The sequence below is a fragment of the Syntrophomonas wolfei subsp. methylbutyratica genome, assembly GCF_001570625.1.
GTDB classification, from domain to species: Bacteria; Bacillota; Syntrophomonadia; order Syntrophomonadales; family Syntrophomonadaceae; genus Syntrophomonas; species Syntrophomonas methylbutyratica.
In genome coordinates this window covers 1-57671 of record NZ_BBQT01000009.1, presented here as the reverse complement: position 1 = coordinate 57671, position 57671 = coordinate 1, and the positions used below count along the sequence as shown (strand labels likewise).

Annotated in this window: 54 protein-coding genes (1 of these 54 running past the window's edge); 46 read left to right on the top strand and 8 right to left on the bottom strand. The window is 47.3% G+C overall.

Annotated features, from left to right (window positions below; all coding sequences use genetic code 11):
• From AWB54_RS08335 to AWB54_RS08305, 7 genes are all read left to right on the top strand, one after another.
• On the top strand, positions 1-293 hold the final stretch of the coding sequence (locus AWB54_RS08335; protein ID WP_061214156.1) for a 3-hydroxyacyl-CoA dehydrogenase family protein. Its footprint begins 559 nt before the window's first position; the window shows 293 of its 852 coding nt (coding positions 560-852); its start codon lies off the left edge, out of view; it ends in the stop codon at positions 291-293.
• Between the two features lie 24 nt (positions 294-317).
• A complete protein-coding gene (locus AWB54_RS08330; protein WP_061214155.1) occupies positions 318-1097 on the top strand; it encodes an enoyl-CoA hydratase/isomerase family protein in 780 nt (259 codons plus the stop codon).
• Positions 1098-1124: 27 nt separating this feature from the next.
• Positions 1125-2330 (top strand): thiolase family protein, encoded by a 1206-nt coding sequence (locus tag AWB54_RS08325; RefSeq protein ID WP_061214154.1) that lies wholly within the window; start codon positions 1125-1127, stop codon positions 2328-2330.
• A 194-nt stretch (positions 2331-2524) separates the two neighbouring features.
• Positions 2525-3664 (top strand): acyl-CoA dehydrogenase family protein, encoded by a 1140-nt coding sequence (locus AWB54_RS08320; RefSeq protein WP_061214153.1) that lies wholly within the window; start codon positions 2525-2527, stop codon positions 3662-3664.
• A 318-nt stretch (positions 3665-3982) separates the two neighbouring features.
• On the top strand, positions 3983-5329 hold the full coding sequence (locus AWB54_RS08315) for an acetyl-CoA hydrolase/transferase family protein (RefSeq protein ID WP_082736100.1): 1347 nt from the start codon (positions 3983-3985) through the stop codon (positions 5327-5329).
• Between the two features lie 154 nt (positions 5330-5483).
• Positions 5484-6824 carry an acetyl-CoA hydrolase/transferase C-terminal domain-containing protein gene (locus tag AWB54_RS08310; RefSeq protein ID WP_061214151.1) on the top strand — a complete coding sequence of 447 codons (1341 nt, stop codon included), beginning with the start codon at positions 5484-5486 and terminating at the stop codon, positions 6822-6824.
• A gap of 333 nt (positions 6825-7157) precedes the next feature.
• Positions 7158-8519 carry a sigma-54 interaction domain-containing protein gene (locus AWB54_RS08305; RefSeq protein ID WP_061214150.1) on the top strand — a complete coding sequence of 454 codons (1362 nt, stop codon included), beginning with the start codon at positions 7158-7160 and terminating at the stop codon, positions 8517-8519.
• An 80-nt stretch (positions 8520-8599) separates the two neighbouring features.
• Here AWB54_RS08305 and AWB54_RS15920 read toward each other — a convergent pair whose 3' ends face one another.
• Positions 8600-8743, bottom strand: coding sequence for a hypothetical protein (locus AWB54_RS15920; RefSeq protein ID WP_160328931.1), 144 nt, complete (start codon positions 8741-8743; stop codon positions 8600-8602).
• A gap of 97 nt (positions 8744-8840) precedes the next feature.
• Entirely contained in the window at positions 8841-9806 is a 966-nt protein-coding gene (locus AWB54_RS08300; protein WP_061214149.1) for an MBL fold metallo-hydrolase, read from the bottom strand.
• A gap of 277 nt (positions 9807-10083) precedes the next feature.
• Between AWB54_RS08300 and AWB54_RS08295 the strand changes: the two genes are divergently transcribed.
• From AWB54_RS08295 to AWB54_RS08285, 3 genes are all read left to right on the top strand, one after another.
• Positions 10084-12759 (top strand): aminotransferase class III-fold pyridoxal phosphate-dependent enzyme, encoded by a 2676-nt coding sequence (locus tag AWB54_RS08295; protein WP_061214148.1) that lies wholly within the window; start codon positions 10084-10086, stop codon positions 12757-12759.
• A gap of 268 nt (positions 12760-13027) precedes the next feature.
• A complete protein-coding gene (locus AWB54_RS08290) occupies positions 13028-13447 on the top strand; it encodes a DUF1285 domain-containing protein (RefSeq protein ID WP_235811131.1) in 420 nt (139 codons plus the stop codon).
• Positions 13448-13478: 31 nt separating this feature from the next.
• Positions 13479-14321, top strand: coding sequence for a DegV family protein (locus tag AWB54_RS08285; protein WP_061214146.1), 843 nt, complete (start codon positions 13479-13481; stop codon positions 14319-14321).
• On the opposite strand, the gene AWB54_RS08280 is transcribed toward AWB54_RS08285, so the two are convergent.
• The gene (locus AWB54_RS08280) at positions 14318-15193 is read right to left on the bottom strand and encodes a radical SAM protein (protein WP_061214145.1); all 876 of its coding nucleotides are present in this window, start codon (positions 15191-15193) and stop codon (positions 14318-14320) included. The genes AWB54_RS08285 and AWB54_RS08280 overlap by 4 nt on opposite strands.
• 432 nt (positions 15194-15625) lie before the next feature.
• Between AWB54_RS08280 and AWB54_RS08275 the strand changes: the two genes are divergently transcribed.
• The 14 genes from AWB54_RS08275 (at position 15626) to trxA (ending at position 28976) form a co-directional block, all read left to right on the top strand.
• Positions 15626-16216 (top strand): GerMN domain-containing protein, encoded by a 591-nt coding sequence (locus AWB54_RS08275; protein ID WP_061214144.1) that lies wholly within the window; start codon positions 15626-15628, stop codon positions 16214-16216.
• Between the two features lie 187 nt (positions 16217-16403).
• Positions 16404-17207, top strand: coding sequence for a glutamate racemase (gene murI / locus AWB54_RS08270; RefSeq protein WP_061214143.1), 804 nt, complete (start codon positions 16404-16406; stop codon positions 17205-17207).
• A gap of 10 nt (positions 17208-17217) precedes the next feature.
• Entirely contained in the window at positions 17218-18195 is a 978-nt protein-coding gene (locus AWB54_RS08265) for a 2-hydroxyacyl-CoA dehydratase family protein (RefSeq protein ID WP_061214142.1), read from the top strand.
• 36 nt (positions 18196-18231) lie between these two features.
• Positions 18232-18999 carry an acyl-CoA dehydratase activase gene (locus tag AWB54_RS08260; protein WP_061214141.1) on the top strand — a complete coding sequence of 256 codons (768 nt, stop codon included), beginning with the start codon at positions 18232-18234 and terminating at the stop codon, positions 18997-18999.
• 82 nt (positions 19000-19081) lie between these two features.
• Positions 19082-19801, top strand: coding sequence for a ribonuclease PH (rph, locus tag AWB54_RS08255; protein ID WP_061214140.1), 720 nt, complete (start codon positions 19082-19084; stop codon positions 19799-19801).
• 4 nt (positions 19802-19805) lie between these two features.
• Positions 19806-20414, top strand: a complete 609-nt coding sequence (locus AWB54_RS08250) for an XTP/dITP diphosphatase (protein WP_061214139.1) — start codon at positions 19806-19808, stop codon at positions 20412-20414.
• A gap of 40 nt (positions 20415-20454) precedes the next feature.
• Positions 20455-20928 carry a metallophosphoesterase family protein gene (locus AWB54_RS08245; RefSeq protein WP_061214138.1) on the top strand — a complete coding sequence of 158 codons (474 nt, stop codon included), beginning with the start codon at positions 20455-20457 and terminating at the stop codon, positions 20926-20928.
• 115 nt (positions 20929-21043) lie between these two features.
• Positions 21044-22804: a sigma 54-interacting transcriptional regulator gene (locus tag AWB54_RS08240; RefSeq protein WP_082736097.1), complete on the top strand. Its 1761-nt coding sequence runs from the start codon at positions 21044-21046 to the stop codon at positions 22802-22804.
• 495 nt (positions 22805-23299) lie between these two features.
• Positions 23300-23650: a hypothetical protein gene (locus tag AWB54_RS08230; RefSeq protein WP_061214136.1), complete on the top strand. Its 351-nt coding sequence runs from the start codon at positions 23300-23302 to the stop codon at positions 23648-23650.
• Between the two features lie 622 nt (positions 23651-24272).
• Positions 24273-25622, top strand: a complete 1350-nt coding sequence (locus tag AWB54_RS08225) for a hypothetical protein (RefSeq protein ID WP_061214135.1) — start codon at positions 24273-24275, stop codon at positions 25620-25622.
• A gap of 376 nt (positions 25623-25998) precedes the next feature.
• Entirely contained in the window at positions 25999-26787 is a 789-nt protein-coding gene (locus AWB54_RS08220) for a PRC-barrel domain-containing protein (protein WP_235811129.1), read from the top strand.
• Positions 26788-26810: 23 nt separating this feature from the next.
• Positions 26811-28043 carry a peptidoglycan binding domain-containing protein gene (locus AWB54_RS08215; protein ID WP_061214133.1) on the top strand — a complete coding sequence of 411 codons (1233 nt, stop codon included), beginning with the start codon at positions 26811-26813 and terminating at the stop codon, positions 28041-28043.
• Positions 28044-28349: 306 nt separating this feature from the next.
• On the top strand, positions 28350-28625 hold the full coding sequence (locus tag AWB54_RS08210) for a metal-sensitive transcriptional regulator (protein ID WP_061214132.1): 276 nt from the start codon (positions 28350-28352) through the stop codon (positions 28623-28625).
• Between the two features lie 21 nt (positions 28626-28646).
• Positions 28647-28976, top strand: coding sequence for a thioredoxin (gene trxA / locus AWB54_RS08205; protein ID WP_061214131.1), 330 nt, complete (start codon positions 28647-28649; stop codon positions 28974-28976).
• A gap of 17 nt (positions 28977-28993) precedes the next feature.
• Here trxA and AWB54_RS08200 read toward each other — a convergent pair whose 3' ends face one another.
• Complete coding sequence (locus tag AWB54_RS08200) at positions 28994-30319, bottom strand: replication-associated recombination protein A (RefSeq protein ID WP_061214130.1); 1326 nt, start codon at positions 30317-30319, stop codon at positions 28994-28996.
• Between the two features lie 227 nt (positions 30320-30546).
• On the opposite strand from AWB54_RS08200, the gene mnmA reads away from it, so the two are divergent.
• The 14 genes from mnmA (at position 30547) to AWB54_RS08130 (ending at position 43699) form a co-directional block, all read left to right on the top strand.
• On the top strand, positions 30547-31632 hold the full coding sequence (gene mnmA, locus AWB54_RS08195; RefSeq protein WP_368664469.1) for a tRNA 2-thiouridine(34) synthase MnmA: 1086 nt from the start codon (positions 30547-30549) through the stop codon (positions 31630-31632).
• Between the two features lie 579 nt (positions 31633-32211).
• Entirely contained in the window at positions 32212-32679 is a 468-nt protein-coding gene (locus AWB54_RS08185) for a PRC-barrel domain-containing protein (protein ID WP_061214127.1), read from the top strand.
• Positions 32676-32852, top strand: a complete 177-nt coding sequence (locus tag AWB54_RS15915; protein ID WP_160328930.1) for a hypothetical protein — start codon at positions 32676-32678, stop codon at positions 32850-32852. The genes AWB54_RS08185 and AWB54_RS15915 overlap by 4 nt, the downstream gene beginning before the upstream one ends.
• Positions 32853-32874: 22 nt before the next feature.
• Entirely contained in the window at positions 32875-33894 is a 1020-nt protein-coding gene (locus tag AWB54_RS08180; protein WP_061214126.1) for an AI-2E family transporter, read from the top strand.
• A gap of 189 nt (positions 33895-34083) precedes the next feature.
• Positions 34084-36726, top strand: coding sequence for an alanine--tRNA ligase (alaS, locus tag AWB54_RS08175; RefSeq protein ID WP_061214125.1), 2643 nt, complete (start codon positions 34084-34086; stop codon positions 36724-36726).
• Between the two features lie 55 nt (positions 36727-36781).
• Entirely contained in the window at positions 36782-37054 is a 273-nt protein-coding gene (locus AWB54_RS08170) for an IreB family regulatory phosphoprotein (protein WP_061214124.1), read from the top strand.
• A 95-nt stretch (positions 37055-37149) separates the two neighbouring features.
• The gene (gene ruvX / locus AWB54_RS08165; RefSeq protein WP_061214123.1) at positions 37150-37575 is read left to right on the top strand and encodes a Holliday junction resolvase RuvX; all 426 of its coding nucleotides are present in this window, start codon (positions 37150-37152) and stop codon (positions 37573-37575) included.
• Between the two features lie 82 nt (positions 37576-37657).
• On the top strand, positions 37658-37954 hold the full coding sequence (locus AWB54_RS08160; protein ID WP_061214122.1) for a DUF1292 domain-containing protein: 297 nt from the start codon (positions 37658-37660) through the stop codon (positions 37952-37954).
• 65 nt (positions 37955-38019) lie between these two features.
• Positions 38020-39537 (top strand): VanW family protein, encoded by a 1518-nt coding sequence (locus AWB54_RS08155; protein ID WP_061214121.1) that lies wholly within the window; start codon positions 38020-38022, stop codon positions 39535-39537.
• Between the two features lie 265 nt (positions 39538-39802).
• Positions 39803-40840: an endolytic transglycosylase MltG gene (mltG, locus tag AWB54_RS08150; protein ID WP_061214120.1), complete on the top strand. Its 1038-nt coding sequence runs from the start codon at positions 39803-39805 to the stop codon at positions 40838-40840.
• A 274-nt stretch (positions 40841-41114) separates the two neighbouring features.
• Positions 41115-42350, top strand: coding sequence for a peptidase U32 family protein (locus AWB54_RS08145; RefSeq protein ID WP_061214119.1), 1236 nt, complete (start codon positions 41115-41117; stop codon positions 42348-42350).
• On the top strand, positions 42340-42585 hold the full coding sequence (locus tag AWB54_RS16685) for a DUF4911 domain-containing protein (protein ID WP_082736106.1): 246 nt from the start codon (positions 42340-42342) through the stop codon (positions 42583-42585). Before AWB54_RS08145 ends, AWB54_RS16685 begins: the two co-directional genes overlap by 11 nt.
• Positions 42586-43081: 496 nt before the next feature.
• Entirely contained in the window at positions 43082-43264 is a 183-nt protein-coding gene (locus AWB54_RS08135; protein WP_061214117.1) for a type II toxin-antitoxin system HicA family toxin, read from the top strand.
• A gap of 33 nt (positions 43265-43297) precedes the next feature.
• Positions 43298-43699: a type II toxin-antitoxin system HicB family antitoxin gene (locus tag AWB54_RS08130; RefSeq protein ID WP_061214116.1), complete on the top strand. Its 402-nt coding sequence runs from the start codon at positions 43298-43300 to the stop codon at positions 43697-43699.
• 167 nt (positions 43700-43866) lie between these two features.
• Here AWB54_RS08130 and AWB54_RS16510 read toward each other — a convergent pair whose 3' ends face one another.
• A complete protein-coding gene (locus tag AWB54_RS16510; RefSeq protein WP_268873640.1) occupies positions 43867-43980 on the bottom strand; it encodes an acyl-CoA dehydrogenase family protein in 114 nt (37 codons plus the stop codon).
• Positions 43981-44062: 82 nt separating this feature from the next.
• On the opposite strand from AWB54_RS16510, the gene AWB54_RS08125 reads away from it, so the two are divergent.
• The 5 genes from AWB54_RS08125 to clpB all read left to right on the top strand — a co-directional run bounded on the left by AWB54_RS08125 (position 44063) and on the right by clpB (position 51757).
• On the top strand, positions 44063-45769 hold the full coding sequence (locus AWB54_RS08125; protein WP_160328929.1) for a peptidoglycan D,D-transpeptidase FtsI family protein: 1707 nt from the start codon (positions 44063-44065) through the stop codon (positions 45767-45769).
• A 174-nt stretch (positions 45770-45943) separates the two neighbouring features.
• A complete protein-coding gene (gene dnaK / locus AWB54_RS08120) occupies positions 45944-47815 on the top strand; it encodes a molecular chaperone DnaK (protein ID WP_061214114.1) in 1872 nt (623 codons plus the stop codon).
• A 44-nt stretch (positions 47816-47859) separates the two neighbouring features.
• Positions 47860-48882: a DnaJ C-terminal domain-containing protein gene (locus tag AWB54_RS08115; RefSeq protein WP_061214113.1), complete on the top strand. Its 1023-nt coding sequence runs from the start codon at positions 47860-47862 to the stop codon at positions 48880-48882.
• Positions 48879-49157, top strand: coding sequence for a chaperone modulator CbpM (locus AWB54_RS08110; protein ID WP_061214112.1), 279 nt, complete (start codon positions 48879-48881; stop codon positions 49155-49157). Before AWB54_RS08115 ends, AWB54_RS08110 begins: the two co-directional genes overlap by 4 nt.
• A 5-nt stretch (positions 49158-49162) precedes the next feature.
• Entirely contained in the window at positions 49163-51757 is a 2595-nt protein-coding gene (gene clpB, locus AWB54_RS08105; protein WP_153014690.1) for an ATP-dependent chaperone ClpB, read from the top strand.
• Positions 51758-51902: 145 nt separating this feature from the next.
• Here clpB and AWB54_RS08100 read toward each other — a convergent pair whose 3' ends face one another.
• The 3 genes from AWB54_RS08100 to AWB54_RS08090 all read right to left on the bottom strand — a co-directional run bounded on the left by AWB54_RS08100 (position 51903) and on the right by AWB54_RS08090 (position 54609).
• Positions 51903-52238, bottom strand: a complete 336-nt coding sequence (locus AWB54_RS08100) for a type II toxin-antitoxin system PemK/MazF family toxin (RefSeq protein ID WP_061214110.1) — start codon at positions 52236-52238, stop codon at positions 51903-51905.
• Positions 52231-52428: a hypothetical protein gene (locus tag AWB54_RS08095; RefSeq protein ID WP_061214109.1), complete on the bottom strand. Its 198-nt coding sequence runs from the start codon at positions 52426-52428 to the stop codon at positions 52231-52233. Before AWB54_RS08095 ends, AWB54_RS08100 begins: the two co-directional genes overlap by 8 nt.
• Positions 52429-52551: 123 nt before the next feature.
• The gene (locus tag AWB54_RS08090) at positions 52552-54609 is read right to left on the bottom strand and encodes a DNA topoisomerase III (protein WP_061214108.1); all 2058 of its coding nucleotides are present in this window, start codon (positions 54607-54609) and stop codon (positions 52552-52554) included.
• 363 nt (positions 54610-54972) lie between these two features.
• Here AWB54_RS08090 and AWB54_RS08085 point away from each other — a divergent pair, with 363 nt between their 5' ends.
• The 3 genes from AWB54_RS08085 to AWB54_RS08070 all read left to right on the top strand — a co-directional run bounded on the left by AWB54_RS08085 (position 54973) and on the right by AWB54_RS08070 (position 56418).
• Positions 54973-55242 carry a type II toxin-antitoxin system RelB/DinJ family antitoxin gene (locus AWB54_RS08085; RefSeq protein ID WP_061214107.1) on the top strand — a complete coding sequence of 90 codons (270 nt, stop codon included), beginning with the start codon at positions 54973-54975 and terminating at the stop codon, positions 55240-55242.
• Positions 55239-55496, top strand: coding sequence for a Txe/YoeB family addiction module toxin (locus tag AWB54_RS15315; RefSeq protein WP_082736095.1), 258 nt, complete (start codon positions 55239-55241; stop codon positions 55494-55496). The genes AWB54_RS08085 and AWB54_RS15315 overlap by 4 nt, the downstream gene beginning before the upstream one ends.
• A gap of 511 nt (positions 55497-56007) precedes the next feature.
• Positions 56008-56418: a sigma-70 family RNA polymerase sigma factor gene (locus tag AWB54_RS08070; RefSeq protein WP_082736094.1), complete on the top strand. Its 411-nt coding sequence runs from the start codon at positions 56008-56010 to the stop codon at positions 56416-56418.
• The last annotated feature ends 1253 nt before the right edge of the window (positions 56419-57671 follow it).

The following is a 57671-nucleotide window of genomic DNA, read 5'->3' as shown; positions in this document are numbered from 1 at the left end:
TCATAGTCAACCGTATCCTGGTTCCCTATATTAATGAGGCGGCCATGGCTTTCCAGGATGGAGTAGCTTCGGCGGAGGAAATAGACAAAGCCATGAAACTTGGGGCCAATATGCCCATGGGGCCGTTGGCTTTGTGTGACCTGGTGGGAATCGATGTTTTGCTTATGGTTTGCGAGTATTTCTGGCAGGAATTCGGTGATTCCAAGTACCGGCCTTCCCTGGCTCTAAAACAGAAGGTACGGGCCGGGCATCTGGGAGTAAAGAGCGGAAAAGGCTTTTACGACTATAAATAAAACGGAAAAAAGGGGAGAAACATTATGGAGCTCAAAACTCTGCTGTTTCAGAAAGAAGCGGGGGTAGGAATTATAACCTTGAACCGCCCGGAAACCATGAATGGAATCAATGATCAGATGATGCTGGAACTATCTGTCTTAATGGATGAGATTGCGGTTGATGACGAAGTGAGGGCTCTGATAGTTACCGGGGGAGAGAAGGTTTTTGCTGCCGGCGGAGACATTGCTTATATTTCAGGGCTTAACACCCTGCAGGCCGAGTCTTTTGTGGCCCTGGTTCACCAGGCTTTTGACAAAATAGCCAATTGTGACAAGCCGGTTGTAGCTGCTATTGCTGGCTTGGCCCTGGGAGGGGGTTGTGAACTGGCTCTGGCATGTGACATCCGCCTGGCGGCTGAAGGGAGCCGTTTCGGTTTGCCGGAGATCAACCTGGGCATAATGCCCGGAGCCGGAGCCAGCCAGAGGTTGACACGGATAGTTGGCATGGGCTGGGCCCGTCACTTATTGTTTACCGGCAGCCCCATTGATAGCGATACCGCTTTTAAGATTGGTCTGGTGACCATGGTGCTACCCCGGGAAAAGCTGATGGAAGAAGCACAGAAAATGGCTCGTACTTTTGCTTCTCGCTCGCCTGTAGCCCTGCGGACAGCCAAGAAGTGTTTGAATTATGCCGAAAATGTAGACCTGCCTTCCGGTCTCGTGTTTGAGCAAAAGCTATGGTCGTTTCTATTTTCTACTGAAGACCAGAAGGAAGGGATGAATGCCTTCCTGCAAAAGCGCAAGCCGGAATTTAAAGGCAAATAGAATAAGAATATAAGGAGGAGTTATCTAATGGAACTAAACGAAGTTGTAATGGTTAGCGCCTGCCGTACGGCCATAGGCAGGTTTATGGGCAGCCTTAAAGATGTATCCTCCCGGGAGCTTTCCCTTACCGTAGGCCGGGAAGCTATTGCTCGGGCAGGCATAACGGCTGATATAATTGATGAAATATGCGTAGGGCAAGTATTTCCCCATGGCTGCGGATCTTTGCCCGCTAGGCAGGTATCCATCAGGTTGGGGCTTCCCGCTCGGAGCGGTGCGGTAAATGTTAACCAGAACTGCACTTCAGCCATGCGGGCTTTGGAAATAGCTTGCCATAACATTATGCTGGGTAAAACCGAAATAGCGCTGGTAGTAGGTGCGGAAAGCATGACCAACTGTCCCTATCTGGTACCCAAAGGAAGAATGGGTTACCGTTTAGGACCGGGCAGTCTGGAGGATGTTATGCTTTATGATGGTCTTATAGATGAACAGGTACCCGGGCATATGGGACTTACTGCGGAAAATGTGGCCGAGAAATACGGGATTACCCGGGAAGAATGCGACCAACTGGCTTTACTGAGCCATCAACGAGCTACTCGGGCGGTAAAGGATGGTACATTCAAACGGGAGATAGTCCCAGTGGAAATCAAAAGCAGAAAAGGCAGCAAGTTCTATGAAACTGATGAACACATGATACCTGACGCCAGTATCGAAACCATGGCCAAATTGCCTCCGGCTTTTAAAAAAGGCGGGGTGGTAACCGCGGCCAATGCCTCGGGAATCAATGACGGTGCCGCTGCAGCCATAGTAATGTCCCGGGCTAAAGCCAAGGAACTGGGGCTTAAACCTTTGATGAAGCTGGTAAACATTTGCGGTGAAGGAGTTGAACCTCCGGTGATGGGCCTGGGGCCGGCGGTAGCCATTCCCAAGTGTTTAAAACAGGCCGGGATTAGATTTGAGGATGTAGATTACTGGGAGATTAACGAAGCTTTTGCCGCTCAGTTCCTGGGAGTGGGCCGGATGCTGAAAGAAGAATCAGGAATGGAACTGGATATGAATAAGTGCAATCTCAATGGTTCCGGTATTGCTCTGGGTCATCCTGTGGGATGCACTGGACTGCGAATTATTGTATCTATGTATTATGAACTGGAAAAACAGGGTAAGACCCTGGGCGGGGCTTCGCTATGCGTCGGCGGCGGCATGGCTATGGCTTCGTTGTGGAGCAGAGATGTTTAAGCCAGACGGGAACAGAATGTAAAAACAGCTTCTATAGTGAAGCAGTGAAAATTATATTATAACGAGGTTAAATATGTCCCCTGCTAAGCGGTCGGGTTCTAATCCCCCACCTCGTTGCAAGCGCTGTGTTGAAACTGCTCCGCAGTTTCTTCCGATGCTTAAAAAACCTATATAAATTGGGAGGAGGAGAAAGAATGGATTTTCGTTTGAGTGAAGAACAAGAAATGATTCGGAAGATGGCGCGGGATTTTGCCGATAATGAAATATTGCCTTATTGCCAGGAATGGGATGAACATCATACTTTCCCCTGGGATACAGTCAAAAAACTGCAAGAATTGGGGCTTATGACTTGCGGAGTACCGGCTGAATATGGTGGACCGGGGATAGACCACCTGGGACAGTGCATCATATCTGAAGAAATCTGCCGCGGCGATGCTGGGCTGGGAACCACCCTGGCTGCCAGTACCTTGCTGGGCCCCGACCCGGTTTATGTGGCTGCCAGCGATGAACAAAAAAAGTGGTTTTATGGCCGCATGATGGAAGGAGCCTTAACCGCATTCTGCCTGACCGAACCAGGTGCCGGTTCTGATGCCGGGGGGATTTCCACCCGCTGTGTCAAAGATGGCGACTATTATATCCTCAATGGCACCAAGCAGTTTATCAGCAACGGTGGGGTGGCCAATCTATATACCGTTTTTGCCACTCTGGACAAGAAAATGGGTTACAAGGGAATGTGTGCCTTCATGGTGGATAGGGACAGCCCGGGAATCAGCACCAGTCCGCCGGAAAACAAACTGGGAATCAGGAGTTCCAATACCACCCAGGTTATTTTCGAAGATGTGCGGGTACCGGCCCAAAACCTTCTGGGCAAAGAAGGGGACGGCTTTAAAATTGCAATGAAGACCCTGGATATTTCCCGTGCGGTGGTGGGGGCCATGGCTACCGGTGTTGCCCAGGGGGCCTTTGAGTGTGCGGTTAAGTATGCCCAGGAACGCCAGCAGTTTGGCAAACCCATAGCCAGTTTTCAAGGTATTCAGTTTATTATCGCGGAAATGGCCGTACTTTGTGAAACCGCCCGCTTGCTCTACCAGAAAGCAGCCAGCAACCAGGATTCAGGACTTCCCTACACCAAAATGGCTTCCTTGGCCAAGTACTGGGGAGGCGAGGCCGCTATGAAAGTCAGTACCGATGCGGTTCAGGTTTATGGTGGCTATGGCTATACTAAAGATTACCTGGCGGAAAAATATTTTCGCGACGCCAAGATATTCCAAATATTTGAAGGAACGGCTCAGATTCAGAAGATAGTAATTGCCGGTGATGTATTTAGGAATTAGTAGCAAGCCTTTAGGATAGAAGAATCCAGCAAAGACTGGTAAAGTAATATTGGCTTCCCGGGAGGGAAAGTAATCCCCTTATAATATATTCTTTCTTTAAGCAACGGGAGTGTTCCGGAAGTGGAGTGAAAAAGAGAATATTTAGCGTATCACTTTAGTACCTGGATATACTCCCGTTTCTTTCCTTTTTAAACCAATCACCATTCCTTATAGGAATGAAGTTTATCCAATTAAAATGCAAGGTAGTTTGCGTTGTGGGTAAAAAAGCCTACCAATCGCTAACTTCACTTAAGCATAGAAAAAAGGAGGAGTGTGCAGATGTTCGAAAGCGAATACAAAGCCAAGTTCCGTACCCCGGAAGAGGCCGTAAAGGTAGTTAAATCAGGTGATTGGGTGGACTACATGTACTTTAACGGCTATCCCAAAGCCCTGGATAGAGCCCTGGCCAAGAGAAAGGATGAGCTCTATGATGTTCATATCAGAAGCGGGATTTCCCTCCCGCCTTTTCCCGAGGTTCCGCAAAGCGATCCTACTATGAAGCATTTTCAGTGGGATAGCTGGCATTACAGCGCCTTTGACGCCAAACTGGCCGACCAGGGTATCTGCAGTTTTTCCCCGCTGTTATATCATGAAGTACCAGGCTACTACCGGCGTCGTGAAGTGGAAATGGATGTAGCTATGATGAGGGTATGTCCTATGGACAAGTACGGGTATTTCAATTTTGGCATAAATGCTTCGCATTGTGAAGCTGTTCTGGAAAACGCTAAAATCGCTATCGTAGAAGAAAACGAAAACATGCCTTATGTCTATGGCGGGAATGGCAACCAGATTCATATATCCGAAATTGATTTTGTGGTCAGAGGGGAAAACGAGCTGATGGCTAACCCGGTACCTCTGGAGCCGACCGAAGCAGAAATGAAGATTGCCGAGTACATTTTGGAGGATATTCATGATGGTTGTTGCATCCAGTTGGGAATAGGGGGCCTGCCCAACTACCTGGGCAAAAAGATTGCCGAAGCCGGATTAAGAGATCTGGGGGTTCATACCGAGATGATGGCTGATGCCTATTATGAGATGTGGAAAAATGGGTGCATCAGTGGTGCCAAAAAGGAACTTGACCGTAAAAAAATGGTATGCTCTTTCGCCCTGGGATCGCAAGAGCTTTACGAGTTCATGGATCATAATCCTATGATTGCGACCTATTCGGTGGACTATACCAATAATCCCTATGTTATCGCGCAACTATCCAATGTAATTTCCATCAATGGCTGCCTGGAGATTGACTTCTACGGGCAAGTAGCTTCGGAAATGCAGGGGCCAAGGCAGATAACGGGAACCGGGGGCCAGTGGGATTTCGTTCTGGGGGCCTATCACTCTCCCGGCGGCAAGAGCTTTCTCTGCACCTCGTCCACCTACAAAGATAAGAGTGGCCAACTACAATCCAAAATCAAGCCCTTTTTGACCCCGGGTGCGGCTTGCACTGTTTCCCGGCAAATGACTCATTATGTAGTAACCGAATACGGCAAGGCCTTGCTTAAATGCCAGTCTATCTGGAAACGAACTGAAAGGCTCATAGAAATCGCCCATCCCCAGTTCTGGGATGAGTTGATTAAAGAAGCGGAAAAACTCGGTTTTTGGAAAAGAAGCAATAAGATTGAGCCATAAGTTTGGAGGAAAGCTGTTCCAAAAATCCGGTGCTATAGGATGTGGGTGCATGCGACAAAATGACCGTCCCCATGATAATGCATGTCATTGTCTTACTCTAATGAAATAATCCGGAGAAAATCACTCCAATGCATCAGGAGGTGATTAATTATATATGAATTATGCAAATGAATACCGCAAGAAATTAGTATCGGCCGATGAGGCTGTAAAAGTGGTTAATTCCGGAGACTGGATTGATTATGGTTCCATGTGCGGCCAGGTGGTGATGCTGGATGAAGCCCTGGCCGGGAGGAAAGAGGAACTTAAGGATGTAAAGATTTGGACCTTGCTTACTTTAAGGCGTCCCCGGGTAGTGGATGTGGATCCGGAAGAAGAGTCGTTTGTCTGGCATTCCTGGCATCTTTCCGCTATGGATCGCAAAATTGCCGGCGAGAGAGCGGTATATTATTCCCCCATAAGGTATTCGGAGCTGCCGCGTTATGTCCGCGAGCACATTGAGCCTCTGGCAGTAGCTATGTTGCAGGTAGCTCCCATGGATAAACATGGATATTTCAATTTTGGACCGCAGAATTCCCACAGCAGGGCGGTCTGTGAGCGGGCCAGAATAGTTATCGTGGAGGTAAATAACCGGCTTCCCCGTTGTTTGGGGGGATATGAAGAATCTATTCACATTTCGGAAGTTGATTATATTGTTGAAGGTAATAACCCGCCTCTTCCCCAGTTGCCGGATGCGGCTTCTTCCGAAGTAGATAAAAAAGCCGCAGAGTTTATTATCGAGGAAATGAAAGACGAGTGCTGTGTCCAATTAGGTATCGGAGGTATGCCCAATGCCGTAGGTAAAATGATTGCGGAGTCCGACCTGAAGGACCTGGGTTGTCACACGGAAATGCTGGTTGATGCCTATGTGCATATGTACGAGGCAGGACGTTTGACCGGACGGAAGAAAAACATTGATCCGGGGAAAATGGTTTATGGCTTTGCCGTGGGCAGCCAGCGGCTTTATGATTTTATTGACAATAATCCTCTTTGTGCCAGCTATCCGGTAAACTATACCAACCGGCCATCGATAGCTGCCTTAAATGACAATCTGATCACCATTAACAACGCTATTGAAATAGACCTCTATGGGCAGGTTTGCGCTGAATCGGTGGGTACCCGCATTATTAGCGGCACCGGTGGGCAACTGGATTTTGTACTGGCGGCCTACGAATCCCGGGGAGGCAAATCCTTCATTTGCCTGCCTTCCTGTAGTGAGCGGGAAGGAAAGCTGGAGTCCAAAATTGTCCCCATCCTTAAGCCGGGAGCTATTGTAACCGATCCTCGTTCAGTAGCCCATTATATTGTTACTGAGTATGGGAAATTTGCCATGAAAGGAATGTCGGTATGGCAAAGGGCGGAAGGTTTGATAAACCTGGCTCATCCCCAGCTCAGGGATGAGTTGATTCAGGCAGCCCAGGCCCAGGGCATTTGGCGCCGCAGCAACAAGATATCATAATGGATCTTGATGATCCTAATATTCTAATCAAGAGAGGAAAGCATAACAGCATAATTCTAGCAAGCAAATTTTATTATAGTAGCCCTGAACAGAAATACAGAAATGATGGAAGCGGGAAGTGTTTTCACTTCCCATTTCTGCCTGGCTTTTTTATGCGGCAAAGCAATTACTTATGACGCAATTCTTAGCGTAGGGCAGTTTCGGGGTCATTCTCAGCATCGACCAAGACTGATATACTGAAATATACAGGATTGGAATAAGAGTTCAATATATGTTCAGGTTAAGGATAAAGCTAAAACCTTGCTGCTGTTTCGGGAGAGAGGAGGATGAAAGGTGAATATAGGCAGTGTTTTAGAGGGCTTGTTCACTCAGAACCAATTTATGGCCGCCATAATCGTTGATAGCAATGGGAAAGTTCTTTCGGTGAGCGAAACCTATTTGCAGGTTTTGAATCTTACCAAGGAAGAAGTAGTAGGAAAGCCCATAAAGGAAGTTACTCCCCATACCCGGGTTTTTACCATTTTAGCGACAGGAAAGGCTATGGTGGGATATAACTGGAAGGTTAACGGGCATAACATGATCGCATCCACCATACCAATTATCAAGGATGGGGAAACGGTTGGGGCCTTCGCCTACAGTGTCTTTCCCGACATATGGGATGCGAAAAATTTGGTGGAGAATCTTCTTTCCGAGTTGAATATGTACCGGGATGAAGTGGACAGCCTTTATACCGCCAAATATACTTTTGATGATATTGTTAGCAAAGATAAAGGCATGGAAATGCTCAAGTCATTTGCCCGGCAGATTGCCAATCATCCTTTTACAACTGTATTGATTACGGGTGAAAGCGGCACGGGCAAGGATCTCTTTGCCAATGCCATCCATAATGCCAGCCCCAGATCACGCTTTCCCTTCCTGCGCATCAATTGCGCCGCAATTCCGGAAAATTTGCTGGAAGCTGAGCTTTTTGGCTATGAAGAAGGTGCCTATACCGGAGCCAAAAAGGGAGGCAAACCAGGGAAGTTTGAGTTGGCCCATGGGGGTACCATCTTTCTTGACGAAATAGGGGAAATGTCGCTTTCCATGCAGAGCAAGCTGCTGATAGTACTGCAGGAACAAGAAATTGAGCGATTGGGAGGCAGCTTCCCCATCGAGATAAATGTCCGGGTGATTGCTGCTACCAACCGGAGTCTGGAACAGCTGATTCAGGAAAAGAAATTCCGCGAGGATTTGTATTACCGCCTTAATGTAGTAAGGCTGGAAGTGCCCCCTTTACGCCAGCGCAAGCAAGATATTCCTGTTCTAATCCGCCATTTTATCGACAAGTTGAACCCCCGGTTGCGGACCATGATTGCAAATATTTCACCCAAATCATTGAAATTATTGGAGCAATACCACTGGCCTGGGAATGTCCGGGAAATGGAGAACATGTTGGAGAGGGCGATAATTATGGCTGATATGGAAAACGGCCGTTCTCTGGATTGCCGGCATTTCAAGTTCTTGCAAAACCGGTGCAGCAGCGAAGCTCCTTTAGAATTACAAAGCTTGAAAGCAGCCAGCCAGAAGTTTGAGGAGGAATTGATAGCCCGAGCCTTGGAAATAAGCAACTTTAACCTGGCCAAAGCAGCCGAGCAACTAGAAATTGACCTTTCTACCCTCTACAAAAAAATAAAAAAATATGGCATCGAAACATGACTCCACTTTATTTTGGCAATAAAACCGGGCTGGCACATGGCCAGCCCGGTTTTAAGATTATGTTTTCTCGGCTTGCTTGGTTAAAAGATTGAGCCGCCGAATAGATATCCGAGATAAAATATCCCCACAATGGCTACAATGTGCCAGACCCACCATCCGGTTTTAAGGAATTCGAAACTTCCCAGCTCATATTTTTCCCGGCTTTCCACTTCATTTTCAGCCAATTTTGATCCTCCTTTACAAGTATTTGGAGTTGGAGCAGCCTGTTAACAACTCAATTTATGGCTTTATTATTTCCTGCCGGGCAGAAAAATATGTAATTCAAATAGAAAACAGAAGTACCTCTCCCTTATTTACTTGAACCTGTTTTAAGTGCAGCAGGTGTTCCAGGTGAGCGACGGCCTCTCCGGTAGCAAACCACCTTTGGAACATGGGGAAATCTTCCCAGGATTCATAGTCAAGATCCCAGCTCATGAAGCTGGCTACCTGGTAGGCGCTCATAGCTCCTTTCTTAAGTATATCCCTTACCTCCTGAAGCCTTGCTTCATGGTGTTTCCTGAGCTCGGCTATCCTTTGACGGTAATGGTAAATCAGGCTTCTATGGCCGGGGAGGATGAGGGTGATATCCATCTTCTCTACTTTTTCCAGGCTATCCAGGTAACTGCCCAATGCATCCTCCATCTCTGGCCAAGCAGTAATATTGGGGGAGATGTCCCCCAGGATATGATCACCGGAAATAAAGAATTTATTCTCCGGCTCGTAGAGGCAAACATGGCCGGGGGTGTGGCCGGGAGTCATAATGCAGCGCAAGCGGTAAGGACCTATTTCCAGCATCTGCCCTTCCCGGATATAAGTAATATCCATCTCGCTGCCGGAGATATATCCTTTTATCCGGCTTCCCTGGTTTTTAGATTTATTTCGAGGAAAACCATTCATTTCAAAGAAAGCATCGATTTCCTGCCAGTACTCCCTGGTGGTGGTTTTTCGCAGTATTTGGGCATCGGTTTCACTGGCGTAAACCTTGGAATCTCCAGTAAGTAAGTCACAGACCAGGCCGGAATGATCCCCGTGGACATGGGTGATAAAAAAATCCACCTGGGATAGAGTAACCCCCAGGCTATTCAGACCGGTCAGCAAGGCCTTTTTGCATTCCGGCCAGTCAAAGCCGGTATCGATCAGCAGGTGCCTGTCTTGGCCTTTAATCAGATAGGCATTTAAGGCTCGCAGAGGGTTGCGCGGCAGGGGAACTTGCAAACAGAAAATACCAGGAAGTACCTCTTCTATCATATGTAACTCCTCCTCTTTCATTCAAGCAAGCCTGTCTTCATTCCGGCACTCAACTTTGCCGATAATTGTTAAGCAGGCTTTTTTCTCTACTACTAGCATAAGCTAAATATTGGCAGGGATAAAGGGTAAAATAAATAGCATAGATTTGCTTCCATATCTGTCCTGGTCGTATCCTGACGTAAAAAAACAAGCGTTGGAATTTGACAGGGCTTATTAAATCTATACAATATATGTAATTGCTTATATTGCACAAAAGCGTGCACAAGGAGTGAAGTGGATGAACCAGCGAAAAGACCTGCTTAATCCTACTCTGTATAAGATTTTTCAAAGCTTTCAACTGGATAAAAACTATCTATCGGGAGATGGCAGCTATCTAGTAGATGAGAAGGGGATACGTTACCTGGATTTTATCGCCCAGTTCGGGGCTATACCTTTCGGCTATAATCCGGATTTTATCTGGGCTAAGCTGGAGGAAGTGAGAAAAAAGGCTCTGCCCAGCCTGGTGCAGCCTTCTTTGCCGGGAGAAGCCTTGAAACTTGCTAACACCCTGGCTGCTGTATCGCCGGGAAAGCTGGCTTATTGTACTTTCTGCCAGAGTGGAACCGAGGCGGTGGAAGCTGCCATTAAATTGGCCCGCTCTACTACGGGTCGGGAGATAATACTATCGACATATAACAGTTTTCACGGTAAGAGCCTGGGCTCGCTGTCGGCTACGGGCAAGGTTTCTTACCAGAGCCCTTTTCGGGCTCCGGCTCCGGGTTTTATATATATCCCCTATGATGATGCAGCAGCTTTGCAAGCGGTGCTGGATGAGCAGAGTGACCGAATAGCGGCTTTTATAGTAGAGCCGGTACAGGGAGAAGGAGGGATTATTGTTCCCCGGCCAGGATACCTCAAGGCAGCTGAACAGCTATGCCGGCAGTACGGGGTACTCTTCATTGTTGACGAAATTCAGACTGGATTAGGCCGCAGCGGAGCCTTGTTTGCCTGTGAGCATGAAAAGGTCGAGCCGGATATTATGCTGCTGGCTAAAGCTCTGGGTGGAGGGATATTCCCTCTGGGGGTCTGTCTCAGCTCCGAGGAAGTTTGGAATGATGACTTTGGTTTCTTGCACAGTTCCACTTTTGCCAACAATAATGTAAGCTGTGCCATAGGATTGGCGGTATTGGATAAACTTCTGGAGGATGACCGCCGGCTTATCAAAGAAGTGGCCGCCAAGGGGGATTATCTCCTGGAAAAACTACAGGAACTGGCGGCTAAATACCCCGAGGTAATAAAAGAGGTGAGGGGTAAAGGCTTGATGCTGGCTCTGGAGTTTCAGGAGCTGGATGATTGTGGCTCCTATGATATGGCCTTTATGGTCGACCAGGGAGCTTTCACCATTATTTTAGCCGGCTTTTTGCTGAATGTTTTTAAGATTCGCCTGGCTCCCTATTTAAATAATTCCATGACTTTGCGTTTAGAGCCCAGTCTTAATATTGGCCGGGAGGAAATGGATTATGTTCTGGCCGCGCTGGATAAGCTCTGCCAGATATTGAAATACCGTGATTATGCACTGCTCTATGGCTATCTTTTGGGAGACTATTCTCCGCCGGCAAGGATTACGGATTATAGAGCTGTCAGCCGAACGGTAAAGGCTTCTCCTCTAAGTCCGGAGGAAAAGATCAGCCATAAATTTGCCTTCATTATTCACTACCCGGCTCCGGAGGATGTTATTGCCAATAATCCTTCTTTTAAGGTATTCGAACGCCCGGATTTATACCGCTTTTTGGAGTGGCAGAGTTCTTTCCGGGGAGCTGGAATATGTTGCCATATGCCGGCCTTGCGCTCACGTACCGGAGCTGTGGTGGAGGGCTGGTTGATTGGGGTGCCTTTTGGCGCCCGGGAAATGATGAATCTTCCCCGGGAAGAAACCCTGGGGGTTATAATGAAAGCGGTAGAGCTGGGAAGGGAACTGGGGGCAGAAATAGTCGGCCTGGGGGCTCTGTCTTCCGTGGTAAGCCGTGGGGGAAGAGCGGTGACCGGACAAGGCGCAGCTATTACCAGCGGCAACAGTTTTACTACCCTTATGGCTATGGAGGCTCTTCTGGCCGGTGCCCGTAAAATGAGGATCAACTTTTCCAGTGCTCGGGGGGCGGTACTGGGGGCTACCGGTTCCATCGGGCGGGCCTGTGCTCTTCTTTTGTCCCAGGATATCACTAATATAGCTTTGCTGGGGAATCCCCGGCATCCGCGCAGCAGCAGGAACCGCCTCAATTCCCTAACGCTTGAAATGCTGGCTCTGGCCTACCAGCGAAGATGCCAGGGAATTCTAAGCGGGCTGGGTGAGTGGTTGGATAGCCTTATTAACATCTGTAGAAAGAAAGATGAGCTTAGAAGCCTGGAATTGGAAAAAGCTTTGCGCCGGGCTGATGGCAGCAGCCTGGAATTAATTAAAGGGGTTTGTAGGGATTTGGCGGTGGAATTTCCCCTGGAGATCAGCATGGATATTGATGCCAGCTTGCCCCAATGCGATATGATAGTAGCAGCCAGCAACTCCCCCGAATTCGTTGTATATCCCCGGCACCTGCAGCCGGGTGCGGTAATCTGTGACGTAGCCCGGCCAGCGGATGTGGCTCCGGAAGTTCGGGAGCGGGATGATGTTTTAGTTCTTGAAGGAGGCCTGGTCAGCTACCCGGAACCGGTAGCCTTTGGCCCCAACCTGGGTTATCGTGACGGGGTTAACCTGGGCTGCCTGTCCGAGACGATACTCCTGGCCCTGGAAGGTGATTGCCGGGATTTTAGCATTGGCAGCAGGCTTTCTCTGGATACTATCGAATACTTGCGCCGTCTGGGGGAAAAGCACGGCTTTGCCCTGGCTGGCTTGATGACGGGGAACCGGGAAATCGGTGATAAGGAAATAGAGGAAATATACCGGAAATCATTAAGCTTCAAGCAGGCAAATAATCTTTAAGTCTGAGAAAAAGCTTGGCCGGAAAAAAGGAATTTGCCAGGAGCAGAGGGAAACAATATAACGAGGTGAAATATGCCCCCCGCTTCTTTAATAGTGAGCGAAGCGAACATCAGTGGTGCCCGCAGGGTGCTAAGCGGTCGCCTATTAACAAAACAGGCGGCGGGTTCTAATCACCCGCCTCGTTGCAGCGGTGTGTTGAAACTACTCCGCAGTTTCTTCCGATGCTTAAATTAATTGCAATGAAGGACTTGGTAAAGGAGGCGCAGGGTTGGATCTTAAAGAGATTGTCATACGGAAAAACGGCAAATGGTATTTTGGCCAGGCCGAGATGTTTCGGCGTAATATTTTAAACATACTGGCTGCCCATATCCAGAAGGAAGACGGAGCTTATGTCATCAGGCTGGGTAATGATGTTAATCCTATAACGGTTGAAGATTGCCCGTTTTTGGCCATGGGTTATATTGAAGAGGAAGACGGAACCATAAAACTGCGTTTTCACGATTTGCAGGAAATGAAGCTCGATCATGAACTAAAGATTACCTTTAAGGGAGATGTCCCTTATATTGACTTCAAATGGGAGGCCGATACCCGTTTAAGCCGGGGAGTATATTGGAAACTCAGCAACTATTTTGATTTCCGGGGAGAGGAAGTCTATATCGTTCCACCGGGAGCGGGACTGGAACAATAATGCCGGTTATGGCAAGGAAGGAGCGGCGGCTGTGGGGATTAAGATTATCACTGATACCTCCTGTGATTTGCCCCAGGAGCTACTCGAACAGTACAATATTGAAATGATACCCTTGAAGGTTACCTTTGCCAATGGAGAGACCTATTTGGATCGATTTGAAATAAGCCCCCGGACTTTTGCGGAGAAAATGTCGTCATCCGCCACTTTACCCAAGACTTCTGCTCCCGACCCGCTGACCTTCGTAAAGTATTTTGAACAGGGTATTAGAGAAAAGGGAGCGGTTCTATTTGTCAGCCTCTCCTCTGGTTTAAGCAGTACCAGCCAGATTGCCCAAATGGCCTGTAATATGATGAACAGCAGCAAGGTCAAGGTATTTGACAGCTTGACGGCTTCCCTGGGGACAGGAATTATGGCTATTAGGGCCGCTCAAATGGCAGCCCGGGGGATGTCTCTGGAAGCAGTTCTGGACAAACTGGCGGCGATTAGAGCTGCCCGGGAAGTTATATTTGTGCTGGATACCCTGGAGAATGTGGTTAAAGGTGGCCGTCTAAGTAAATTTGAGGGTATGGCCGGGACTATTCTCAATATTAAACCTATACTAAGGGGCAACCAGCTGGGAGTACCGGAAATAGTCGAAAAGGTACGGGGAAGGAAAAAAGCCATGAAGCGCTTGTTAGCCATGGTAGGTGATTTGGCTGGTGCCTCGCTGCTGCAGAGGATAGTGGGAATAAGTCATGTCAATTGTTTAGAAGATGCCGATAAGCTGGCCTGGGAGATTAATTCCCAGTACCAGCAAGAGGCGGTTTTAATTTCAGATATGAGCGCAACCATCGGCACCTATGCTGGAGAGGGTGGCTTAATGATAAACTTCTAAAGCCGGCCTCGCTCCGGGCGCCGGAAACGGGATTCGTCAATAGCCAGGGCGCGGTCTAATTCTGCCAGCATTTTGTTTTTATCCTGCGGAAGTACCCCGTATACATTCCAATAATTGTTGATGTGATCACTTAAAAGCTGGCTATTATCGCAGTTCAGGTTTTCAATCAGCAGACGCACTTCACGCAAAGCCTCGTGTGGTGATAACAGGGCGAAAACTCCGTTCTGATAATCATCATAGAGGGGGGTGTTCGGCATGGGCACATAAGTTCTTAAACGAATGAAATCCGGGCTGAAGGCACTCAAGGTAAGAGCGCTGTTGAGAGCATGTTCCCGGCTTCTTTCTCTTCCCCCAATACCTACCAGGTAATACTCGCTTACGGAAATACCCGCTTCTTTCAGCTTTAAACCGGCGTTGATAATCTCTTGAGAATTGGTGCCCTTTTTAATCCTTTCCAGGATAATATCATCTCCACTCTCCATACCGGTATGAATCCGTTTCAAGCCTGCGGCCCGCAGCCGCTTTAAATCCTCCAGTTTCTTTTTGTTCACAAAACGGGAGGAACCATAGACGGTTATGCGCTTCAGGTGGGGAAAAAGGTTGTGAGTATAATCGAAAATCTCCAGCAGTTGCTCGGTTTTCATTATTATGGTATTACCGTCAGCAAAGAAAACCGATTCAATGTATTCACCATAATAATCCCGGGCCATCTGCAGGTCTTCCTTTATTTCTTTCACCGGGCGTATCCTGAACTTCGTATTCTTATACAGGGAGCAGAAGGTACAACGGTTGTGGGGACAGCCAATAGTGGCTTGTATAATCAGACTCTGGGCTTCACTGGGGGGCCGGTAAACCATTCCTTCGTAACGCAAAATTATCGACCTCCTCTAAGATTTTACCTCGCACTACCAGATTATCAAAAATTCCGCTTAATATAAACCCTAATCAGTAAGAAAAGTGAGGGGTGAGGGGGGATGTGTAGGGAACGACCCCCGTGTCGTTCCGAATCAGGCTTCGCCAGCGCCTTGTATTTTTATGCAACCATTATGCAACAAAAGGGGTTTTTGCAGTGGAGTCAATAATATATTATCTAAATTGTCCGTAATAAGTTGACATCTTTCCTATACTTCTGCTAGAATCTTTTTGGAGAGAAGGCAAAATCAAGGACGGACAAATCCTTGATTTGTTATAATAACTCCTCCTTCATAAGAGAACACATATGTGTTCTCTTTTTTTTACAGGTCATAATTTTCTTCCCCTTTTCGTATTCTGTTAAAAGGAATTAAGAGGGGAGGCAGGCAATTATGACCAGCAAAGTAATTAGTATTCTGGCTGTGATACTTCTGGTGCTTTGTCTTTTAAGCGGTGGCTGTTCTTCAATAGCTCCCGAGCAAAACCTGAAAGCGTGGAAAGACCTCATAAAACTGGCCCCGGAAGATAATACAAAGAAGGAAGTCAAGAAGAATCCGGAAGAACTTATCCCCGCCCGGGAAAAAAGCGAGAGCATCAGTATAAAATTGTACTTTGCTCAAGCTGATAAAGAGGAGTTGGTAATGGAAAGGCGAGAAATAACCAGGACAGAGGGTATCGCTCGCAGTACTATGCAAGAACTCTTAAAGGGTTCAGATAATCCGGCTTATCGTAATGTATTTCCGGAAGGAACCAGGCTTTTGGACATAAATCTGAAACCCGATGGGACTTGTATATTGGATTTTAGTTCTGAGCTCCGCCGCCTGGAGAACGGGACCGAGGAAAAACAGATGATTGATGCAGTTTGCCAAACTCTGGCCCAATTCCCGGCGGTAAAACAGCTGGTTTTCATGATAGATGGTCGAGAAATAGATATAATAAAGGGGGAAGTGGATTTTTCTTCTCCTATCAAAGTGAGTCAGTAAAGTATTTTTAGGCGATGATTCACTTGATATGCTCAGGGATTTGTGGGAGACTCTTATATTGTGGAGTCTCCCGCTTATATTTGCATAGCAATATATCTGATAATATAGAATAGAATATAGGCGGCGAAAGTGATAAATTATTTATGAAATCATTGTTGCTTGATTTAGACAAAAAGAGGTGTAGATTTTGGGGAAAAACAAGCCCATAGGCATTTTTGACTCAGGGATAGGGGGATTGACGGTAGTAAAATCCTTGATGGAAAAAATGCCTGATGAAAGCTTTATCTATTTTGGAGATACAGCTCATGTACCTTATGGAAACAAATCGGAAACACAGCTGTTTAATTATGCCCATAAGATTATTTCCTTTCTCATAAGTAAGCAAGTAAAAGCGATTATTGTAGCCTGCGGTACCCACTCCTCGGTTACCCTTCCCTCGGTTTCACAGGAATACAGCTTGCCTATGCTGGGAGTGGTCAAAGCCGGCGCCCGGTCGGCAGCAAGGCTTAGTTGCAATGGAAAAATAGGAGTGGCAGCTACGCAAGCCACCGTAAACAAGAAGGCTTATACCCGGGAGATTCAGGAACTGGAGCCAGAGTTTCAGGTTTTTGAGACGGCCTGTCCTCGTTTTGTTCCCCTGGTGGAGGCTGGTAAGTTGAACAACAGCGAAAGCCGGGAAGCGGTAGCAGAATACCTGGGGCCTTTACTCGCCCAGGGTATTGATACCCTGGTTCTGGGTTGTACCCATTATCCTTTCCTGGCAACTGCCATCAGTGAATTTGCTGGCGAAAAGCTTAAACTGGTGGATACTTCGTGTGAGACTATTGATGAATTACAGGAAATGTTTGGGGACCGGGATCTTTTTAACAACAGTGGCAAAAGGCCGCGGCACGAATTCTATGTCAGCGGGCAGGATGATTCCTTCTTTAATGTGGGGAGACTTTTGATGGGTGATATAATAAAGGAAATTCACAAGCTGGATTGGGATTGAGGTGCCAAAAATGAGCAGGGTAGGCTTTACCACCAGCATTCCGGTAGAGGTGATATTAGCGGCAGGGAAGACTCCGGTGGACCTGAATAATGTTTTCATTAATTCTTCAAGTCCCCAGTCCAAGGTAGACCTGGCGGAAGAAGAAGGCTATCCCCGCAACTGCTGTGGCTGGATAAAAGGACTCTATGCCACCGGTCTGGATTATGATATGGAAGCGTTAATTGCCGTTATGCATGGGGATTGCAGCAATACCCAGGCGCTTATGGAAACCTTGCAATTAAGGAATAAGAAGATAATTCCCTTTGCCTTCCCGTTCGACCGGGAACGGGCGCAGTTGGAAGCCCAGGTGGACAAGTTGATGCAGTTCTTTGAGGTAGATATGGAAGAGGTTTTAAAGGCCCGGGCCCGGCTGGAGAAAATCCGCTCATTGTGCCGGGAGATAGACCGGATGACCTGGCGGGATAACCTGGTTACCGGTCGGGAGAATCACTATTATTTACTTTGCTCCAGCGATTTTAACGGTAATCCGGATCTCTTTGAAGCTGAATTGCAAAGCTTTGTTGAAGAAGCGGGAAAACGAAGACCTATTCAGGAAGAAGTTCGCCTGGCTTATATCGGAGTCCCCCCTATTTTCACGGACCTGCACCAGCTATTGGAACATATGGGGGCCAGGGTGGTATTCAATGAAGTCCAGAGGCAATTTTCCATGCCGGTGGAAAGTCAAGATATTATTGAGCAGTATTTGCACTATACTTATCCCTATGGGGCCTTTGCCCGCCTGGAGGATATTGAAGAACAGCTGGCTATTAGAGATGTACAGGGCGTAATTCATTATACCCAGACTTTTTGCTTTCGCCAGATAGAAGATCTTATATTTCGGGAAAGGCTTAAAATACCATTCTTAACCATGGAAGGGGATCGCCCGGGAAAAGTTGATGCTAGAAGCAGGATGCGCCTGGAGTCTTTTGTAAGTATGTTGAAGAAATAAAGGGTAAATATTTTATCTTGGATTTAGGAGAGGGAAATGTCAATTACAGGAATAGATTTGGGTTCCAGAACGATAAAAATAATTGAAATGGATGGTCAAGAGATTATTAATCATAGCCTTTATGATACAGTATCCTTTTACCGGAATTGCGGGAGAATAGCAGACGGAGAAATGACGGTTGATTTAGCCGGACTGGGCTTTAGCCGGGAGCGGATAATCGCTACCGGTTATGGCAAGATCAGTGTGAGAATAGCGGGAGCGGAACAAATTCCCGAGATTCAGGCCCATGTTTATGGGGCCCTGTGGCAGAGCGGCCTCCAGGATTTTACCCTCCTGGATATCGGAGGACAGGATACCAAGGTAGTACAAGTGAGGCAAGGGCAGATGCTTGACTTTTTAACCAATGACCGCTGTGCCGCCAGCTCGGGGCGCTATCTGGAGAATATGGCTGCGGTGCTGGGTATGAGCCTGGAAGAACTGTCTTCTTTTAGTGAGGAAGCGGTGGAATTGAATGCTACCTGTGCAATCTTTGGAGAAACCGAGTTAATAGCTCGGATTGTTGAAGGGCACCCCGTCTCCCACCTGGCTGCCGGTGTAAACTACAGCCTTTATCGCCGGGTTTCCGCCATGCTCAATCGCCTGCGCAGCAAGAAAATAATTCTGGCCGGGGGCGGAGCCTTGAATTCTGCCCTGGCCAAAATCATAGCCCGGGAGACCGGGTCTGCAATCTACCAACTGCCCCGGCCTCAGTACAATGGAGCCATTGGTTGTTGTGCCTGGGCCTGGCGGCATGAAACAGCTTGATTGATGCTTATGGGGAAGATATCAACAAGAGTAGCAGATTCCTGCTCTTAAAATTAAATTTTAAATAGGTGGAGGTTAACTTATGGAAAGACCCCAAAACAGAGCCAATGATCAAATGCGTAAAGTAAGAATTATTCCTGGTTTTCAGAAATACCCGGACGGTTCAGTACTTATTGAAGCTGGCGATACCCGGGTAATGTGCTCGGCCATGATGGAGGAAAAGGTCCCTCCCTTTCTTCGTGGCAAAGGTAGTGGCTGGGTTACCGCTGAGTATTCCTTGTTGCCCTCTTCTACCGAAACCCGGACCCAACGGGAGGCCAGTAAAGGAAAGATTAGCGGGCGGACTTCGGAAATTCAGAGGTTGATCGGCAGGTCGCTGCGGGCAGTAGTGGATATGCAGGCAATGGGTGAACGCACCCTGTGGATAGATTGTGATGTCTTGCAGGCAGATGGGGGAACTAGAACCGCAGCCATTACCGGAAGCTTTGTAGCTCTTTACCTGGCATTTAAAAAGTTCAAGGAACAGGGAATTATTGAGACTATCCCGGTAAAAGACTTTGTAGCGGCTATAAGTGTTGGTATTGTCGATGCGATGCCGGTTCTGGACCTGGAGTATATTGAAGACTCCCAGGCCGATGTTGATATGAATGTAGTAATGACCGGGAACGGCGATTTTATAGAAATTCAGGGAACCGCTGAAGGGACCGTTTTCAGCCGGGCGGAACTGGACCAACTGCTGGAATTGGCGGGAAAAGGTATTCAGGAACTTATTGCTTTACAAAAGAGCATATTGGGAGTCTAGAGAAATGCCCAGAGAACTGTTGCTGGCTACCAGAAATCGCAAGAAGAAACTGGAACTGCAGGAGATTCTCCGTGAGCTGGATCTGAATATTATTACCCTGGAAGAGCTACCCTCCCTGGCCGAGGTGGAGGAAGACGGTAATTCTTTTGCGGAAAATGCTATAAAAAAAGCGGTATTTACAGCCAGGGCCAGCGGAAAAGTATGTTTGGCGGATGATTCGGGATTGGTAGTTGATGCCCTGGGGGGGCAGCCGGGGATCTATTCGGCGCGCTTTGCCGGTGAATCGGCCGGTGATGAAGAGAACAACCAGAAGCTGCTTAAGCTGATGGAAATGATAGAGGAAGACCAGAGGACGGCGAGATTCGTTTGCGTTATTGCCCTGAGTGATGCCCAGGGGAATGTGCAAACGGTGGAAGGAAGATGTGAAGGGAAAATAGCTCTGGTGCCGGCGGGAAAAGGAGGATTCGGCTATGACCCTCTTTTTATACCCCGGGGCTATACCCAGAGCTTTGCTCTGCTGCCATCAGCGACTAAAAATCTTATAAGTCACCGGGGGAAGGCTTTAGAGCAAGCCCGCCCGCTGATAGAAAGATTATTTCAGGGGAGTACTTAAAAGTTTAACTTCACTACCTGGCAGCAAAGGGGGAATTCTTTTGAAAATCGCTGTTATAGGTGATACCCACGGCAGGATTGAAAAAATTTGCCGGGAATTAAAACTGGTAAAAGCGGATCAAATCTTCTTTACCGGGGATTTCTTAAGCGATGCCAAAAGAATAGCTCATCATCTGGGGGGAGTAATGCTGCATGCTGTGGCCGGCAATTGTGATTTTTATGAATCCGGCCCGGCCGAGCGCATATTGGATTTAGAGGAAAAGCGATTTTATATGGTTCATGGGCATCAATACGGGGTAAAAGGCAGCGTAAATTCTCTCTATTATAGGGGTTTGGAGCTGGGTGCCGATGTGGTTTTGTTTGGCCACACCCATATTCCTTTCTGTGAGCAAATCGAAGGTATCTGGTTGATTAATCCCGGAAGCCCTTCCCGCCCCCGTCTAGATAAAAAAGGTAGTTATGCTTTGCTTTACCTGGAAAAAGGGAAAATCGAGGTTGCCATTGAATACATTTAATAGACCGGGAGTATGCAACAGGATTTTTAGTTGCTTTCGCAGCACTTGTCATTACAACCCTGGTAAGTCATACAGGCTACATGTTTATGTAGCAGCGGTAAAGGGGTGAATGGCTGTGTCAGATCTTACCGTAAATGAAATCACCAGTTTGCTTGAGGGTTTGATTGAAAACCCCTATATGTTCTATGTGATTGTTGACAGTGATGGATTAATAAGCTCCATTAACCAAACCTATCTGGATATTCTAGAGATGAAAAAAGAAGATGTCGTAGGACAGCATATTCTGGATATAACCCCTAACTCAGGGCTGCCCGAGGTTTTGCGGACCGGCCGCATGGACAAGGCGGACATCTGGTCGATAAAGGGAAGGGATACCATAGTAACCCGGGTGCCGATTTTTAAGAACGGGAAAATTATCGGGGCCATTGCCAGCAGCCTCTTTTTGGATATGTCCGGAGCCAAGATTCTTATGAAAAAACTGCAGGAAACGGAGAAGGAATTCAGCGCTATTCTGGAGGGTTTGATAGAAAGTCCTCATATGGCCTATGTAATTGTTGATAAAGAAGGTTATATTACGGTAATGAACCAGACCTTTTTGGATATTCTGGAGATGAAAAAAGAGGAGGTAATAGGCAAATACGTACTGGAAATCCTGCCTCATTCCAAGATGATAGAGATACTGAAAACCGGCAGGGTGGATAATGCGGATATATGGCCTATCCGGGGCCGGGATACCATTGTTACCCGTACCCCCATCAAAAAGCATGGCGAGATAATAGGAGCTATCGGGCACAGCCTTTTCCTGGATATGTCCGGGGCTAAAATCCTGGCCAAGAAACTGCAGGAAACGGAGAAGGAGTTAAGCCTGTACCGGGATGAGGTCAGTCAGATATATAGTGCCAGGTGGACTTTTGACGATTTGGTCGGTTGCAGCCAGGAGTTCCTGGTGGTAAAATCCATGGCCCGGCAACTTTCTTACAGCATATCTACGATTCTCATTACCGGAGAAAGCGGTACCGGCAAGGAACTCTTTGCCCAGGCTATTCATAATGGCAGTGAAAGGAAAAACTGGCCTTTCGTAAGAATAAATTGTGCGGCTTTGCCCGAGAACTTGCTGGAATCAGAGCTTTTTGGCTATGAAGAAGGCGCCTTTACCGGGGCTAGAAAGGGCGGGAAACCGGGAAAATTTGAACTGGCCAAAGGGGGTACTATTTTCCTGGATGAAATCGGTGATATGCCCTTGACCATGCAGACCAAGCTCTTAACGGTTTTACAGGAAAAAGTGGTGGAAAGGGTAGGAGGAACCACGCCTATAGCCATTAATGTCCGTGTAATCGCCGCCACCAACCGCGATTTAGAAGAAATGGTGGAAAAACAGGAGTTTCGTGAAGACCTTTACTATCGCCTCAATGTTGTAGGATTGAATATACCCCCTTTGAGAAGGCGAATGGATGATATTCCTCTTTTGGTTAATGATTTGATCCATAGAATAAACCAGTGTTTGAAGACCGATATTTCCGGGATTGAGCCAGAAGCGATAGATTTACTGCGGGAGTATTCCTGGCCCGGCAATGTGCGGGAACTGGAGAACCTGTTGGAAAGAGCCATAAATTTGGCGGTAATGCGCCGCGAGCAAGTAATCCGAGCCGAGCATTTTCCCTCTCTGGATCAGAAAAACAAGGATAAGAAATTCGCTAAAATCGAGATACTGGATGACGGGCAGAGCAGTCTCCCCCAGATCATTGAGAAGATAGAAAAGCAAATGATAATCCAGTATTTGCAGGAAAGTGGGGGAAACAAACAGCAAACCGCCAAGATGCTGGGTATTCACAGTTCCGCTTTGTACCGCAAATTAGGTAAATACGGCCTGGAATAGCTTCGGTTGCTCTTCTTCCTGACCTCTATAATACTCCTACCACTTTTTTCTAATTAATCCCCATGCTCCTAACCTTAATAGTGACACCCGCAGGGTCAGTGTCCTTCAGCGTCAAAACCCTATTTGCTTGTTACCTCTCACTACTCATGTAAATTATCTTTCCGTTATTCTCCTATTATTCTCCTATTTTAGGAAAGGGCCGATAAGTTACGGATAGTATGCACTTTTTTGCACATGGCCGGTAACGACTTTCCTATTATCGAAGAATAAAAACGACACCTTAATCTTGGGAAAAAGAGGAATATTGTCTAAACTAAAGGATTGGCGGCTTTTCTCTTACCCGGGGAGAGCAGCAATCAATTTGGCATGCTTCTTGCTTGCTTTGTATGTTAAGAAGTCCTGTTTGGGGAAGCAAGCCGGATTGTTGAGAAAGGGTAAAAAGAGAGAAGAGAGGAAAAAGGATAATTGGGGGAAAACAGTAAAGGGGGGATTCACATGATAGACAATAAGGGTTTTGCAGGTATGAATCTTATAGTGGATGATAGCTATCTTCAAGAACTGGAAAAGTTGGACTTTCCCGTAGTGAAAAGGCAGTTGCTGTCAATGGAGGATTTTAACGAGGAAATACGCCAGGGCCTCATAGCTTCCAAAGGCAAAAATGATTTAGCGGCAATCTACCTTGAAGAGCTGGAGCTTATGGAGTTCCCGATAATCAAAACCCATCGCTTGAGCCTGGAGGAGTTCAACGAAGAGCTTAGGAAGGGAATAGTAGAAGATGGCAACGCCATACAGGCGCATTTTGCAGCTATGGGAATCAAGGTAAAAAACCTGGCTCTGGTCAGCTAAATACCATCATGTTAAATGCTTCCCCAGCAGGTTTATTGACAGATAATACTTAAGGAAGCGTAGTTGGGAAAAAGAAGGAGAAGGCGGGTCCGCAAAGCGGGCCCGCCTTCTCTAATACGTGGGAAAATGCGTTTGGATAGAAATTGCTTTTCCTACAAATCACAGCATGATTTTAAAATTGACTCTACTGCAAAAAACCCTTTTTGTTGCATGGGGTTGCATAAATATGCAAAGCGAGCGTTGGCGAAGCATGGATGCTTCACCCTTCGGGTACGCCTAGTGTTCCACCCTACGGGTGTCACTATTAAGGTTGCCTCCCATGGACGGGAGATTGGTGCGGTACCCCTTGAGCCGCGAGACAAGCCGTTGGTGTTGCCCATGCGTAGACTGCGAACGGAATATTTATGCAAGCTAATGCATAATTATTACTTTTTGCAGTGGAATCAAAATTAGGTTTTGCTCACTGCAAATAAGAAGGAAAATATAAAATAATGTCAAAGATATTAACAAGTAGTTTTTTGCTTACTTTCTGGCACTTTTTCAGCATTTTAATATCTTTTTAAAGGAAATAACTTATCCTTGTCGAAGCTATTTTAGGATACTTTGGATTAAGGGGTAATGTATGCGGGAATATATAATCTATGTATTATTGATTTTTTTACCAATAGGATCAATAATGGCTTATTTTTTAAGAAGAGAAGGATTGGGAAAAAGAAACATGGCTATTATTCTCTCTCTTTCTTTGCTTATTATAATTACCTTTCCCATTACGGTGGTGCGATTGGGTATATTTTGTTCTTTTCTAAGTTATATATTGCTTATTGTTGTTATTACTCGTTATTTGTTAGGTAACGAAGGAGATTTTGTTCCCCAGTCGAAAGGCAGATTGGTTACCGGACCTGAACTGGAAAAGTTTATGGAGACTATCGAGACCAGGTTGGATAGCGATTTATCAGGTTTACGAGTGGAAGCCTTTGATAATCTGGAAGGAGATTCAATACCTGCCGGCTTGATTGAAGAAGTACCGGAAGCTGTGCCAATCTTGGAATCAACTGTGACGACAGAAGAAACGAGAGAGAAGGAATTATTTGCGGCAGAGCTGCTTGAACAAGATAGTGGGGAGCTTGCAGTCAAGCCAGCAGTTTCTGAGGAAGAGAGCGAAGCAGAAACTTTGCAACTCGCAATTGATGAATCAAGATCGCCGGATGCAGAAATCGAGGTAGAGACTACTGCTCTTGAAGAAAAAGCCCTGGATGATGCGGGTTCTATAGAAGAAGAGGCAACAGAAGCAACGCTGGAAGAAATAGACATAATGGAAGAACTTGAGTTGGAGGATACGGGTAGAGAAGGAATAGACTTGCCTGCGGAAGAGCTGGAAGAAAAGAATGAAGAGGTCGAAGAAAGCTTAGAGGCGGAAGAAGGGGCAGAAGAAAAAGAAGAAAAGACAGAAGAAGAGATAGAAGAAATAGCAGAAGGGATAGCGGTAAAGTTAGAGCCGGCAGAGTATGATAATGACTTGTCTGATGATGGGGCAGAAAAGATAATAGAGAAACTGGACGAGGATATAAACATAGAGTATGTAGAAAATCTGGCCGGGAAGACCATAGAAGAGTTGCCTGAAGAAGGAGAAGCTATCCTCGATGAGGAAGTTGCGGGAGTCCTTGAAGCAGCGGCGGAAGCAGAGCTGCTGGAAGAACAGGATTTACCGGCAGCCGTCCACGATAAAGAGTCAATTAAAATTGAACAAGCGGATACTTTTAAGGAAGAAGATACTTTTATTTTGGACAACATTAATACCAGAATATTTGACTTGATTGAACAGGGGTTCTTACATAAAGAAGCGGCCAATTTACCGGAAGCTGCGACTTGTTTTGAGGAAGCATGGGATATCACTATGGATGACGAATTGAAGAGGAATTTGAGTATAGAGTTGCTAAATATTTATCAGTTTATTGACGAAAACCAACTATAACGAGGTGAAATATCTCCTCCGCCAAGCGGCCGGGCTTCTATTAACAAAACAGGCGGCGAGTTCTAATCCCTCGCCCTCGTTGCAGCACTCTCGTTGAAACTGCTCCGCAGTTTCTTCCGATGCTTAAACTTCTTGCTTGGATACAACCTGGTGAAGGCGAACAAGCTTATTGCAAATAAGTGTTTCAGTGCTGTTTTTATTTAAAAATACAAAATTCGAGGGTAGACTGATATAATAAGATGCAACAATAATAGGCAGGGGAATAGCAAAATATTGATTCAGGGCGGAATACAGCAAGTTCTTCCGGGTACTGCGGATATGATGCAGGCTTAACCGGGAGTGGATTTCGGGATATTAGATGAAGGGAGCAGGAACTATGAAGAAGACCCAGGAGATTATTGGCTTGCCTGTTTTTTCGGTACTGGACGGCAAAAAGATCGGGCAGGTTAAGGATCTAGTCATTAACCCCGAGGAGGGAAAAGTGGATTTTATTCTAGTTAGCAATCGAAACTGGTATGATGGTGCCCGTGTTCTGGGCTACAAGTCGGTAATGGGTATTGGTGAACACGCAGTTACAACAGAGAGTGAAAACCTGCTAACTACAATTAATGAAACAGCCAATGCCAATAAGCTTCTGGAGCGCCATATTGAGCTAAAAGGAAACCGGGTATTAACTAACAGGGGTAATTTAATTGGCGTAATAAGTGAGTATATAGTGGATGAAGATACCGGAGCCATCGCCTGTTTGGAATTTAGGACCGCGGAAGACGAGTCCAAGATTGAGATTATTGACGCTAAGCAAGTAATGACTTATGGGGTTGATGTTATTGTTATAAAACAAGAAGAGAGCCCTGAAGTCTCATTGCAGCAGAAAGCTGTTGAAGCTGAAAAACTGGTCTCTCCTGTCGCCGTTACTTCAGTGACCTCCCCTGAACCAACTTCGCTGGTTGCTCCCGCCTCTTCTCCTCCAGCAGGAAGCAGTGATGGAGCGGCTTTTTTTAAGCAGAAGCAGCGTCAGTTTTTACTGGGGAAAAGACTCATCCAGGACATAAAAGACGCTATTGGCAATGTTCTGATTGCTCAGGAGACAGTGATTACTGAAGAAATTTTGGATTTGGCAGAAAGAAATAACAGGTTTATTGAGCTTACACAATGTGCGAGGTAGACTGAATATTGGGGAGAATAGCTATGACGGATGCTGGCAAACTTTGGCTTAAGGTCATTTCAATGGCAGTGATAGCAATAAGTGCATCACTGCTTATTGTTTCCTTTGCCCTCGCCGCACGGGACCAGGACTATTATCCATCAAATCTCTGGCTGGGGGGAATATCCCTGGCGGATATGAGTAAAGAGGAAGCTTATGCTCTGCTACAATCAGAATTGGCATCCAGCCGGGGTGATAAACTAATCCTGGTAGTAGGGAAGCAGGAAATCTCCCTGCCTATGGAAGAAATAGGAATCAACTATGATATTGCCGCCAGCCTTGATAAAATAGAAGAGGAACTCTTCCCGGGCCAGGGGGTGGCAACCTTGGTCAAGCACAGTGTAGCAAGAGGACAGAGGCAGGAGATTAAACCGGTGTTATCCTGGAATAAAGAAGCCGTATTAGAAAAAGTATTGCAGATAAAAAGAGATTATGACCAGCCGGCGGTTGATGCCAGGATTGTCTATAACCACGATTTTCTTGAGTACCGGGCCCATCAGAATGGCTATTTGATTAATGTGAATGCAAGTATGAATCATATATCAGATGCACTGGAAAAAGGAATACTGGGGCCTATGGAAATTATTGCAACTGAGGTGCATCCGCGCGTAAAGATTGAAGACATTGAAACCGTCAAAGATGTCATTGCTGTAAGTGCCAGGAGAATTAACCATCTGAGCCCGGAAACATCTGCTTTGCTGGAGAAGCTGAACGGTCTAATAATAATGCATGGCGAAAAATTGGATTTACCGGCTATTATGGACTCCGGGTGCGAAGCAGCAATGGATGTTGGCAGTGAAACCAAAGCCCAGATTAAGGGGGCTATCGTTCAGGCTTGCCTACAGGCCGGTATGCAGGAGAAAGATAAGCAATCAGTAATGGAGAATAAGCTGCAGTATCCGTTGCTTTTAACTACCAGTATGAGTGAACATACTCTTCTGGTAAAGATATATGGATGCCAGACAGAACTTGGCAAAGAGATTACGCTGCTAAGCGAACGGGAAGATGTATACCCGGAAGTACAGATTAAGCTTAATCATCGTCTTTCACCCCAGCAAAGAATAATTCAGCAGGAAGGGAAAAAAGGATTCATTCTGCGGAATTACCGGGTAGTTACCAGCGGAGGAAAAGTGGTGGAGAAAAGTCTTCTATCCGAGGAGCTTACTCCCGCTTCTGATACCATAATAATAGTAGGCCCTGGAAACATAAGAAAATAGAATTAAGTAGTATGTATAATTGCTAATAAGGGCATCAATAGTAAAAGGAGGGGAAATGAATGGAAGAACTGGGCCAGCAGGTTAAAATGGAGCTTTTGCGTACCCTTATCTGGGTTTTGTTGTCTTTGGCTGTGGGTATGTCTATATTCTATTTTGTATTATAGGAGAGAGTAAAGAAATTTGCCAGGATAGCTTTATACGTACGGCTATCCTCTTTTTTAGAGGGCAGAGCCTGTAGGGAAATTTTTACTTGACAGAAAACAAAAAGCTGTTTATCATATAAGATACCCATGGGGGGTATAATGGATGACCAAGAATAATGAAAAAACCCGCAAAAACATCCTGGTTCGCTTAAGGCGCATTGAAGGGCAGGTGCGGGGAATACAACGGATGATGGAAGAAGAAGCGGATTGTATGGATATTCTCACCCAGATTTCCGCGGTTAAATCGGCCATCAATCAAGTGGGTATTATTGTTTTTGAAAAACACGCTCAGGAATGTATTGTTAAAGCCATGGATGAAGAAAAACAGGAAGAAAACCTGAAAGAGATCGTCAATATGATGGGAAGACTTATCAAGTAAGACAATGCTAGGAGGGGTAATATGGCAGATATCAAGGTATTCAACCAGGATAACTGGGATAAAGAAGTAATGCAGTCTGATTTGCCGGTTCTGGTTGACTTTTGGGCTCCCTGGTGCGGGCCCTGCAAGATGGTGGGACCGGTGGTAGAAAGCCTGGCCGCTGAGAATGCAGGCAAGATAAATATCGGCAAAGTTAATGTTGACGAGAATCAGGACCTGGCGGCTCGTTTCGGTATCAGGGGTATACCCACCCTGGCCTTTTTCCGGGGCGGTTCAGAAGTAAAAAGAATTGTTGGCGCGCAGAATAAAGCACAATTACAAAAAGCCATCGATGAAGTAAGCGGAAGCTAAAGGCAAAAAGGCCACTCCTACTTATGGGGGTGGCTGTTTTTTATTTTCTGCAGAAAATCCCGAATATTTTGCTCATAGCCATTTTTCCCCGGTTCGTATAAGGTAATTCCCTTAATCTCCTGGGGGAGATATTCCTGTTTTACATAACCTCCATAATCATGAGGGTACTTATAGCCTTTGCCTTTACCCAATGATGCCGACTGCGAGTGAGAGCTATCGGCGATATGGGGTGGAACAATAATCCGGGGAGTGTTTTGCACCGTATTGATGGCCTTATCAATAGCCATTTTGCTGCTGTTGCTTTTGGGGGCGGCAGCCAGGTATATGGTAGCCTCGGCCAGGGGAATACGGGCTTCGGGCATCCCTACGAACTCCAGGGCCCTGGCGGCAGAAGCAGCCAGAGTGAGGGCATAGGGGTCGGCCAGTCCGATATCTTCTGCGGCATGGACGATAAGCCGGCGCGCAATAAACTTGGGATCTTCCCCTCCTTCCAACATTACAGCCAGCCAGAACAGTGCGGCATCCGGATCGGAGCCCCGTATGCTTTTAATAAAGGCGGAAATTGTATCATAATGGTAATCCCCACTGCGGTCATACTTGAGGATCAGGCGTCCGGTGACTTTCTCCAGCAGTTCAGGGGTAATCCTTAGACTACCGTTTTTACTGCTATAGGAATTATGCAGGGTATCCAGGATATTAAGGGCGGTACGGGCATCCCCTTGCGCTGCCTGCACAATCATGGCCATACTCTGCTCATCAATACTTATATTATGCTTTCCCAGTCCCCGTTCCGGGTCAGCCAGGGCCTTTTCGACAATGCGGCGGAGGCTGTCGGTGTTTAGAGCTTCCATAACATAAAGCTTCATGCGGGACAATAGCGCATTATTCATTTCATAGAGGGGGTTTTCCGTTGTAGCCCCGATTAAAATCAGGGTGCCGTCTTCTACATAAGGTAGTAATACATCCTGCTGGGATTTGTTAAAACGGTGAATCTCATCGACAAAAATGATGCTCGATTGTTGATAGTATCTAAGGCGCTCAGCGGCATCGGCAGCAATTTTGCGTATTTCGCCAACACCAGAACTTACGGCTTTAATGGCGGCATAATGAGAAGAAGTAGTTCTGGCAATGATATGAGCAATGGTGGTCTTGCCGCTGCCGGGAGGACCATAGAGGACAAAAGACTGCAGGCGGTCATTTTCAATAGCCCGGCGCAAGGGAGAATCCGGCCCGATAATATGCTCTTGACCTACAACTTCATCAAGGCTGCGAGGGCGCATACGCCAGGCCAGAGGGGCATGGGCATTAAATTTTTCCTCATTGGCGAGCGAAAATAAATCCATACTTTTTCTCCTCATATTCTCAATAGTTTCAGGTAAACCTCAAGCTCATTATAGAATAAATGTTCTCCCCTGCCAAGACAGCAAGTTATTTGCAACGAGGTGAATGATGTCCCTCGCTTCTTTAAGCAGCCGGGTTCCTATTAACCAAACAGGCGGCGGGTTCTAATCCCGCGTCCTCTTGGCAGCGCTCTCGTTGAAACTGCTTCGCAGTTTCTTCCGATGCTTAAATGCTAAACTGTCTGAAGAGTATGGAAAAGGGTATAATAGTAGAAATGATTCAGGGAGACGGTAGAGTGAAGGTTGCAATATTGATGAGCGGAGGTATAGATAGTACGGTTTCTGCTTTGTTATTGCGGGAACAGGGATATGAAGTCACCGGGTTAACCATGGTTCACCTGGAGCGGGAAGCCGGGGAAAAAGCCGCCCGGATTGCCAATGAACTGAAGATAGAGCATAAGGTGGTGGATCTGCGGGAGGCTTTTCAGTCAGCCGTGGCGGATTATTTTTGTACGGAATATGAACAGGGCCATACCCCCAATCCATGTGTAAAATGCAACGAAGAGATTAAATTTGGCTTGCTGTTAAAGGCCGCACTGGATTTAGGAGCCGATAAAGTGGCCAGCGGTCATTATGCCCGCATCGATTATGATGACAAGAGTCAATGTTACCGCCTTATGAAAGGCCTAGATCCGCGCAAAGACCAGAGCTATTTTCTTTATCGCCTAAAGCAGCAGCAGTTATCCAGGCTCATCTTTCCCCTGGGTGGGTATAGGAAAGAAGAAGTGCGAGAGATAGCCCGCTGCTATAATCTTCAGCTGGCCGAGGAAAAAGAAAGCCAGGAAGTATGCTTTATACCTGGGGATTACCGGGAATTCATCCGCCCGCAGGTAAGCTATAAAGAAGGCAGTTTCCTGGACCGGACGGGGAAGGTACTGGGAAGGCATCGCGGCATTCCCTTTTACACCATTGGCCAGCGGCGGGGATTGGCGGTAAATGCCGGGCGTCCGCTATATGTGCTCAAAATTGATCCCGAAAAAAACCAGATCCTGCTGGGGGAGAATGAAGAACTATTCAGCAAGCTGCTTCGCTTTAAACAGAATCATTTTATCTGCCCCCGAGATTTTGAGTTGCCCATCAGGGTTAAGGCCAAAATTCGCTATGCGGCCAGGGAGGCGGAAGCTATCTTGCACTATATCGAGGATGATATCTGGGAACTTGTTTTTGAAGAGGCCCAGCGGGCCGCAACACCTGGACAAAGTGTAGTCTATTACCAGGGAGATTATGTTTTAGGCGGGGGGACAATCATGGCATAGAGCTTTGATTGACGAACGCTTTTTGGCATGCTATCATAATGGTTAACAAAGGAGTTGCCGCTTTTTGTGTGGCGGCTAGTCCTAAATGTGGATTGACCGCCTTACTCAGGCGGTCGTTTTATTATTGCTTGTGTTTGCTACACAAGGAAATAATCCCTACGATCACCAGGCAAAAACCAAAAAGTCCTGTCCAGGTAACCACAGGCATCACCTCCCCTCGCGGGAAAGTGACCAACCGCCAAACGGCAACTCCTATACCAATTTTAGCATAACTTTCATTATCCAGGCGGAGAAAAACGGCTCCGCAGACTCCTTTATTCGTTTTACTCGGAGAAATCGCCAGGGAAATATTGGAGGAAGGGTGAAACCCTTCTTTTTTATTTTGCTTGTATAAATATACCGCTCAGCTCCCATAATAGCGACCAAAGGGAGCATCAGTTGTGCCCGATATGATGCTTCACATGTTCAACACCAGCCCCTCACACCTTACATCACCCAACTTTTCGTATCAAAAGCTTAATCTGTGACAAACTAATAATAACTATTGCTTAAGTTCTTCAGGCCAAAGGGGGCAAATGATTGAAAACGCGCAACATTCAGCACTTACCTGTTTTTTTAGCCACCCGGGCAGAAGTGGTTGCGATGGTGCAAAAGGCGGTTATTGGGGATGATTTTGGACTTCTGTACCTGGTGGTTAAAGGGGAAGATGGTAAAGCCGGCCTTATCTTTCGAGATGATTTTGACTTAACTCCGGATGCAGTAAAGATCTGGGATTTGCACTGTATTAAATCCTATGCCTATGGGGAAGAATTATCAATATACGAAAAAAAGCTGGGAGATACCGTATTTGACCGGCAGGGCAAAGAACTGGGCATAGTCTCCGATTTTATTCTCTCCCCGGCAGAAAAACAGGTTCAAGGCCTGGAGATTTCCTCCGGGACCATTAACGATATTTTAAAGGGGAGAATGGAATTGTCCCTGCAGGAGGTTTCCTGGAAGAGCGTCAAGGGCGGAGTTCTGGCTGGTGAAGGGAGCCAAGAGGAATGATTATCAAGTGTCCGGTCTGCGGTGGTTTGCAGGTTGGCCGGGTAGGCAGCGATCAATATTATTGCTGGAATTGCTTTTTGGAATTTAATTTCCGCAAAGGTATGCTCAACCTTTATGAAGTGGCTGAAGATGGGACCCTGGTAGCTATGGAAAACTCTTCCCAGCTTCTCTAGCAATGCAAAGGGAGGCCAAAAAATGCTGCCCGCCAATAGTAAGATATATCGATACTTCTTCTTTATTGTGGTGGTCCTGGCCACCATTTATTTTTTATTCCTGGTCAGAGAAGTCTTACTCACCTTCTTTTTGGGGGCCGTTCTGGCTTATTTGCTCTTTCGCCCCATATCCTTTTTGGAAAGAAAGGGGTTGAAAAGGGTCTGGGCGATTTTGCTCCTCTACCTGCTGCTGCTGGCGGTCTTTTCCCTATTCTTTTCCCTGGCTGTACCAGCCATGGTTGTGGAATTAAACCAGATGGCGGGTATACTGCCCGATTATGCCGATCAGGCGCGGGACATGGCCAAAAGCATAGACGGGATGGAATTAGGCAAGCTGACGCCGGTATTAAAAGAAAACCTTAACCAGATAGAAAACAAGCTCTTTAAGGGCCTGAAGGATTTTTTGGGCGGTTTTTATAGTTTTTTGGGAAAATTTCTGGCCCTGGCTTTTTCCCCAATTCTGGCCTTTTATATAATTAATGACTGGGAAAAAATACGCGATGCATTCTTAGGCCTTTTTTCCCCTTCCTTCCGCCGGGAGATTAAAGCCGTTCTGGAGAAGATAGATGAAGCTTTGATTGAATTTCTTAAAGGGCACCTGATAATTGCCACTTTTGTAGGTATCTTTACCGGGATTGCCGCCGCTTTACTGGGGGTTAAATTCCCCCTCTTGATTGGCCTGGTAGCCGGTGTAGCTGATTTGGTTCCCTATTTTGGCGCTTTTTTGGGCGGCTTTTTTGCGCTGCTTATCGCCCTTTCCGAATCTTTACAACTCGCACTATACATGGGACTGGCAGTTCTTCTTATCCAACAAGTAGAGAGTAATATTATAACTCCCCGGATCATGGGAGGAAAACTGGGCATGCATCCTCTTCTTATTGTCTTTGCTCTGCTGGCCGGAGGCAAGCTGATGGGCATCTGGGGTATGCTCCTGGCTGTGCCCCTGGCTGCTGCTCTGAAGGTTGTCATCCAATGGGCTTTCTTAAAGATGGTAGAAAGCTAGTAGGAGTGGATATAAGTCGCAGCAGGGAACATCCCCTTCCCCTTCTAACCTCCGACGACTGACGACTGACGCCTGACGGTTCTAGCTGGAATAATTCTTCGACTGGCAGCCCCAGCAAGTTGACAAAGGAGGTTTTCTACAAGAAAATAGATTAACAATCTTTATTTGTTGAAAAGAGGAGGAAATACTGTGTGGAGCAGTGCAGAAATCCGGAAAACCTTTCTGGAATTTTTTAAAGAAAGAGGGCATAGCGTGGTGGAAAGCTCCTCGCTAGTGCCGGTCAATGACCCCACTCTCTTGTTTACCAATGCCGGCATGAATCAGTTCAAGGATGTTTTCCTGGGACTGGATAAACGCAAGTATGTTCGGGCTACCAGCTCCCAGAAGTGTGTCCGGGCAGGAGGGAAACATAATGATCTGGATACCGTGGGGCGAACTCCGCGGCATCACACCTTTTTTGAAATGCTGGGCAATTTTTCTTTCGGCGATTACTTTAAACGCGAGGCTATTGGCTATGCCTGGGAATTTCTTACCGAGGTGGTCGGACTTCCTGAGGAAAAACTCTGGGTAACTATATACCGGGATGATGATGAGGCGGCTGATTTATGGCCGGAAATAAGCGGGATTGACCCCGCGCGTATTGTCAGGTTGGGGGAAAAGGACAATTTTTGGAGCATGGGGGATACCGGTCCCTGTGGTCCCTGCAGCGAAATACTCTATGACCGGGGAATCGAGTATTCCTGCGGCGCTCCCGACTGTGGCATCGGGGTTTGCGATTGTGACCGCTGGCTGGAAATCTGGAACCTGGTTTTTATGCAGTATAACCGGGATGAAAGCGGTGAAATGACTCCGTTGCCCCGCCCCAGTATTGATACCGGCATGGGCTTGGAAAGATTGAGTTCAATATTACAGGGAGTGGATAGCAATTTTGATACGGATTTGTTTATCCCCATTATTAAAAGGATTGAAGAGCTGACCGGAAAAGCCTATGAGCAGGGGGAAAGAGGTTTTCCCTTCCGCGTAATTGCTGACCACAGCCGGGCTTGCAGTTTTTTGATTGCCGATGGTGTGCTTCCCAGCAATGATGGACGGGGTTATGTTCTGCGCCGAATATTGCGCCGTGCTCTGCGTTTTGGACGACTCCTGGGTATCGAGGGCTCTTTCCTCTATAAAAATGTGGATGTGGTCTGTGACATAATGAAAGAAGCTTATCCCGAGCTGCTGGAAAAACAGGATTTTATCAAAGAAGTAATTCGTTTGGAAGAAGAACGATTTCTGCTTACCTTGAATGATGGTTTGAAAAAAGCTGAAGAAATAATGGAGCGGGCGCGGCAGCGGGGTGATAATGTAATTCCGGGAGAAGAAGCGTTTATGCTTTATGATACATATGGCTTTCCTTTAGATTTAACTGAAGATATGGCGGAAGAAAACCAATTCACGCTGGACAAAGCGGGTTTTGACCGGAGTATGGAAGAGCAGCGTCAACGGGCGCGGCAGGCCAACAAAGGGGAAGATTTACTGGGGCAGGAGCGCCTGTTGTCGGAAAAACTTGCGGGCATCGCCCCCAGCAGCTTTACCGGTTACGAAAATAGCAGGGATGAGTCCGTGCTTCTGGCCATTATTAAAGGCAGCGAACTGATGGATAAAGCGCTTAATGCCGAAGAAGTGATTTTAATTACGTCCCGAACCCCTTTTTATGCGGAGAGCGGGGGACAGGTGGCGGACCGTGGTATTATAAAGGGACAGGAAGGATTGCTACGGGTACAGGATGTTAAGAAGCTCAGCGCCTGGATTCTCCATTATGGAATAGTAGAGGGGGTCCTGACAACTGGCGAAGGGGTTAGTATGCAGCTGGATGACCGGGCCCGGATGGATACGGCCAGAAACCACACGGCCACCCATCTTTTGCACCGGGCCCTGCGTGAAGTGCTGGGGGAACATGCCCAGCAGAAAGGTTCACTGGTTGAACCCGCCCGCCTGCGCTTTGATTTTTCTCACCTCAAGGCTCTAAGTAATGAAGAACTTTCCCGGATTGAGCAGATGGTAAATGAGGCCATATGGAAGCTTTATCCCGTGACCACCACGGAAACTGCTCTGAACCAGGCCCGGGAAATGGGGGCTATGGCCCTTTTTGGAGAAAAATATGGGGAAGAAGTAAGAGTAGTTCAGGTTGACACTTACAGCAGCGAACTCTGCGGTGGTACTCATGTACAAAACACCGGCCAAATTGGTTTGTTTAAAATTACCGGAGAAGGAAGCATCGGCTCCGGATTGAGAAGAATTGAAGCCATAACCGGCAGCTATGCCCTGGAATATCTCCAGCAGCTGGAAGGCGAGATAAAAAAGGCGGCTTCCGCTTTGCGCAGCTCACCGCTGGAGCTGACCAAAAGGATTGAAAATTTGCATAACTCGCTGAAGGAAAAAGAGAAAGAGATCGAAAGCTTGCAGCAGCGTTTATCGCGTTCTTCCAGTGATGAACTGGTGAACAAGGCCTTCCAGTTAAATGATGCCTGGATCTTGATTGAAGAGGCGGATATTGAAGACCCGGGCAGCCTGCGCCAAAACGCCGAGATGCTGAAGGATAAGCTGGGCCGGGCTATAGTTATGTTGGCTTCAATAAAAGGGGAAAAAGTATCTTTTGTTTGTTTTGTGAGCAAGGATTTGCTGGAGCAGGGACTCCATGCCGGCAAGATAGTTGCTGCCGCCGCTCAAGTAGCTGGAGGCGGAGGCGGAGGGCGTCCAGATATGGCCCAGGCTGGAGGCAGGGACAAGAGCAAAATTTCTGAGGCTTTGGCTGAGGTCAGAAAAATGGTGAAAAAAACCTTATCCTAAAGCGCAGGAATTTGAGGGAGTAGTGGAGAAATTCTGGTTGAGGGAGGTGTTGACTATGCCTCAATTACCAGGTGAAACGGTTAGTTTCAAACTGGAAAGGGACGATGAGAATAAAGTTCGTGCCATATTGCATACGGTATACCAGGCTTTGCAGGAGAAGGGATATAATCCGATCAATCAACTGGTGGGATATATGATTTCAGGGGAACCGGCATACATAACCAGTCATAGTGAGGCACGCAACTTGATATGCAAAGTAGATCGGGATGAAATAATGGAGGTTTTATTAAAAAGCTACCTGCAAAATAGCAGGGAGAAAGGCGAGTAACCCATACGGGTATTTGCCTGCGCTATTTAGCCTGGATTATCTATGTAAAATAATGGCCCCCGTGACCAGGGAAACAGGAGGAATAAAAGGGCGCAATGCGTATAATGGGGTTGGACCTGGGTGAAAAAAGAATCGGTATAGCCTTCAGTGATCCTATGGGATGGACGGCTCAAGGGCATTCGATTTTGCAGCGAAAAGGGCTGAAGAAAGATTTAAGCTACTTGCAAGAGCTGTGTCAGGAATTCCAGGTCGAGAAGATAGTATTGGGTCTTCCCCTCAATATGAATGGTACTATGGGGCCTAAAGCTCTGGAAAGCCAGGAATTTGCCCGGGCCTTGCAGGAGGTATTGAAGATTCCGGTCGATCTCTGGGATGAACGCTTGAGCAGCAAGAGTGCGGAAAGAGTCCTTTTGGAAGCTGATCTTTCACGCAAAAGGAGAAAAGAACTGATAGATAAAATAGCGGCGGTTCACATACTGCAGGCTTACCTGGACGGGGGTTGTTCGGGGAAGGATTATTAAAATTAATCTTTGCTGAGGAAAGATTTGACAACAGCCCCGGAAAACAATAGAATTACACTTATCTAATGAAAGAGGTGACTTTATGACCGAAGAATTTTTGGAGGAAGACTTTCCAATTTTGGTACTGGTTGATGAGGATGGAATAGAGCACCTGTTTGAGTTGCTGGCTGAATTGGAAATCGAGAATGATAAGTACCGGGTTCTTGTTCCCCTGGATGAAGAAGATGAGGAATATGATGAAGAAGACGGAGAAGTGGTTATTCTGAAAGTAATTATCGATGAGGAAGGCAATGAACTGTTGAGTGATATCGATGATGAAACAGAATGGGAAATGGTAGTTGAAGCCTGGCAGGAACTCGTGGATAGTGAAGACCTTTAGTTTCGAAAAAAAGGAGCCGCGAGGCTTCCTTTTTTTCTTTTGGGGATATGGTGGGGGGAAGGATTTTGGCCAATGAGAGAGTAAAAACAAGCATATTCTTTAGCTTGATACTGCTGCTGGGAATAGCTTTAGCGGGAGCGATGTATTTTTTTCAGGTTTTTTATAAATCACCCTACTTTATGCCGGGGGTCAAGATTGCTTCTACAACGGTAGGGGGATACACTAGTAAACAGGCGGCATCAAGACTGGAGCGGGATTTGGAGGAATACAAAAAAACCCCGGTAATCTTTCACTACCAGGGATATAGTTTTGAAAGCAAACTGGAGGATTTAAGCTATCCTGTAAACTATGAGGAAACAGTTAATAAGGTCTGGCAACAGGAGCAGGAACGAGATTGGCCCTCCAAGCTTACTAATCTGGATGGTTCCCGGGAAGTTATCTATCCGTTGAAACTGGAATACAAGCCTGAGATCAAAGCCCGGATGATTGATGAGTGGAATAAGGTTTTGGGGGCGGCGGCGGAAGATGCCCGCCTGGAGATAGAAAAGCAAAAGGGATTGGTATTAATCCCCGCCAGGAAAGGTTTAAAGGTAGATCCTGAGCAGACTTTTGCCGATCTTCCTCAAGAGTGGGGACAAATGGAAGAAATAAAAATCCCTATCGCCATGCAAGAGGAATGGCCGCAGGTGAAGGATGAGGATTTAAGCAATATGGGGGAACTATCCTCATTTTCCACCTGGTTTAATGTTAATGAAATAAACCGTTCCCATAATCTCTACCTGGCCTCATCGGCTATTAACACCTCTATGCTGCCTCCCGGCGAGATTTTTTCCTTTAACCGCCGGGTGGGGGAGAGGGTTATAGAGGCTGGCTATCGTGATGCCATGGTGATTGTCAATGGAAAATTTGAACCCGGTCTGGGAGGGGGCGTATGCCAAGTTTCATCGACTCTTTATAATACTGTTTTGCTGGCTGGATTGGAGATAGTGGAGAGACACAATCATGCCCTGGCAGTGGCTTATGTTCCGGTGGGGCGGGATGCTACTGTAGTCTACGGATTGCAGGATTTCCGTTTTAAGAACAACAGCCCCTATCCTATTTATATTAGAGCCTGGGCTCAGGCGGGCAAACTTACCATGACCATATATGGCAACCTGACGGAAAAAAGAGATATCCATTTATCTACTATTGTAGACCGGGTCATTCCGTTTAAAGAGATACGGGAAAACGATCCCAGCCTCAATCCAGGTCAGGAAAAGCTTGACCATGCCGGTATTCAGGGTTATGTAGTCAGGTCATTTCGTAATTATATGGATGAAGAGGGCCGCTTGCTTAAAAGTGAGCAGTTGGCATCAGATTATTACAAGCCCCTGGATAGGCTGATCTATGTAGGGCCGGGTGTTAAAGTGGAATCACCGCCTGAGAATGTTGATAATCCTGAGAATCCCCCGAATGGAATTGAGCCTGACCCGCTGGGCGACAGTACCGGCGAGGCAGCGCCGCTGGTGGAACCCGGGCCCTCGGAAATCCCGAGCCCGCAGCCGGAGAATGGGGATGAGGGTACGCCGCCCATCACAATATAGGAAGACGGAGGACGGAAGACAGAAGACGGAAGACAGAAGACGGAAGACAGAAGACAGAAGACAGAAGACAGAAGACAGAAGACAGAAGACAGAAGACGGAAGACAGAAGACAGAAATCGGAGGACGGAATGGTCGCCAGACGCTGATCTGAAGAAAGTATGACATGGGGACGGGGTTGTTGACACAAAAAGATTCTGTTTATCACTATAATTGATGGGTGAAGGGTAGGGAGTATGGATTAAATTGCTGAGGAAAGTGGAGAGAAATGAGTGAAATAAAGTTGAGATTGGAGAAACCTAAAGTTGTAGCAATAATACTGGCGGTTTTATTTATAATACTGGCCGGAGTTTTCTTTACCGGACAAATGATTGCTCGCCAGTACCAACCGGTGGATCCTGCTGATAAAAGTATGGTGGATATTGTAATTCCGGAAAAAACCGGTGCCAGGCAGGTGGCGGACTTGCTTTATAATGAGCGGCTGATACATAAGCAAAGTGTTTTTCTGGCCTACTGCCAGAAGAATGGTTATGATAGCAGCCTGAAGGCAGGTCACTATCGCTTTAGCCGCAGCCAGTCGCTGAAAGAGATTGTTGATGATATTGTTCAGGGCCGGATAGTCAATATTTCTTTTACCATTCCCGAAGGTTATACCCTGGAACAGATTGGGCAACTGCTTATTAAGAAACAGCTTTGCAGTCAGGAAGAATGGAATATGAGCATAAAACAGGATTATGATTTTGCTTTTTTAAAAGCGCTTCCTTTAGAGAACGAGAACCGGCTGGAAGGTTTTTTATATCCGGAGACTTATTTTGTTCCCGAAGATTATAATTGCCGGCAGGCAATTGAGCTTATGTTGAACAATTTCGAGCAGGTATGGCAAAAGAAGTTTGCCGAGCAGGCTCAGGCTAAGAATTGGAGTGTTTACCATACCATCACTCTGGCTTCCCTAATAGAAAAAGAAGCTCAGGTGCCGGAAGAAAGAGCGATGATTGCGGGTGTGATACTAAATCGTTTGAATGCCGGTATGCTGTTGCAGATTGACGCCAGTGTACTCTATGCCCTGCAGAGGCATAAAGAGCTGGTCACCTACGCCGACCTGGAAGTAAACTCTCCCTATAATACCTACAAATATGCCGGTCTGCCTCCGGGTCCGATTGCTTGCCCGGGCGAGGCTTCAATAAATGCCGCTCTAAATCCTAAGGAGCATTCTTATTATTATTATGTTTCCAAAGGAGACGGGAGCCATTTCTTTTCCCGGACCTATAGTGAACATCTCCGGGCGCAGAAAAAATACGGACAATAAGCAGCTGTAGTTATGCCGGGCTGGTAAGAAAAATGAGGGGTAAGGGGTGAGGGGGTTAAATTATTTCCTGCTCCCTCTTACTGTTCAAGAGCCTGCTCCCTCACGCTTGAACGGTGGTTGTGGCTCCCACCCTGCACCCTGCACCCTTCGGGTACTCCTGGTGTTCCACCCTGCCGGGTGTCACTATTAAGGTTGCGGGTACTCCTGATGTTCCGCCCTGCCGGGTGTCACTATTAAGGTTGCGGTCATGAGGGGCTGTTTAGGAGGTTGTTTTATGAAAGAGCCGGAACTGGTCCTTCCTGCTGGAACCCTGGAAAAACTTAAAACGGCAGTATTATTCGGCGCGGATGCCGTTTATTTTGCCGGCAAGGAATTTGGCCTGAGGGCTTATGCCGGAAACCTCAGCCGGGCTGAGATAGAGGAAGGACTTGCCTTTGCCCACAGTAGAAAGAAGAAGGCCTACCTGGCCGTAAATATACTGGCCCATAACCGGGATATGCATAAATTGCCCGCTTACCTGGAAGAAATGGCCAGTTTGCAACCAGATGGCTTCATAATATCCGATCTGGGAGTATTGCGCCTGGCGCAAAAATATGCTCCCTCAATTCCGCTAACCATAAGCACCCAGGCCAATGTAAGCAACTATGAAGCGGTTTGCTTTTTTCAGGATCTGGGAGCCCGGCGGATTGTCCTGGCGCGGGAATTGAACCTTGGTGAAATCGAAGAAATCAAAAAGAAAAGCAGCGTGGAGATTGAAATATTTGTTCACGGCGCCATGTGTGTCTCTTATTCGGGACGCTGCTTACTCTCCTGCTACATGACCGGTCGCAGCGCCAACCAGGGAGCCTGTGCCCACCCCTGCCGCTACCGTTACGCCCTGGTCGAGGAAAAAAGACCCGGGGAGTATTTTGGTATAGAGGAAGATGAAAGAGGCAGTTATATACTGAATTCGCGCGATCTTTGCCTGTTGGAATATATCCCCCGCCTGCTGGAAGCGGGAGTGGATGCCTTCAAGGTGGAAGGGCGCATGAAAAGCCCGCTTTATCTTGCCAGTGTGGCCAGTGTTTACCGCCAGGCCATAGACCGGTATAGAGAAAGAGCGACCCCTTTTACGAGAGAGGAATTGTCGGCCTGGATGGCAGAGCTGCACAAGACCGCTACCCGGCCCTTTACCAGCGCTTTCATCGGCGGAGAAGAAGACCGGGCCCAGGATATCGACAAGGAAGAAATGCCGCTGCGGGCGGAATTCTGCGCTATCGTTACCGGCTACCGCGAGCAGCAAGGCCTGATTGAACTCCAACAAAGGGCCAATTTCGGCTGTGGCGATTACCTGGAATTTCTATTGCCCGGAGGAGAGCTTTTAGGGTTTGTGTTGGAGAAACTATATGATGAAGATTTAGCGCCCCTGGACCGGGCCCGTCATCCCCAACAAAAGGTCTTAATTCCCTTTGACCACGCTCTGCCCGAATTTTCCATATTGAGAAAAGGGGGGAAGATAAATCAAGGATAAGATTTTTCTACGCTTAATCCCCCAACGAATTGACCTGCTAACCAAGATTATTGAGGCCTATGATCACCTGGGAGTCGTTTCGACTATTGGCTCTAGCTCAGGCCTGGTAATAATAAGAGGAACTGAAGACAGTATCCCCGAAATAAGAGGAATACTGGACAACCTGCCTTTCCCCGTTGAAGTTTTGGATGGGATGGAAACAGAACTTCTTGCTCCAGTGAGGGCCGGGGAGTAGTCGCACCCCATACCGGTGCTATATTCATCTGTGCTTAAGTAATTAACTCAACTTTCGCAGCAAAGATTACTGAACAGCTATCCCACCTTTTCAAACTTGATTCCACTGCAAAAAGTAATAATTATGCATTAGCTTGCATAAATATTCCGCTCCAGCGTCCTTAATAGCGACCGCAGGGAGCATCAGTTGTGCCCGACAGGGCGCTACGCATGGGCAACACCAACGGCTTGTCTCGCGGCTCAAGGGGTACCGCGCCAATCTCCCGTCCATGGGAGGTGGCGCTCTCGCGACATCCTGTCGCTCGCCCCCTTTCGCCTGCTCGTCTTCGCCGGGTGTAGCATCCATGCTTCGCCAACGCTCGCTTTGCATATTTATGCAACCCCATGCAACAAAAAGGGTTTTTTGCAGTAGAGTCAAACTTATGTTCTTTTCTTTTTTCTTTTCATTGACACGTATAAATAACACGTGTATATTTAGTTACGAGGAGATTGTGCGGATGAAACCTAAAGAATTACTTAAATTGCTTTACACAGATGGCTGGGTGAAAAAAGCTCAAAGAGGATCGCATATACAATTAATTCACCCAACTAAAACAAATAAGATTACAGTTCCATACCACAACAAAGACATTAAACCTGGAATCCTACACGACATCATTAAACAGGCGGGGTTGAAATAAGCTCCGCTAAATCCCGAAAAGGAGGAATGTATTTTGGATAAATATTTATTCATGGCAGTGTTTACACCTGCCCCGGAAGGTGGCTATGAAGTTAGATTTCCCGATCTACCCGGCTGCTTCTCACAAGGTGATTCTTTAGAAGAAGCCATGACTATGGCTAAAGATGCATTAGAACTACATCTCTGGGGAATGGAAAATGACAACGATCCAATTCCCCCCGCAACCCTACCAGAGAATATTGAATTAAAAAAAGGCTGCTTCACTGTTCCTGTTAGCGTCTATATGCCGCCTGTTCGGGAAGAAATGGACAACAAAACTATTAAAAAAACCCTGACCATCCCAGCTTGGTTAAATCGTGTTTCTGAAGAAGCCGACATTAACTTCTCCCAAACCCTGCAAAAAGCTTTAAAACAGCAGTTAGGTATTCAAGACTAAACCCAAAGAGCCGGGCAATTAACCCGGCTCTCACCACTCTTTTCAGCTTATATAATATCACATGTCAATACTGCTCTTTACTGCCCAAATTGATTTTTGACAATGATTATTCTTTTTACTGAGCCAACATGGTGCTTTGATACTCAATTAGCTGCTGCCCATGCTGATTATAGGTCCTCGCGATAAAAGCGTTCAACCTTCGACCCCTTCATGAAGCCATATCCCCCCTGAATTTGCAATGCTTTAGTGGTATGCCGGGCCGCAGATTCGGAACAGAACAACGATCGTCCCCGTGATATACAGGAATAGAATCCCTCTTCTATGGTCAAAGCTATGGCTAAAGGCTTAAAGGGGGTTTTTCTTTTGCCGCTTCGGCGTCTCTATTTTTTAATGAGCTTTATTTTGCTGCTTTATATGATTTTGGCCCTGAGGATTGCCTATTTTCAAGTGATAAAAGGCCAGGAGCTGGCAGCCCAGGCAACGGCCATGCGCAGTCAGGGCATAAGACTGAGTGAATACTCCCGGGGAGAAATACTGGATAGAAATTTCCAGCCTTTAACCGGGAGTTACACTTCAACCGCACTTTATGGGCTGCCTGCCGAAATGAGAAGCAGCCGCTCTGTCAGTAATGAGATTTACGGAAGAGACACCCTGCAGATGACGGCCGAGATTCTGGGCCGGATTCTGAATAAGCAGGATAGTAGGAAAATTCAAGAACAATTTAGGCAGGCTGCCCAAAGTGGAGCTGCTTTTGTTCGTATAGCTTCGGATCTGAGTGAAGCAGAAATCCAGCGAGTCCTTTCCCGTAATCTGGCCGGGATTGCTGTGGCCCCTTTGATTAAAAGGTATCGCCAGGACGGCTTTTGCTGTCATGTTCTGGGTTATACCGGGGGATACCATAATAACGAAGGGCAGGCGGGAATAGAAAAACGCTATGATGCTTTACTTAAAAAAGGCAACTCTCCCCAGGAATTGCTTTCCGTTTATGATGCGCGGGGGGCAGTTATTAAAGGCTTAAATTTCAAATTCTATGAGGAAGAGGATAGGGCCAGGGGCAGTGTGGTTTTGACTATAGATAAAAGAATTCAGGAAATAGTGGAGAAGGAAATATCCGCCAAAGTAAAATCAGGTGCAGTAGTAGTAATGGATGTGGACAGCAGGGAGGTACTGGCAATGGCCAGCCGTCCGTCATTCAATCCTTATCATATCGAATACCTGTTGCAACATGACCAGAACAGCAGTCTGATTAACCGAGCCTTGAGCCGCTATCATCCCGGTTCGCTTTTCAAAATTTTGGTGGCAACGGCTGCTCTGGAGGAAAACCTGGTATCTGAGCGGGATAAGTTCCATTGTTCCGGAAAATATTTTTTCAATGAGACGCAGTCCACTTCCTGTTGGAAGGAGGAAGGGCACGGAGAGCTGAGTTTTGCCCAGGCATTTGCCTGCTCTTGCAATCCGTCATTTATCGAAGTGGGTCAAAAACTGGGAAGAGAAAAGCTCTTGACCTATGTGGATAAATTGCATTTATGTGATGAAACCCTGCTGGGCTATGCATACCATCCCGGTTCCTATGTCAGGATCAACCCGGGGAAGATAGCTCTCAGCAATGCCTGCCTGGGACAGGAAGGAGTAATGCTAAGCCCGTTGCAGATAACCTCCCTGCTGGCTACCGTAGCTGATGACGGACTCTGGCAAGCCCCATCATTGCTGCGCTATACTATAAACAGCAAAGGGGAGCGAAGCAGGATAGCAGCAAGCCGCAAGGAAAGGGTAATCAGCCCGGAAACAGCTGGCAAGGTCCAAGAGCTTATGGAATTGGTGGTTAGTGAGGGAACAGGAAAAAATGCGGCTTTGGCCGAGATTAAGGTAGCAGGAAAAACAGCTAGCAGCGAAACGGGAAACTGGAAAGAAGACGGTGAGCAATCCTTGGATACCTGGTTTGGCGGTTATTTTCCGGCGGATAACCCCCGCTGGGTCGTGCTGGTTCTGGTGCAGGAAGGGGAATCGGGAGCAGTAGATGCGGCTCCGGTTTTTAAGAATATTGCCCGCGAGATGCTGAAAATATTTTAAAAGAAGGGGTCGTTCTTTTTGTTTGGCAGAACAGAAAAAGCGTCTCCTTTTTTCTATAAAATTTATCTTTGACCTTTATTGACTATTAACCATAAGGCCGTTATAATAATCTTAGAGACTATTGGAAATAACAGAAAAAAAGCTAAAGCTCAGTGAATGAAGGAGGGAGATAAGATGGCTAAAGCAGTGGGTATAGACCTGGGTACCACCAATTCAGTGGTAGCCATTATAGAAGCCGGGGACCCGGTAGTAATAGTGAATGCTGAAGGCAACCGCATCACCCCTTCGGTGGTCGCATTTAAGGACAACAATGAAAGACTGGTGGGGCAGATTGCCCGGCGCCAGGGAGCTTTAAATCCAGAAAACACTTTTTATTCGGTCAAGAGGTTTATGGGCCGGCGTTATTCCGAGGTGGAAAGCGAGCGCAAGCTGCTTCCCTATACGGTAGTATCCGGACCCAATGATGCTGTTCGCTTCAAAAGCCGGGACAAGCTGCTGGCTCCGGAAGAAATCTCCGCCATGGTTTTAAAGAAGCTGGTGGAGGACGCTTCCAAATACCTGGGAGAGAAGGTCAAGGATGCGGTAATTACCGTTCCCGCCTACTTTAATGACGCCCAGCGGCAGGCTACCAAGGATGCCGGCCGTATTGCCGGGCTTAATGTTTTGCGGATAATAAACGAACCGACCGCAGCTGCGCTGGCTTACGGTCTGGATAAAAAGGCCAACCAGACTATTCTGGTATTTGACCTGGGAGGAGGAACTTTTGATGTCTCTATCCTGGAGGTGGGTGACGGCGTGTTTGAGGTCAAGTCCACCAACGGTGATACCCACCTGGGCGGGGACAATTTTGACAAGGCTATTGTGGATTGGCTGGCCGAAGAATTCAAGAAAGATTACGGCATAGATTTGCGGCAAGACAAACAGGCTTTGCAAAGGCTGGTTGAAACAGCGGAAAAAGCCAAAATAGAGCTTTCCAGCGTGCTGGAAACCAGCATCAGCTTGCCTTTTATTACGGCTGATGCCTCTGGAGCCAAACACCTGGACATGAAGCTGTCCCGGGCCAAATTTGAGGATTTGATCCATGAAGATTTGGAACGGCTGCGGGGTCCGGTGAAAGCGGCTTTAGACGATGCAAGGCTTTCGGCTCGCGATATCGATGAAGTAATACTGGTAGGGGGCTCCACCCGCGTACCGGCGGTGCAAAAGCTGGTGCGGGAATTAAACGGAAAAGAACCCAACCTGGGGGTCAACCCGGATGAAGTTGTGGCCGTTGGAGCAGCTATTCAGGCCGGAGTTCTCGCCGGAGAAGTCAGAGATGTACTGCTCTTGGATGTAACGCCCCTTTCCCTGGGGGTGGAGACCATGGGAGGAATAATGACCCGTATAATTGAACGCAATACCACTATTCCGGCCCGCCGCAGCGAAATCTTCAGTACGGCCGAAGATAAGCAGCCGGCGGTTGATATTCATGTACTGCAGGGAGAACGGGAAATGGCTCGGGACAACCGTTCTCTGGGCCAGTTCAAGCTGGAGGGTATTTCCCCGGCACCCCGGGGTGTTCCGCAGATCGAGGTCAGTTTTGACATCGATGCCAATGGCATATTGACTGTAAGCGCGCGGGATCAGGCTACAGGGAAAGAACAAAGTGTGACCATCAGCGGTTCTTCCAACCTGGATAAGGCTGAGGTTGACCGTATGGTTAAAGATGCCCAGACCTATAGCGAGGAGGATAAGAAACGGCGTCAGGAAGTGGAGGTAATGAACCAGGGTGACAGTCTCTGCTATACGGTGGAGCGCAAGTTGAAAGCGGTGGGCGAACAGCTCCCGCTGCATGAAAAAGCCCGTATAGAGGAACTCTTGCAGGAGCTCAAAAAAGCCCTGGAGGAGAAGGCGGGCTTGGATAGGCTGAAAGAGCTGATTGACGAATTGGGGCAGGCGGCCTACAGCCTGGATAATATAGAGCCCGCAGCTGCGGGGCCGGATAGAAGCGGCCCGGCTGCAGAGGGGAATGCTGAGGTAGTGGATGCCGAGTTTGAAGAGAACTAAAGACTTTTGCAGTGATAAGAAAATAGATAAACGGAGGGGCCCAAATGGCAGTTAATTACCTTGATTATTACAAAATCCTGGGTGTCGAGCGCGATGCCGACGCCAAAAAGATAAAGGCAGCCTACCGCAAGCTGGCCCGCAAGTGGCACCCCGATTTGCATTCCGGCAAGAAGCGGGAGGAAGCCGAAGAAAAAATCAAAGAGATTAATGAGGCCTATGAAGTACTCAGTGATCCGGAAAAAAAGGCTCTCTATGACCGCCTGGGCCCCAACTGGAAAAATGGCGAGCGGGTGGATTCCTCCGGTTTTGGTGATGGAGTTTTCTATCGCAGCAGCAATATAGACCCGGAGGACTTGCAGGGTTTCAGCGAGTTCTTTTCCAGCCTTTTTGGCGCGGAGCCGGGCCGCCAAAGCCGGAGAGCCTCTTACCGCAGTGCTCCGGTCAGGGGGCAGGACATAGAGAGTACTATTGAGTTGAGCCTGGAGGAAGCCTACCACGGGCTCAGCAAGTCCATAACCCTTTCCACGGCTGCCGCCTGTCCGGAATGCCAGGGCAGCGGCTTGGCGGGCCGGGGATTCTGCCGGCGCTGCGGCGGTACCGGCAGTGTTTCCGAGGCCAGGACCTTGCAGGTAAAGATACCTCCCGGTGTCCACGAGGGCAGCAGCATTCGCCTCAAAGGCCAGGGAGGAGAGGGGCTGGGCGGAGCTGAACGGGGTGATCTCTATCTCCAGGTTCGCATCCTCCCCCATCCTGTTTTTACGCTGCGGGGCCGGGATTTGGAAACCGAAATTACTTTGCGGCCAGAGCAGGCCGTTCTGGGAGACCGGGTTACCGTGCCCACTCTGGATCGAAAGCTAACGCTTAAAGTCCCGGCAGGAAGCCGCAGCGGGCAGAAACTACGGCTCAAAGGCAAGGGCATGCCCGCCCGCCAAGGGGAAAACGGAGATCTCTATGCCCGGATCAAGATTGACCTCCCCCATGATCTGTCGGAAGAGGAAAAGGAACTCTATCGTCAACTGGCAGAGCTGCGTGCTCCCCGTCAGGCGGAGAGGGGGGTAGCCGAATGAGACTGGTAAAGGTTTATTACCATAGCAAGGAAGAAAAGATTCCCCTCAGCTGGCTCAACCTGCACCCGGATTTATTAAAAATTATGGAAGAAATGGGGATAATAGAGCTGGCCGGTGATAGCATTAAAGCTGATGGCCTGCAAAAGATTTATAAGATGATGCGCCTGAAAAACCTTCTGGGGGTTAACTTTAACGGCGCAGCTATTATTGTAGATTTACTGGAGCGTATCGAAGAACTGGAAGATGAAATCGAAGAGCTGAAGAGAAAGAGGTGATAGGAGTGAATATGGAGCGTTTGACCCAGAAATCAAGGCAAGCTTTGCTGGCGGCTCAGAACCTGGCCCTGGAGAAACGGCAGCAAGAGGTGCAGGGAAAGCATTTAATGATGGCCCTGTTGGAGCAAGAGGGTGGTTTAGTACCCCGCCTGCTGCAGCAGGCCGGTATCAGTATACCCGCTTTTACCCAGCAGCTGGGGCAGCGTTTGGATAAAATTCCCTCGGTATATGGCTATGAAGGAAATGTCTATTTGAGCGGCAGCCTGGGGCGGGTATTGAACCGGGCGGAAAAAGAAGCCCAGGACTTGAAAGACGACTATATCAGTGTGGAGCACCTTCTGCTGGCCCTGCTGGAGGAAGGGGAACCGGACTTGAAGGATCTGCTGCAGAAGGCGGGTTTAAACCGGGAAGGGATATTCCAGGTTCTGCACGGCATCCGCGGTTCCCAGCGCGTCAGCAGCGATAATCCCGAGGATAGTTATGAGGCCCTGGAGCGCTACAGCCGGGATTTGACCCGCCTGGCCCGCGAGGGCAAGCTGGACCCGGTAATTGGGCGGGATGAGGAGATAAGAAGGACTATCGAGATATTATCCCGGCGCACCAAGAACAATCCGGTTTTAATCGGTGAGCCCGGGGTAGGCAAAACCGCCATAGCAGAAGGACTGGCCCGCAGGATTGTGGCCCGGGATGTGCCGGAAGGCCTGAAAGATAAGCGACTGCTGGCTCTGGATATGGGTTCCCTGGTGGCCGGGGCCAAGTACCGGGGTGAGTTTGAAGAAAGACTGAAAGCGGTGTTGAAGGAAGTAGAAGACTCCGCCGGGCAGGTTATACTCTTTATCGATGAACTGCATACGGTGGTGGGAGCCGGGGCCGCGGAAGGGGCCATGGACGCCAGCAACCTCTTGAAACCCATGCTGGCCCGGGGTGAGCTGCGAGCCATAGGAGCCACCACCATCAGCGAGTACCGCAAACATATAGAAAAGGACGCGGCTTTGGAAAGGCGTTTCCAGCCCATAATGGTTAATCCCCCCTCGGTGGAAGATACTATTTCCATATTAAGGGGCCTGAAGGAGCGCTATGAGGTGCACCACGGGGTGCGTATACAGGATTCCGCCCTGGTGGCGGCCGCCGTATTGTCCGACCGCTATATTTCCGACCGTTTCCTGCCGGACAAGGCTATAGACCTTATGGATGAAGCCGCCGCCCGCTTGCGTACGGAGATAGACAGCATGCCAGCGGAATTGGATGAAATTACCCGGCGCATCATGCAGCTGGAGATTGAAGCCGCAGCCCTGGGCAAGGAGAAGGACGAGGCCTCCCGGGAACGGCTGGAGGACCTCTTAAAAGAGCTGCAGGATTTGAAGAGCGAAGCGGAAGTAATGCAGGCCCAGTGGCAAGCGGAAAAGGAAGCCATTTCGCGGGTAGGCCAGTTGAAACGCGACATCGAGGATTGCCGCTACGAAATGGAAAAAGCGGAAAGGGAATACGACCTCAATCGTATCGCCGAATTGAAATACGGTCGCTTAAACGAGCTGGAGAGGAAGCTCCAGGCGGAAGAGGAATTGTTGGCGGGAAAAGAGAAACACAGCGCGCTTATTAAAGAAGAAGTGGATGAAGAAGATATTGCCCGGGTAGTAAGCCGTTGGACCGGGATTCAGGTCAGCCGCCTTATGGAGGGGGAAAAAGAGAAACTTATGAACCTGGAGGAAATACTGCATCAGCGGGTGGTGGGACAGGAAGAAGCGGTAAATGCCGTTGCCGATGCCGTCATCAGGTCCCGCAGCGGTTTGAAAGACCCCAACCGTCCTGCTGGCAGCTTTATATTCATGGGCCCCACCGGGGTAGGCAAAACCGAGTTGAGCAAAGCCCTGGCCGAAGCCCTGTTTGATGATGAAAAAAACATCATCCGCCTGGATATGTCGGAATACATGGAAAAGCACAGCGTAGCGCGCTTGATTGGCGCCCCTCCGGGTTATGTAGGTTACGAAGAAGGAGGACAATTAACTGAAGCCATAAGGCGCAAGCCCTATTCGGTCATATTGTTTGACGAAATCGAAAAAGCCCATAGCGATGTATTCAACATCCTCTTGCAGATTTTGGATGACGGGCGCCTGACCGATGGCAAAGGCCGGGTGGTGGACTTTCGCAACAGCATTGTCATAATGACCTCCAACATCGGCAGCCAGGAAATACTCAACTTCCAGCAGGCTGGCGGGGACTATGAAGACATGAAAAACCGGGTTCTGGGGCTTCTGCGCTTGAATTTCCGCCCCGAATTCTTAAACCGCCTGGACGAAATAATAGTATTCCATGCTCTGGGAGTGGAACAGATCAAGGAGATAGCTGAAATACTGCTTCAGAAACTGGCTCTGCGCTTTCGCCAGAACACGCGAGCCGGCCTGGAATGGGATGAAAAAGCCCTGGATTACCTGGCGGAAAAAGGCTATGACCCGGCCTATGGCGCCCGTCCGCTGAAACGCCTTATCCAGCATGAAATCGAGACCGCCCTCTCCCGGGCCATGGTAAAAGGCGAAATCAGAAATGAGGGTGAAGTAATTATCTCCGCCGAAGGCGGGAAGATAGCACTGAAGATAGGATAATGAGCAGATAGAATAAGGAAGGGACAAACGGAAGCTTTGCTGGAAAAAATGAAACTTGTGATAGCAGCTTAGACATTGTAAGAAGGGGAGGGAGATTGCTGGCGTTATGCCAGCAATCTCCCTCCCCAAGATGTCTCCAGGTTTTTTATTTTATTAACTCGCTAATCTTCGACCGTACCTTTTCCATTATATCATGGGATACTATACCGAATTTACTAACAATAATTTCTTGTGACAATGTATAAATCTTATCACAACGAATACATGATTTTATCTTTAACTGCCCTTCGTCTAAATTATCATCGGTAATTTCTATTGAATATTTCTTTTCGTTGAGATTTGAGGTAATTGCCAAAACAATAATATCCCCGGTCAATTCGTTGTAATAATCATTAGAAATTATTAAAACTGGTCTCTTTTTGATAGATTGCAAATTGCTGAAAGGTATAGGTATTAGAACTATTTCACCTTGTTTAGGCATTATTCCAGACCTCATCATCAATAGCGTTATCCCAAAAATCACAGCTGGTTTGACTGGCCATTTCTAAATCCTTAAACTCAGTTTTTCTTCTTTTCATTTCAAGAAATAGAGCAAAATCCAAGACTTCTTTTGCTTCTATTTCAGATATTCGGTTCACTAGTTCAAGTAAGTCTTTTTTTGCTGTATTCACTTGATTCACCACCTTAATCGTTTCTTCACTATAATTATATCAATAATCAAACAGGAAAAACCATAATATCTCGCCTATATATTTTGTCTTCATTGGGATAGGAAGTTCTAAGGGGAGGACTGGCTAGCCTTGTTCTTTTTTGGCCAAGGCGGCTTTGAGCAGTTCGCCCAGATTGGTTTCCAGTTCCTCCTGATCGCTGTATTTGGCCATAAGCCTGCGGTTAACCCGGCTGTTGCCTCCCCTCCCGCTGAAGTCCTCCGCCTCCGGCTGGCGATAGCCGCAGGAACGCTCGGGACAGGCCAATATTTTGCCCTTCCGGCCGTTGACCAGCAGCATGAAACGCCCACACTGGGGGCATTTGCTTTTGCTTACATTATCTGCCCGGTAGGTACTGCTGTCGCTCTTGATGCTCTGCACCAGCTGCACCGTATCCCGGCGAATATCTGCCATAAAATCCGGTCTTTTGCCCTGGCCCCGGGCAATTTCCGCCAGTCTTTGCTCCCACTGGGCCGTCAGTTCCGGCGAACGCAAGTCAGGGGGCGCTAGGTCCATCAATTGTATACCTTTGGATGTGGGAACCAGTTCTTTTCTCTGGCGCTCAATATAGCTGGTGCGAATAAGTTTTTCGATAATCTCCGCCCTGGTGGCCGGGGTGCCCAGGCCACTGCCCTTAATGGATTCACGCAGCTTTTTATCTTCCACCAGCTTGCCGCAATTCTCCATGGCCGTTAAGAGAGTGGCTTCTGTATAGCGAGCCGGTGCTTTAGTTTTATGTTTGCTGGCTTTGCCGGACTTGACCTCCAGCGTTTCTCCTTTCTTGTGCCGGGCCAGGGTTTGCTCCGGCAACTGCTCTTCATCTTTCTCGTCCTTATCGCCCGGGACGGCCTGTACAGCTCGCCAGCCTCGGTCAATCTCCACCTTGCCCCGGGAATGGAAGTTTTCCCCCTCGACCACGGTTATAATAGTAGTCTGCTCATAGCGGTACGGGGGGTAGAGAACCGCCAGGAAGCGCCGGGCTATCAGGTCATACAGACGCCTTTCCTCTTCATTGAGAGAATTAAGCTGCAAGGGCTGTTCAGTAGGAATAATAGCATGATGATCGCTCACCTTGCTGTTGTCAACCAAGCGTTTGCCTGGCTTCAGGGTTTTTTGCAGCAGAGGACGGGCCAAGTCTGCATAGGGTCCCACCCCCATGCTTTTCAGCCGCAAAGGCAGAGTAGGGACAATGTCCTCGGTAATATAGCGGGAATCGGTACGCGGGTAGGTTACCAGTTTGTGCACTTCGTAGAGCTCCTGCAGTACAGACAGGGTTTTCTGCGCCGACCAGCCCAGACGCCGGTTGGCCTCCCGCTGCAGCTCGGTCAAATCATAGGCCAAGGGCGGTGCTTCACTCCTGGCCTCGGTTTTCACCTCTTTTATCGCAGCCATTCGGCCCTTGATGCGGGATAATATCTCTTCCGCCCGGGCATAGTCGAATAGCCGTCCCCCGTCCTTACCGCGCCAGTCCCCATAATAATCGCCGAAGTCGGCTCTGATGGTCCAGTAGTCGCGCGGGACAAAATCTTTGATTTCCTTTTCCCGCTTCACTATCATAGCCAGGGTTGGGGTCTGAACCCGGCCGGCGTTGAGCTGGGCATTGAATTTGCAGCTCAAGCTCCGGGTTACATTAAGCCCGATTAACCAGTCCGCTTCAGCCCGGCAGGCAGCAGCTGCGTAGAGGCTGTTATATTGCGTTCCCGGCTGTAAACGGGCAAATCCTTCGCGGATGGCATTATCGGTTTGCGAGGAAATCCATAGCCTTTTGAAAGGCTTTTTCCAGCGAACTATTTCCATGATCCAGCGGGCCACCAGTTCTCCTTCGCGCCCGGCATCAGTGGCAATTACCAGCTCTTCAATATCGTTCCTTTTCATAAGTTCCTTGACTACCTGGAATTGATGCGAGGTCTGCTTGATAACTTTGAGCTTCATCTTTTCCGGGAGCATGGGAAGGTCTTCCATCCGCCACTGTTTCAATCTTTTATCGTAATCATCCGGCTCCGCCAGGGTGACCAGATGCCCCAAGGCCCAGGTTACCACATAGCGCGGTCCTTCAATATAGCCTTTGCTTTTTTTGCTGCATTGCAGAACCCGGGCTATCTCCCGGGCCACACTGGGTTTCTCCGCTAAAACCAGAGACTTCATGAGCTTATACCTCTATTCGTTAATAGTTTGCCAGGGGTAAGGAGTAAGAAAGATGCGGCATCAATCTCTTGCTGCTCACTCCTAACCCGATGCTGCCACTATTATAGCATAAATACCAGTGTGCTCCGGTAGCTCCCAGAACTCGTTGCCATTATACTATCCCGCATGTTAAATATCGGAGATATCAGGCTGGCGATGGCAGTTTGGGATTTAGCGATAAGGCTGGAAACTATTTAGCAGCTTCATGCAGTGATATAATAAATAATAAATTGGCAGGTAACCCCTAAAATATCAAATAATAATTGACGTTGTATATAAATTTATAGTTTAATGAATATAGTGATAGGGAAAGGAAGTGCATTGATGACACAAATAAATGTTAACATTCGAATGGACGAGAACTTAAAAAAACAATTTGAAGCTTTTTGCTCAGAAATTGGAATGAATATGACAACTGCCTTTTGTGTTTTCGCAAAAACGGCAGTACGCCAAAACAGAATCCCGTTTGAAATATCAGCCGAAAGCGACCCATTTTACAGTGAGGCCAATCAAGCAAGACTGAGAAAGGCCATTGCCGACCTCAACGCAGGAAAGGGAAAAGCCCATGAGATAATAGAGGTCACCGATGAATAAACTGGCAGGAAGATGCGTGGGAAGATTATCTGTATTGGCAAACACAGGATAAAAGAATCTTGAAACGTATAAATCAGCTATTAAAGGACATTGACCGCAACGGCTATGATGGCATCGGCAAGCCAGAGCCTTTGAGATATGAATTCCAAGGGTTTTGGAGTAGACGAATTGATGATAGTAACCGCCTTGTTTACCGTATTAAAAACGGTCAGATAGAGATTGCCCAGTGTGGCTCTCATTACCGGGATAAATAGTATAACGGCCAAGAAATTGGATTTTACCCTATCCACCAGGAAGATCCTCTTCCTAAACGAAGCGAAGGAAGGTTCGCCTTAGCGACCGCATTTCCAATCCCGCTAGGCAGTTTAATGTGGCTTTTTTGGAGTCTGGATGAAAGTGGTATAAGACGAATTTATACATGGGCACAAAATACGGAGTTCAAGTGCAAATTAGTAGTTGTTGTTTATCCTGCCTGTCCTACTGGTTATCTAGACTTAGAAGAATTACTTCAGTTACGGCAAAATACTGAGGGCAAATTAGACTTTCGACTTTATGTTACGAATTCAACTAGGGGCGAAAAAGAGCCCTATATTGCTATATCGGTGGATATGCTGGATACAGGTATAGATGTTCCGGAGCTGGTTAATATAGTCTTCTCCCAGGAACCCCCATCTCTCCCCCTCCCCAAAATTTTCATGTCAGATTAAGGCACATTTTGTTTAGCAACCTCATATAGTATAGAGCGCAGAATTTGGAGGTGGTAATTTGTCCTTCCTATTGTGGGCTCTGGCTATTACCGGAATCCTCAAAGGCAGTTTGTGCCTATTTGCCTATCTCAATAACCAGGTTTTCCCCCAGCCGCTTTCCGAAGAGGACGAGCGCAAGTGCTTGCAGGAAATGCAAAGGGGAGGGGAAGAAGCACGGAACATTTTGATTGAACATAACCTTCGCCTGGTGGCCCATGTAGTGAAAAAATATGAAAGCAGTGGAGAAGATCTGGAGGACTTAATCTCCATTGGCACCATTGGCCTGATCAAAGCTATTAGGACTTATAATTTTGAACGGGGGATAAAACTGGCCACCTATGCCGCTCGCTGTATCGATAACGAAGTTTCAATGTCAGCTCCGGGCGGTAAAAATTGGTATACAGTAAAGATGATAAAAGCGTGCTATTAGCGTAGCCTTCGGCTTTCCGAAGGTATTTTGCCTTTTGTATGAAGGAATTTCCCTATTGGTAGGCGTATATGTAATATCAGGTACCAACTACAATTATGGGGGAAACATGATCAAAAAAATTCTCTTTAAAAAATTATCATTCCTTGAAACGGTTTCGATAGTTCTGGCTTTCATAGTTTTACTATGCCTACTTAACCCTAGACCCCTTACTTTTTCCTGTATGATTTATGCTTTATTGGGGGCTTCTGCTTTGGTTTTTGTATATACAATATTCTGCTGGCAGAAGCTTGACAATAACGGCAAAGCAGGAAGTATTTTAAGTATAGTGGTATGGTCAGCTTTATTATATGGTTTTATCCATACCAACGGGCTAACAATATCAAGTTGTTTTCTTTAACTGAACCCCGCAAGAAATCTCCATCTTCTATAAGTGGGAGATGAAGGTTTATTGGTTACAGACGCTTGTTGGTAGAGAGTACATAACCGGTAAAACAAGTCAAATAACTCTCCGCATTGTTACATTCCAGGGTTTTAATTCAGAGGAAATGCTTTGCTTGGGCTTCTTCATTTCCACATATAGAACACCTGGTTTTATAATAGACCCCGATTTCTTGCTGCAGACATTCCGTTAGCTTGCAAGTTACCCGCCGGTACTCTTCAATCTTCAGGTCCACCAGTTCCCGCTCTACAGTCCAGAAAGCCATGGGGTTAATGTCGCAGCCGATGATGTTGCAGCCCAGGCAGTTAGATTCCAGAGCCGGAGTTCCACCATGTATAAAAGGATCGGTTATGGTAATCCCACCCAGATGATTTCCCTCTAATGTTGAAAGAAGATGGGGAATTGTGGTAAATACTGTTCATTCTTATTTGTTGTTTTCTGTCCATTTTAGTTTATCGGTTATAAGGGGTTGACGGGAGTAAAATAATTACAATACCTGATTGCGAATAGCATATTTATGGCATTATTAACGAAAATTATTATATCGTGACAATACATAGGGGAATATGAAGGAAAATCGTGGTTGTTTGTTTGTTCAATGATTACTATGCTAACAAATAGGGAATTGTGCGGAAATGTTGGAAGAAGCCAATATGTGCGATGTTTTGTTCTCAGCACCTTCGTCTAATGTCTATCCTGAAAACTATATAACATTGAAGGTTAAAAAAGCCAAAGAAATACTAGACTCAAGCAAATGATTGAGCGTGAAAAAAGCTCTTTGAAAATTAAATTGTTGCCTAAGCTGTACTTATCC

Coding starts and splice junctions, on each gene's coding strand:
- AWB54_RS08330 (WP_061214155.1), top strand. CDS start 318: ATGGAGCTCAAAACTCTGCTGTTTCAGAAAGAAGCGGGGGTAGGAATT.
- AWB54_RS08325 (WP_061214154.1), top strand. CDS start 1,125: ATGGAACTAAACGAAGTTGTAATGGTTAGCGCCTGCCGTACGGCCATA.
- AWB54_RS08320 (WP_061214153.1), top strand. CDS start 2,525: ATGGATTTTCGTTTGAGTGAAGAACAAGAAATGATTCGGAAGATGGCG.
- AWB54_RS08315 (WP_082736100.1), top strand. CDS start 3,983: ATGTTCGAAAGCGAATACAAAGCCAAGTTCCGTACCCCGGAAGAGGCC.
- AWB54_RS08310 (WP_061214151.1), top strand. CDS start 5,484: ATGAATTATGCAAATGAATACCGCAAGAAATTAGTATCGGCCGATGAG.
- AWB54_RS08300 (WP_061214149.1), bottom strand. CDS start 9,806: ATGATAGAAGAGGTACTTCCTGGTATTTTCTGTTTGCAAGTTCCCCTG.
- AWB54_RS08295 (WP_061214148.1), top strand. CDS start 10,084: ATGAACCAGCGAAAAGACCTGCTTAATCCTACTCTGTATAAGATTTTT.
- AWB54_RS08275 (WP_061214144.1), top strand. CDS start 15,626: ATGACCAGCAAAGTAATTAGTATTCTGGCTGTGATACTTCTGGTGCTT.
- AWB54_RS08265 (WP_061214142.1), top strand. CDS start 17,218: ATGAGCAGGGTAGGCTTTACCACCAGCATTCCGGTAGAGGTGATATTA.
- AWB54_RS08260 (WP_061214141.1), top strand. CDS start 18,232: ATGTCAATTACAGGAATAGATTTGGGTTCCAGAACGATAAAAATAATT.
- rph (WP_061214140.1), top strand. CDS start 19,082: ATGGAAAGACCCCAAAACAGAGCCAATGATCAAATGCGTAAAGTAAGA.
- AWB54_RS08250 (WP_061214139.1), top strand. CDS start 19,806: ATGCCCAGAGAACTGTTGCTGGCTACCAGAAATCGCAAGAAGAAACTG.
- AWB54_RS08230 (WP_061214136.1), top strand. CDS start 23,300: ATGATAGACAATAAGGGTTTTGCAGGTATGAATCTTATAGTGGATGAT.
- AWB54_RS08225 (WP_061214135.1), top strand. CDS start 24,273: ATGCGGGAATATATAATCTATGTATTATTGATTTTTTTACCAATAGGA.
- AWB54_RS08220 (WP_235811129.1), top strand. CDS start 25,999: ATGAAGAAGACCCAGGAGATTATTGGCTTGCCTGTTTTTTCGGTACTG.
- AWB54_RS08215 (WP_061214133.1), top strand. CDS start 26,811: ATGACGGATGCTGGCAAACTTTGGCTTAAGGTCATTTCAATGGCAGTG.
- AWB54_RS08210 (WP_061214132.1), top strand. CDS start 28,350: ATGACCAAGAATAATGAAAAAACCCGCAAAAACATCCTGGTTCGCTTA.
- trxA (WP_061214131.1), top strand. CDS start 28,647: ATGGCAGATATCAAGGTATTCAACCAGGATAACTGGGATAAAGAAGTA.
- AWB54_RS08200 (WP_061214130.1), bottom strand. CDS start 30,319: ATGGATTTATTTTCGCTCGCCAATGAGGAAAAATTTAATGCCCATGCC.
- mnmA (WP_368664469.1), top strand. CDS start 30,547: ATGCTAAACTGTCTGAAGAGTATGGAAAAGGGTATAATAGTAGAAATG.
- AWB54_RS15915 (WP_160328930.1), top strand. CDS start 32,676: ATGATTATCAAGTGTCCGGTCTGCGGTGGTTTGCAGGTTGGCCGGGTA.
- AWB54_RS08180 (WP_061214126.1), top strand. CDS start 32,875: ATGCTGCCCGCCAATAGTAAGATATATCGATACTTCTTCTTTATTGTG.
- AWB54_RS08170 (WP_061214124.1), top strand. CDS start 36,782: ATGCCTCAATTACCAGGTGAAACGGTTAGTTTCAAACTGGAAAGGGAC.
- ruvX (WP_061214123.1), top strand. CDS start 37,150: ATGCGTATAATGGGGTTGGACCTGGGTGAAAAAAGAATCGGTATAGCC.
- AWB54_RS08160 (WP_061214122.1), top strand. CDS start 37,658: ATGACCGAAGAATTTTTGGAGGAAGACTTTCCAATTTTGGTACTGGTT.
- mltG (WP_061214120.1), top strand. CDS start 39,803: ATGAGTGAAATAAAGTTGAGATTGGAGAAACCTAAAGTTGTAGCAATA.
- AWB54_RS08145 (WP_061214119.1), top strand. CDS start 41,115: ATGAAAGAGCCGGAACTGGTCCTTCCTGCTGGAACCCTGGAAAAACTT.
- AWB54_RS08135 (WP_061214117.1), top strand. CDS start 43,082: ATGAAACCTAAAGAATTACTTAAATTGCTTTACACAGATGGCTGGGTG.
- dnaK (WP_061214114.1), top strand. CDS start 45,944: ATGGCTAAAGCAGTGGGTATAGACCTGGGTACCACCAATTCAGTGGTA.
- AWB54_RS08115 (WP_061214113.1), top strand. CDS start 47,860: ATGGCAGTTAATTACCTTGATTATTACAAAATCCTGGGTGTCGAGCGC.
- AWB54_RS08110 (WP_061214112.1), top strand. CDS start 48,879: ATGAGACTGGTAAAGGTTTATTACCATAGCAAGGAAGAAAAGATTCCC.
- AWB54_RS08100 (WP_061214110.1), bottom strand. CDS start 52,238: ATGCCTAAACAAGGTGAAATAGTTCTAATACCTATACCTTTCAGCAAT.
- AWB54_RS08090 (WP_061214108.1), bottom strand. CDS start 54,609: ATGAAGTCTCTGGTTTTAGCGGAGAAACCCAGTGTGGCCCGGGAGATA.
- AWB54_RS08085 (WP_061214107.1), top strand. CDS start 54,973: ATGACACAAATAAATGTTAACATTCGAATGGACGAGAACTTAAAAAAA.